At 51.4% G+C, this 57,671-nt stretch carries 53 protein-coding genes, 1 other RNA gene and 1 other annotated feature (1 of these 55 running past the window's edge); of the genes, 28 read left to right on the top strand and 26 right to left on the bottom strand.

Going from position 1 to position 57,671, the window contains the following annotated elements:
• The 5 genes from lepA to rpoE form a co-directional block, all read right to left on the bottom strand.
• Nucleotides 1–559, bottom strand: partial view of a translation elongation factor 4 gene (lepA, locus tag C7A19_RS09055; protein WP_069363452.1) — the 5' portion only. 1,238 nt of this gene lie to the left of the window's left edge; 559 of the gene's 1,797 nt are visible here — the first part of the coding sequence; it begins with the start codon at nucleotides 557–559; its stop codon lies off the left edge, out of view.
• A gap of 78 nt (nucleotides 560–637) precedes the next feature.
• A complete protein-coding gene (locus tag C7A19_RS09050) occupies nucleotides 638–1,135 on the bottom strand; it encodes a SoxR reducing system RseC family protein (protein WP_069363451.1) in 498 nt (165 codons plus the stop codon).
• Complete coding sequence (gene rseB, locus C7A19_RS09045) at nucleotides 1,132–2,115, bottom strand: sigma-E factor regulatory protein RseB (RefSeq protein ID WP_077458825.1); 984 nt, start codon at nucleotides 2,113–2,115, stop codon at nucleotides 1,132–1,134. Before rseB ends, C7A19_RS09050 begins: the two co-directional genes overlap by 4 nt.
• The gene (locus C7A19_RS09040; RefSeq protein WP_077484384.1) at nucleotides 2,112–2,744 is read right to left on the bottom strand and encodes an RseA family anti-sigma factor; all 633 of its coding nucleotides are present in this window, start codon (nucleotides 2,742–2,744) and stop codon (nucleotides 2,112–2,114) included. Before C7A19_RS09040 ends, rseB begins: the two co-directional genes overlap by 4 nt.
• Nucleotides 2,745–2,776: 32 nt before the next feature.
• Nucleotides 2,777–3,358, bottom strand: coding sequence for an RNA polymerase sigma factor RpoE (gene rpoE / locus C7A19_RS09035; RefSeq protein ID WP_046074081.1), 582 nt, complete (start codon nucleotides 3,356–3,358; stop codon nucleotides 2,777–2,779).
• 332 nt (nucleotides 3,359–3,690) lie between these two features.
• Between rpoE and nadB the strand changes: the two genes are divergently transcribed.
• A complete protein-coding gene (gene nadB / locus C7A19_RS09030; RefSeq protein ID WP_069363448.1) occupies nucleotides 3,691–5,307 on the top strand; it encodes an L-aspartate oxidase in 1,617 nt (538 codons plus the stop codon).
• Nucleotides 5,308–5,385: 78 nt separating this feature from the next.
• Here the strand turns inward: nadB and C7A19_RS09025 are convergent, their stop codons facing one another.
• The 3 genes from C7A19_RS09025 to C7A19_RS09015 form a co-directional block, all read right to left on the bottom strand.
• Nucleotides 5,386–7,218 (bottom strand): methyl-accepting chemotaxis protein, encoded by a 1,833-nt coding sequence (locus C7A19_RS09025; RefSeq protein WP_116644734.1) that lies wholly within the window; start codon nucleotides 7,216–7,218, stop codon nucleotides 5,386–5,388.
• 107 nt (nucleotides 7,219–7,325) lie between these two features.
• Entirely contained in the window at nucleotides 7,326–7,652 is a 327-nt protein-coding gene (locus tag C7A19_RS09020; protein WP_116644733.1) for a hypothetical protein, read from the bottom strand.
• A gap of 52 nt (nucleotides 7,653–7,704) precedes the next feature.
• Nucleotides 7,705–7,968 (bottom strand): succinate dehydrogenase assembly factor 2, encoded by a 264-nt coding sequence (locus tag C7A19_RS09015; RefSeq protein ID WP_069363445.1) that lies wholly within the window; start codon nucleotides 7,966–7,968, stop codon nucleotides 7,705–7,707.
• A 216-nt stretch (nucleotides 7,969–8,184) separates the two neighbouring features.
• Between C7A19_RS09015 and ygfZ the strand changes: the two genes are divergently transcribed.
• The 5 genes from ygfZ to C7A19_RS08990 all read left to right on the top strand — a co-directional run bounded on the left by ygfZ (nucleotide 8,185) and on the right by C7A19_RS08990 (nucleotide 11,549).
• A complete protein-coding gene (gene ygfZ, locus C7A19_RS09010; protein WP_116644732.1) occupies nucleotides 8,185–9,162 on the top strand; it encodes a tRNA-modifying protein YgfZ in 978 nt (325 codons plus the stop codon).
• A gap of 3 nt (nucleotides 9,163–9,165) precedes the next feature.
• Nucleotides 9,166–9,657, top strand: coding sequence for a YbaK/EbsC family protein (locus C7A19_RS09005; RefSeq protein ID WP_069363443.1), 492 nt, complete (start codon nucleotides 9,166–9,168; stop codon nucleotides 9,655–9,657).
• 20 nt (nucleotides 9,658–9,677) lie between these two features.
• Entirely contained in the window at nucleotides 9,678–10,649 is a 972-nt protein-coding gene (locus C7A19_RS09000; protein ID WP_077458831.1) for a LysR family transcriptional regulator, read from the top strand.
• Nucleotides 10,649–11,185: a GNAT family N-acetyltransferase gene (locus C7A19_RS08995; protein WP_116644731.1), complete on the top strand. Its 537-nt coding sequence runs from the start codon at nucleotides 10,649–10,651 to the stop codon at nucleotides 11,183–11,185. The genes C7A19_RS09000 and C7A19_RS08995 overlap by 1 nt, the downstream gene beginning before the upstream one ends.
• Nucleotides 11,186–11,303: 118 nt before the next feature.
• The gene (locus C7A19_RS08990; RefSeq protein ID WP_077649187.1) at nucleotides 11,304–11,549 is read left to right on the top strand and encodes a DUF1107 domain-containing protein; all 246 of its coding nucleotides are present in this window, start codon (nucleotides 11,304–11,306) and stop codon (nucleotides 11,547–11,549) included.
• 98 nt (nucleotides 11,550–11,647) lie between these two features.
• Here the strand turns inward: C7A19_RS08990 and gcvH are convergent, their stop codons facing one another.
• The 4 genes from gcvH to C7A19_RS08970 form a co-directional block, all read right to left on the bottom strand.
• Nucleotides 11,648–12,037: a glycine cleavage system protein GcvH gene (gcvH, locus tag C7A19_RS08985; RefSeq protein ID WP_321166657.1), complete on the bottom strand. Its 390-nt coding sequence runs from the start codon at nucleotides 12,035–12,037 to the stop codon at nucleotides 11,648–11,650.
• A gap of 162 nt (nucleotides 12,038–12,199) precedes the next feature.
• Complete coding sequence (locus C7A19_RS08980) at nucleotides 12,200–13,432, bottom strand: FAD-dependent 2-octaprenylphenol hydroxylase (protein WP_116644730.1); 1,233 nt, start codon at nucleotides 13,430–13,432, stop codon at nucleotides 12,200–12,202.
• Nucleotides 13,429–14,619, bottom strand: a complete 1,191-nt coding sequence (ubiH, locus tag C7A19_RS08975) for a 2-octaprenyl-6-methoxyphenyl hydroxylase (protein ID WP_116644729.1) — start codon at nucleotides 14,617–14,619, stop codon at nucleotides 13,429–13,431. Before ubiH ends, C7A19_RS08980 begins: the two co-directional genes overlap by 4 nt.
• A 56-nt stretch (nucleotides 14,620–14,675) precedes the next feature.
• On the bottom strand, nucleotides 14,676–15,251 hold the full coding sequence (locus C7A19_RS08970; RefSeq protein WP_077458837.1) for a UPF0149 family protein: 576 nt from the start codon (nucleotides 15,249–15,251) through the stop codon (nucleotides 14,676–14,678).
• A gap of 483 nt (nucleotides 15,252–15,734) precedes the next feature.
• On the opposite strand from C7A19_RS08970, the gene zapA reads away from it, so the two are divergent.
• The 5 genes from zapA to serA all read left to right on the top strand — a co-directional run bounded on the left by zapA (nucleotide 15,735) and on the right by serA (nucleotide 19,162).
• The gene (gene zapA / locus C7A19_RS08965; RefSeq protein ID WP_046074068.1) at nucleotides 15,735–16,040 is read left to right on the top strand and encodes a cell division protein ZapA; all 306 of its coding nucleotides are present in this window, start codon (nucleotides 15,735–15,737) and stop codon (nucleotides 16,038–16,040) included.
• Between the two features lie 3 nt (nucleotides 16,041–16,043).
• Nucleotides 16,044–16,226, top strand: a non-coding RNA gene (ssrS, locus tag C7A19_RS08960) — 6S RNA.
• Nucleotides 16,227–16,259: 33 nt separating this feature from the next.
• Entirely contained in the window at nucleotides 16,260–16,859 is a 600-nt protein-coding gene (locus C7A19_RS08955; RefSeq protein ID WP_116644728.1) for a 5-formyltetrahydrofolate cyclo-ligase, read from the top strand.
• A 56-nt stretch (nucleotides 16,860–16,915) separates the two neighbouring features.
• Nucleotides 16,916–17,575, top strand: coding sequence for a ribose-5-phosphate isomerase RpiA (gene rpiA, locus C7A19_RS08950; protein WP_077458839.1), 660 nt, complete (start codon nucleotides 16,916–16,918; stop codon nucleotides 17,573–17,575).
• 354 nt (nucleotides 17,576–17,929) lie between these two features.
• A complete protein-coding gene (gene serA / locus C7A19_RS08945) occupies nucleotides 17,930–19,162 on the top strand; it encodes a phosphoglycerate dehydrogenase (RefSeq protein ID WP_069363433.1) in 1,233 nt (410 codons plus the stop codon).
• 69 nt (nucleotides 19,163–19,231) lie between these two features.
• On the opposite strand, the gene yaaA is transcribed toward serA, so the two are convergent.
• On the bottom strand, nucleotides 19,232–20,005 hold the full coding sequence (gene yaaA, locus C7A19_RS08940) for a peroxide stress protein YaaA (protein WP_069363432.1): 774 nt from the start codon (nucleotides 20,003–20,005) through the stop codon (nucleotides 19,232–19,234).
• Between the two features lie 93 nt (nucleotides 20,006–20,098).
• On the bottom strand, nucleotides 20,099–21,523 hold the full coding sequence (locus tag C7A19_RS08935; protein ID WP_116644727.1) for a sodium:alanine symporter family protein: 1,425 nt from the start codon (nucleotides 21,521–21,523) through the stop codon (nucleotides 20,099–20,101).
• 242 nt (nucleotides 21,524–21,765) lie between these two features.
• Between C7A19_RS08935 and C7A19_RS08930 the strand changes: the two genes are divergently transcribed.
• Nucleotides 21,766–21,945: a DUF3545 family protein gene (locus C7A19_RS08930; protein ID WP_046074061.1), complete on the top strand. Its 180-nt coding sequence runs from the start codon at nucleotides 21,766–21,768 to the stop codon at nucleotides 21,943–21,945.
• Between the two features lie 71 nt (nucleotides 21,946–22,016).
• Here the strand turns inward: C7A19_RS08930 and ung are convergent, their stop codons facing one another.
• Nucleotides 22,017–22,700, bottom strand: coding sequence for a uracil-DNA glycosylase (ung, locus tag C7A19_RS08925; RefSeq protein ID WP_069363430.1), 684 nt, complete (start codon nucleotides 22,698–22,700; stop codon nucleotides 22,017–22,019).
• Nucleotides 22,701–23,286: 586 nt separating this feature from the next.
• Between ung and grcA the strand changes: the two genes are divergently transcribed.
• Nucleotides 23,287–23,664: an autonomous glycyl radical cofactor GrcA gene (gene grcA / locus C7A19_RS08920; RefSeq protein WP_046074059.1), complete on the top strand. Its 378-nt coding sequence runs from the start codon at nucleotides 23,287–23,289 to the stop codon at nucleotides 23,662–23,664.
• Nucleotides 23,665–23,759: 95 nt separating this feature from the next.
• On the opposite strand, the gene thrC is transcribed toward grcA, so the two are convergent.
• Genes thrC through thrA form a run of 3 tightly spaced genes read right to left on the bottom strand, consistent with a single transcriptional unit; the run spans nucleotide 23,760 to nucleotide 28,461 of the window.
• Nucleotides 23,760–25,043: a threonine synthase gene (gene thrC / locus C7A19_RS08915; protein WP_116644726.1), complete on the bottom strand. Its 1,284-nt coding sequence runs from the start codon at nucleotides 25,041–25,043 to the stop codon at nucleotides 23,760–23,762.
• Nucleotides 25,040–25,999, bottom strand: a complete 960-nt coding sequence (gene thrB / locus C7A19_RS08910) for a homoserine kinase (RefSeq protein ID WP_077456580.1) — start codon at nucleotides 25,997–25,999, stop codon at nucleotides 25,040–25,042. Before thrB ends, thrC begins: the two co-directional genes overlap by 4 nt.
• Nucleotides 26,000–26,001: 2 nt before the next feature.
• Complete coding sequence (gene thrA / locus C7A19_RS08905) at nucleotides 26,002–28,461, bottom strand: bifunctional aspartate kinase/homoserine dehydrogenase I (protein ID WP_077599231.1); 2,460 nt, start codon at nucleotides 28,459–28,461, stop codon at nucleotides 26,002–26,004.
• Between the two features lie 25 nt (nucleotides 28,462–28,486).
• Nucleotides 28,487–28,603: a sequence feature (Thr leader region), on the bottom strand.
• Between the two features lie 165 nt (nucleotides 28,604–28,768).
• On the opposite strand from thrA, the gene aceK reads away from it, so the two are divergent.
• Nucleotides 28,769–30,508 carry a bifunctional isocitrate dehydrogenase kinase/phosphatase gene (gene aceK, locus C7A19_RS08900; protein WP_077456576.1) on the top strand — a complete coding sequence of 580 codons (1,740 nt, stop codon included), beginning with the start codon at nucleotides 28,769–28,771 and terminating at the stop codon, nucleotides 30,506–30,508.
• Nucleotides 30,509–30,748: 240 nt separating this feature from the next.
• Complete coding sequence (locus tag C7A19_RS08895) at nucleotides 30,749–31,222, top strand: hypothetical protein (protein WP_077456574.1); 474 nt, start codon at nucleotides 30,749–30,751, stop codon at nucleotides 31,220–31,222.
• Nucleotides 31,223–31,235: 13 nt separating this feature from the next.
• On the opposite strand, the gene C7A19_RS08890 is transcribed toward C7A19_RS08895, so the two are convergent.
• Both C7A19_RS08890 and C7A19_RS08885 read right to left on the bottom strand, forming a co-directional pair.
• Entirely contained in the window at nucleotides 31,236–31,718 is a 483-nt protein-coding gene (locus C7A19_RS08890; RefSeq protein WP_069363425.1) for a putative 4-hydroxy-4-methyl-2-oxoglutarate aldolase, read from the bottom strand.
• Between the two features lie 34 nt (nucleotides 31,719–31,752).
• Nucleotides 31,753–32,175, bottom strand: coding sequence for a DUF3293 domain-containing protein (locus C7A19_RS08885; protein ID WP_069363424.1), 423 nt, complete (start codon nucleotides 32,173–32,175; stop codon nucleotides 31,753–31,755).
• A 434-nt stretch (nucleotides 32,176–32,609) separates the two neighbouring features.
• On the opposite strand from C7A19_RS08885, the gene arcA reads away from it, so the two are divergent.
• Nucleotides 32,610–33,329: a two-component system response regulator ArcA gene (arcA, locus tag C7A19_RS08880; RefSeq protein ID WP_077650490.1), complete on the top strand. Its 720-nt coding sequence runs from the start codon at nucleotides 32,610–32,612 to the stop codon at nucleotides 33,327–33,329.
• Between the two features lie 108 nt (nucleotides 33,330–33,437).
• Here arcA and arcB read toward each other — a convergent pair whose 3' ends face one another.
• Nucleotides 33,438–35,792 (bottom strand): aerobic respiration two-component sensor histidine kinase ArcB, encoded by a 2,355-nt coding sequence (gene arcB / locus C7A19_RS08875; protein WP_116644725.1) that lies wholly within the window; start codon nucleotides 35,790–35,792, stop codon nucleotides 33,438–33,440.
• A 9-nt stretch (nucleotides 35,793–35,801) separates the two neighbouring features.
• Entirely contained in the window at nucleotides 35,802–37,595 is a 1,794-nt protein-coding gene (locus C7A19_RS08870; RefSeq protein ID WP_077484341.1) for a diguanylate cyclase, read from the bottom strand.
• Between the two features lie 614 nt (nucleotides 37,596–38,209).
• On the opposite strand from C7A19_RS08870, the gene gltB reads away from it, so the two are divergent.
• The 7 genes from gltB (at nucleotide 38,210) to C7A19_RS08835 (ending at nucleotide 48,051) form a co-directional block, all read left to right on the top strand.
• The gene (gene gltB, locus C7A19_RS08865) at nucleotides 38,210–42,676 is read left to right on the top strand and encodes a glutamate synthase large subunit (RefSeq protein ID WP_069363420.1); all 4,467 of its coding nucleotides are present in this window, start codon (nucleotides 38,210–38,212) and stop codon (nucleotides 42,674–42,676) included.
• 12 nt (nucleotides 42,677–42,688) lie between these two features.
• The gene (locus tag C7A19_RS08860; protein ID WP_116644724.1) at nucleotides 42,689–44,101 is read left to right on the top strand and encodes an FAD-dependent oxidoreductase; all 1,413 of its coding nucleotides are present in this window, start codon (nucleotides 42,689–42,691) and stop codon (nucleotides 44,099–44,101) included.
• 129 nt (nucleotides 44,102–44,230) lie between these two features.
• Nucleotides 44,231–44,926 (top strand): 5'-methylthioadenosine/S-adenosylhomocysteine nucleosidase, encoded by a 696-nt coding sequence (mtnN, locus tag C7A19_RS08855; RefSeq protein WP_069363570.1) that lies wholly within the window; start codon nucleotides 44,231–44,233, stop codon nucleotides 44,924–44,926.
• A gap of 12 nt (nucleotides 44,927–44,938) precedes the next feature.
• Nucleotides 44,939–45,898 (top strand): cobalamin biosynthesis protein, encoded by a 960-nt coding sequence (locus C7A19_RS08850; protein ID WP_116644723.1) that lies wholly within the window; start codon nucleotides 44,939–44,941, stop codon nucleotides 45,896–45,898.
• 12 nt (nucleotides 45,899–45,910) lie between these two features.
• Nucleotides 45,911–46,750 (top strand): vitamin B12 ABC transporter substrate-binding protein BtuF, encoded by an 840-nt coding sequence (gene btuF / locus C7A19_RS08845; protein WP_116644722.1) that lies wholly within the window; start codon nucleotides 45,911–45,913, stop codon nucleotides 46,748–46,750.
• A 20-nt stretch (nucleotides 46,751–46,770) separates the two neighbouring features.
• Nucleotides 46,771–47,382, top strand: a complete 612-nt coding sequence (locus C7A19_RS08840) for a TRIC cation channel family protein (RefSeq protein WP_069363568.1) — start codon at nucleotides 46,771–46,773, stop codon at nucleotides 47,380–47,382.
• A gap of 105 nt (nucleotides 47,383–47,487) precedes the next feature.
• Nucleotides 47,488–48,051 (top strand): flavodoxin family protein, encoded by a 564-nt coding sequence (locus C7A19_RS08835; protein ID WP_116644721.1) that lies wholly within the window; start codon nucleotides 47,488–47,490, stop codon nucleotides 48,049–48,051.
• Nucleotides 48,052–48,164: 113 nt separating this feature from the next.
• Here C7A19_RS08835 and tyrS read toward each other — a convergent pair whose 3' ends face one another.
• Nucleotides 48,165–49,352, bottom strand: a complete 1,188-nt coding sequence (gene tyrS / locus C7A19_RS08830; protein WP_077659083.1) for a tyrosine--tRNA ligase — start codon at nucleotides 49,350–49,352, stop codon at nucleotides 48,165–48,167.
• A gap of 244 nt (nucleotides 49,353–49,596) precedes the next feature.
• On the opposite strand from tyrS, the gene C7A19_RS08825 reads away from it, so the two are divergent.
• The gene (locus C7A19_RS08825; RefSeq protein ID WP_069363415.1) at nucleotides 49,597–50,919 is read left to right on the top strand and encodes a peptidoglycan DD-metalloendopeptidase family protein; all 1,323 of its coding nucleotides are present in this window, start codon (nucleotides 49,597–49,599) and stop codon (nucleotides 50,917–50,919) included.
• Between the two features lie 74 nt (nucleotides 50,920–50,993).
• Here C7A19_RS08825 and erpA read toward each other — a convergent pair whose 3' ends face one another.
• Nucleotides 50,994–51,335 (bottom strand): iron-sulfur cluster insertion protein ErpA, encoded by a 342-nt coding sequence (gene erpA, locus C7A19_RS08820; RefSeq protein ID WP_021022145.1) that lies wholly within the window; start codon nucleotides 51,333–51,335, stop codon nucleotides 50,994–50,996.
• Between the two features lie 213 nt (nucleotides 51,336–51,548).
• Here erpA and hemL point away from each other — a divergent pair, with 213 nt between their 5' ends.
• Nucleotides 51,549–52,841, top strand: a complete 1,293-nt coding sequence (hemL, locus tag C7A19_RS08815) for a glutamate-1-semialdehyde 2,1-aminomutase (RefSeq protein WP_069363414.1) — start codon at nucleotides 51,549–51,551, stop codon at nucleotides 52,839–52,841.
• A gap of 120 nt (nucleotides 52,842–52,961) precedes the next feature.
• Here hemL and glsB read toward each other — a convergent pair whose 3' ends face one another.
• Together glsB and trmB are read right to left on the bottom strand one after the other, a co-directional pair.
• Nucleotides 52,962–53,882, bottom strand: a complete 921-nt coding sequence (gene glsB, locus C7A19_RS08810; RefSeq protein ID WP_116644720.1) for a glutaminase B — start codon at nucleotides 53,880–53,882, stop codon at nucleotides 52,962–52,964.
• An 89-nt stretch (nucleotides 53,883–53,971) separates the two neighbouring features.
• A complete protein-coding gene (trmB, locus tag C7A19_RS08805) occupies nucleotides 53,972–54,688 on the bottom strand; it encodes a tRNA (guanosine(46)-N7)-methyltransferase TrmB (protein WP_077599625.1) in 717 nt (238 codons plus the stop codon).
• 201 nt (nucleotides 54,689–54,889) lie between these two features.
• Between trmB and mutY the strand changes: the two genes are divergently transcribed.
• The 3 genes from mutY to mltC all read left to right on the top strand — a co-directional run bounded on the left by mutY (nucleotide 54,890) and on the right by mltC (nucleotide 57,490).
• Nucleotides 54,890–55,978 carry an A/G-specific adenine glycosylase gene (gene mutY, locus C7A19_RS08800; protein ID WP_077484327.1) on the top strand — a complete coding sequence of 363 codons (1,089 nt, stop codon included), beginning with the start codon at nucleotides 54,890–54,892 and terminating at the stop codon, nucleotides 55,976–55,978.
• Nucleotides 55,975–56,247 carry an oxidative damage protection protein gene (locus tag C7A19_RS08795; protein ID WP_046074030.1) on the top strand — a complete coding sequence of 91 codons (273 nt, stop codon included), beginning with the start codon at nucleotides 55,975–55,977 and terminating at the stop codon, nucleotides 56,245–56,247. The genes mutY and C7A19_RS08795 overlap by 4 nt, the downstream gene beginning before the upstream one ends.
• A 100-nt stretch (nucleotides 56,248–56,347) precedes the next feature.
• Nucleotides 56,348–57,490: a membrane-bound lytic murein transglycosylase MltC gene (gene mltC, locus C7A19_RS08790; RefSeq protein ID WP_077484325.1), complete on the top strand. Its 1,143-nt coding sequence runs from the start codon at nucleotides 56,348–56,350 to the stop codon at nucleotides 57,488–57,490.
• Nucleotides 57,491–57,671 lie beyond the last annotated feature (181 nt).

Genomic DNA, 57,671 nt, shown 5'->3' with positions numbered 1-57,671 from the left:
GATCCCCTTCTGGAGGCGGGATCTGGCGTACAATGTCTTCAAGGACATCATCAACACCCATGCCGGTTTTCGCCGAGCAGCGAGTCGCTTCAATCGCTTCGATACCGACAATGTCCTCAATTTCTTGCGCCACGCGATCAGGATCGGCGGCTGGCAAGTCAATCTTATTCAGAACAGGTACCACTTCCAGGTCCATATCAATGGCGGTGTAGCAGTTGGCGAGCGTCTGTGCCTCAACCCCTTGTCCTGCATCGACCACCAGCAAAGCACCTTCACACGCCTTGAGCGAGCGTGACACCTCATAAGAGAAGTCAACGTGTCCTGGCGTATCGATGAAGTTGAGCTGATACACATTGCCGTCTTTGGCTTTGTAGTTCAGTGTCACACTTTGTGCTTTGATGGTGATACCGCGTTCACGTTCCAGATCCATTGAATCAAGAACTTGATCTGCCATTTCCCGGTCAGTTAGGCCGCCACATACTTGAATCAGTCGGTCAGAAAGCGTCGACTTACCGTGGTCAATATGGGCGATGATCGAAAAGTTACGAATATGCTTCATGTGTTGGTGTGACTTACTCGTTATCAATAAGAATGGGATCCTAAGATCAAGTGAGCGCGATTCTACCGAAAATAGTGGCTAGTCGCTATCCTGCTGTGTGGTATTTATGACGGACAAGTCTGAGACCGGCTCCCCCATCACGCGTAAAAGCAGAGGTTGTTGCTCATCTTGGGTACCGATACGCGGTGCGAGGTAACGGGCGAGCGCCACACCAACCGCGCCCAGCCCTAGACTTAATGCGATCACCCCGCCTTCCCCGCTGCCGGCAAGTGTGGCGAAGAAGAATTGTCCGAGCAATGCCCCTATTAGCATCATCGCCAGGGGGACCATGTAGACCAATAACGCGGAGCGTAACAAGGTCGCTTCACCCAAGCCGATTTCAACTAAGGTGCCGGCTGGCAAGGGTTTTGGCGCGCGCACTTTGAGGTGTTTAACCTTACCCGGAAGGGCTTTGGACACAATACCAGTGCCACATTGGCTTTGTGACTGGCAGCTACCGCAACTGGTTTGCTGCTGGCAGGCCAATGACAACCAACCATCTTGGTAGCTGGTGACTTCTGCCAATGCTTTGATCATGGTTCGACCTCCTGCTCTGACTGACTCGCGGGCATATCAATAATACGGACAGACTCCGCCACCCGTTTAGCGGTTTCAGGAGGAATATCGCCGACCACCGTAATTTCTGCATTGCCACTGGTCACGCTATGCAGTGTGCGCCGACCTTGGCGAACAATTTGCTTACGCACCGAGACATCATCGGCTTTGGCAAGATACACAGAAAAGCTGAATAGGCCATCACTAAACATCTGACTCTCCACCGCGCGCTTGGTCATCATCAAACGGTGGCGATTGCTGTACACAGGCTCAAATCCTTCGGGTAACGCAGTGACCTGCCAGTCCAAGTCGGAGCGCTGCGTGGTTTGCGGCAAGGTCAGTACCGGTGGCAGAGCCAGCTCAGCCAGCTTTTGCATTGAGGTACTGATTTGTGACGAGACGACCAACGACAACGCACGATATTGCTCAAGCGGATCGCCATCTCGGTCGAGCAAATCCGCTCTAACAGGGAGTTTGCTGTTCTCATCTAACCATAATACGTACGAATAGCGCTCCCCGTCTTTCGGTGTAATTCGAACTACTTGGCAATCCATCCCCGCTTCACGCGCGTGCCCCATAGAAACAAAATCATAATGGTTAGCCAGCACATCGATATCGGCTTGGATAAGCGTTGGCAAAGGCGCAACCATATGATCACTGGCAATGGTGAAAGGATCGTAGCCGGGTTCAAAATAACTGATTTCACCGCCTCGACGGATCACTTCTCGCGGTGGACCACTGAGATACATAAGGTGGCCGTAAGCATCATCCCCAACTTGAGCATGACGAAAGCGAAGGGGTTCGAGGCTATTTTTACCTACCAAGATGTAGGACACTTCATAATCTAGGGTGTCGCTTGCGGTATCCATTTGATGTAACAAAGCCTCGGCAGAGGGTTCGGCCGAGGCTTGCGCAGACATCAAACTGACCAGCGCAAGCGCACCGATCAGAGTTTTTTTCATTGATTATTACTGCTTGTCGACGGTGCCATTGTCTGATGGTTAGACAGCCTATCCTTATTCAAGCGAAGCTGCAATTCATAGTCTTTGAGCATGGCATTGACGCGGCGACGCTGCTCCATCAACTCGGCCTCAGAAGGCGTGGCGCGTAGATCGTCACGGCTCAAACTCACGGGTTCAGCAGCCCCTGCAAAAGGAATGGTTTCGAGTACGGGCGGCTGGGTTTGCGTACTGGCCACCGGCGAACTCGCATCAGACTGATTATAGTGCTGCACGCCCACGATCACGGCCAACGAGACACACGCGGCAACGCTTACCTGCGTCAGTTGCTGCAGCCACCCTGGTAAGTGGCGACGCGCCTTTTCCGGACGCGGCTGTGACTCGTGCATCGGGTGCACATTATTATCAAGGTGATCGCCTTGATAAGCAGGTTCTGCTTCCAGCGCGGACGCTACAGAATCGGCAATGTTCCATTGCAACGAGCTGGGTGCCTCACCACGCATCACATCGCGAATGGTGCTAAAACGCCCCCAAGCCTGTTGCGCGTTATCATCTCGCTCAATCTCGTGGATCACTGACGTATCCACTAATTCGCCATCCAATAACGCTGAAATTTTTTCTCTATCCGTCATTCAAGTCACCGTCATGCAGCCAGTAAAACTCGTTACCGTTTCATCAGTGGCCGGATGCGTTTTTCAACCGCTTCACGCGCTCGGAAAATACGCGACCGCACCGTACCGACTGGACAATCCATTACCTGTGCAATTTCCTCATAGCTGAGCCCATCGAGCTCCCGTAAGGTAATTGCGGTTCTTAAGTCGTCAGGCAGTGTTTCTATGGTCGAAAATACCACCTGTCTTAACTCATCTGACAACATCAAGTTTTCAGGGTTCGATATTTCTTTTAAAGACCCCCCACTTTCGTAATTTTCTGCTTCGTCGGCATCAATATCGCTGCCTGGCGGACGTCGTCCTTGCGCCACCAAATGGTTTTTTGCGGTGTTCACAGCAATGCGATACAGCCAAGTATAAAACGCACTCTCGCCCCGAAATCCCGGCAATGCACGATACGCTTTGATAAACGCCTCTTGCGCAATATCTGGAATATCGCCACTGTGTGTACCGACATAGCGGGCGATAAGGTTACATACCTTATTCTGATATTTGACGACTAACAGATTGAAAGCTTGCTTGTCACCATTCTGTACACGTTCTATTAGAACCTGGTCGGTTAGCTGCTCGCCCATTCGAGCGTTTACTCCTTGGTTGATCTTTCCGCCCGATTATCGAAATTCTAGGCCCGACGTTGTCAGAGCGCGGTTAAACCCGCTTGCGAGCTTTCGCACACGATTCGATAATCCAGCCGGCGAAAAGTTCCTCACCATGTTGGTTTTATTATGCGTTGAATCACATTACTGTGACGGAATGGTCAAAGACGGTCTCTTTGACTGAGGGCATTGTCGCCCGAACCATGCCACGGTTGCAAACTTTCACCCAAGCGGTACGGGATTTGATCTTACCGCGCGCAGCCACGTCAAATTGGTGTAACATTGGGTGCGCAGAAAGAGGATTAGGGATCATGACGACCACAACCCAGGAACATCAATGTGACGTGCTAGTTATCGGCAGTGGTGCCGCTGGCTTGTCACTGGCGCTCCGCTTAGCGCCAACCCACAAGGTGATTGTATTGAGCAAAGGCCCGCTCAGCGAAGGGGCCACGCTTTACGCACAGGGCGGTATTGCCGCGGTGTTTGACGAGCAAGACTCGGTCGAGTCTCATGTCGAAGATACCCAAATCGCGGGCGCAGGTATCTGCGATACCCAGGTCGTGGACTTTATTGCTCGCAATGCTAAAGATTGCGTGCAGTGGTTAATTGATGGCGGTGTTCCGTTCGATCAAGAAGATAGCGACGACGACACCCCTCGGTATCATTTAACCCGTGAAGGCGGCCATAGCCATCGCCGTATCTTGCATACCGCCGATGCCACCGGGATGGCCGTGCAAAACTCTCTGCAAGACAATGTCCGTCAGCACCCAAATATCACCCTGCTCGAACGGCACAATGCGCTGGATATCATCACCCGTAAAAAAGTCGGATTGGGTGGCGCTAACCACGTGCTCGGGGCCTACATCTGGAACCGAAACCAAGAAGTGGTTGAGACCGTGCGCACTAACTATGTGGTGCTCGCCACTGGCGGTGCTTCCAAGGTGTATCAATACACCTCTAACCCCGATGTGTCATCCGGTGATGGCATCGCCATGGCATGGCGGGCAGGTTGTCGCGTCGCCAACTTAGAATTCAACCAGTTTCATCCTACGTGCCTGTACCATCCAGACGCGCGCAACTTTTTGCTCACGGAAGCGTTACGCGGTGAAGGCGCACACTTAAAACGCCCAGATGGCTCACGCTTTATGTCAGACTTCGACGCACGCGGCGAGCTTGCCCCGCGTGATGTGGTGGCCCGAGCGATTGACTACGAGATGAAGCGCCTTGGCGCCGACTGCATGTATCTCGACATCAGCCACAAAGACCCTGACTTTGTGATCAAACACTTCCCCACCATCTACGAAAAGCTCAAACAATACGGCATCGATCTGACCAAAGAGCCGATCCCTATTGTCCCTGCCGCCCACTACACCTGTGGTGGCGTGATGGTGGATAAAAACGGCACCACAGACCTGCCCGGCTTATACGCGATTGGGGAAGTAAGCTACACCGGCTTGCATGGTGCCAACCGTATGGCCTCTAACTCGCTGCTAGAGTGTGTGGTGTATGCGTGGTCAGCGGCTGAACATATTAAAGCGCACTCAGACCATATCGAGCCCCATACCGCACTCCCCCCTTGGGATGAGAGTCAGGTCATTTGTTCTGACGAAGAAGTGGTGATCCAGCACAACTGGCATGAGTTACGTCTTTTTATGTGGGATTACATGGGCATTGTCCGCTCAACCAAACGGTTAGAACGAGCACTACGCCGTATCGAGCTGCTCAAGCAAGAAACACATGAGTACTATGCGAATTTCCGGGTCTCAAACAACCTGTTGGAATTACGTAACCTTTTACAGGTGGCAGAACTCATGGTTCGTTGTGCCATGCAACGCAAAGAAAGCCGAGGCCTTCACTATACCATTGATTACCCTGAGCCTAACGAGCAATCCGGTCCCACCGTGTTAACCCCGGACCAGCCCTGCTAGTGGGTTTCGCGCCGTCTGCTGCTTTAACGATAAAGGCCAGCCTCACGAGGCTGGCCTTTTTACTGGATATCATCGTGGTTATTCGCTTTTAAACTCGCTCACTGCACGCTCAAGGTGCGCCGCTTCTTCGGCCACCTTGTGTGCCGCTTCGCGGTTCTGGTTGGCGCGTTCGGTACTGTTTTGCGCGATATCTTGAATGTTGTGCACGTTTTGGTTGACTTCTTTCGCCACCGAACTTTGCTGCTCGATCGCCGTGGCAATGTGGGTGCTCATATCCATAATGTTTTGCATATCGGCCATGATTTGCGATAGCTCTTGCGAGGCTGCTTCCACTTTACCCACAGATGTTTCCCCATCTTCTCGGCTTTGCTCCATACGCTCAGACACCGACTGGGTTTGCTCTTGCAACGAGGTGATAATGCCAGAAATTTCATCGGTCGACTCACGAGTACGGGTCGCTAGCTGACGCACCTCATCAGCGACCACCGCAAAGCCACGCCCTTGCTCACCGGCGCGCGCCGCTTCAATCGCCGCGTTAAGCGCCAGCAGGTTGGTTTGCTCAGAAATATCTTTAATCACATCTAATACTGAACCGATGGTTTCAGACAGCTTACTTAGTTCAAGCACCTCGTTGCTGGTATTACTAAGCGTGTCTGCCAGTGTCATGATCATTGCCTTGGTGTCGTCGACCACTTTTTGTCCATTTTCGGCCCGACCTAAACTGGTACGCGCATTCTCCGCAGCCTGATCCGTGTTGCCCGCGATATCGCGAATCGTACTTTCCATCTCATTCATCGCGGTCGCCGCATGGGTAGTTTCATCTAACTGGGTAGACAATGCGGACCCGGTGGCTTCAGTGCGCGACTCAACTTGCTCTGCACTGTGGTTAAGCGCTTGTATGGCGCGACTCACGTCGACCACCATAGCCTGGACACTGGCGAGCATCTGATTGACATCTTTAGCCATCAATGAGATCTCATCACGCCCATTTTCATCCGCTCTCAGGGTCAGATCCCGCTGCTTGGTGATGGCAGCCATTTGCTCACTGAACCGGTAAATACGCTGTTGAATGCCACGGTTCATCCATAAAGAAATCACTGTCATGATCAGTGCCAGTATTAATACCGCCGAGCCGGTAAACGTCACAGTTTGGCGCAATGCTTGCTCGATGGCCTGCTCATACTCTTGGCTTAGCACATCAAACATTTCTTCCACTTGGTGGGTTTTACCACGAATTTGTCCGCGCAAACCTTTGTCCGCCGCTAACCCCAATGTCTTTTTCTGGGCAACAATTTGGTCCACTTGCGCCTGATGCGCTTGAAACAACGCCAGTAGGTCACCGCGAAGGTACTCTTCAAGCGCTTGCATTTGGCTTTGATATTCATCGATGTAGTCAAGGTTACTGCTTTGCACAAACAGTTTGGCATCTGCGGCTAACAGGCGAGCGCTACTCTCCAGCACAATGTCATTTTGGGTCGCTGCCACCATTTTCTTGCTCGCGTTTTGCATTTGTCCGCGGATCCCCTGCTCAGGGGTTAACCCCAATGTTTGGTAGCCCTTACCCAGATCACGAAACCCACTAGCATACCCTTTCATCGCGCTTTTCACTTTATCAATGGTCGCGGTCTCTAACCCCAGAGAGGCACTGCGGGCGCGAAAATCACTCAGCAGCTGATTAAACGCATCAACATTATTATCAAAACGGGAGAGGTATTTAGGATCCATGCGCGCGAGAAAGTCTTTCTCATTGCGGCGTAAGTTGAGCAATATCACCTCAAGATCAGAGACAGTGGTTAGCTGATTGTGCATTTTTTGCAGCCGTGTTTCCGCCTTCCACGCAATCGCCGCCACCGCGAGGAGTGCCAACACCGACATCAAGGTGAGTGACAAAAGTTTTTGTTTAATATTCATAGCGACCCTACAGCATTATCTGAGCAGAATGGATTTTATCCGTGTCCCTTGAATATCGGTGATAAAGAGAAAAAGTAAAGCCACGCAACCAGTTTGTCACAAATATGTCACATTATATCCCGACCTTGCTGACAGCAGTGCCGATAAATCAGACGAAAATGATAATCTGGAAGGCCATGACGCCAAATATACACGTATTGCGCATCCACACGAGAGGTCAGCACCAGCAGCCATGGGGTCGCATAAACACAGGATAATTTTCGATACTGTCCATTGGGCATCACAGCCCAAGCATCAGAGGAAAAGCGAAAAGGCCCCTCGCTACCGATTAGGTGAGCATGGAAAAAGCGCAAGTCTCGCACCGCCCAAAGGGTTAGCACAGCACGAGCACTTAAAGGAAGGGAAACATGCGCCATGGCCAGCCAAGTCACCATCGTTCCCAGCAAAACCAGGCAGACAGTGACATAACGCGGGCACTGTAGGTGACTATGTACGTAACTTACTGCGGTTATAAGCGACGACCTTATCGACAACAGACTTCATCTTGGGGTCGTCAGGTTTACCATGCCCCATCAACCACGCAAACAAATCCGGATCTGCGCTTTCCAAAAATGCGACAAAATCCTGCTTTTCTTGTTCATTTAGCGTGTCGTAGCAGGCTTCAAAATAAGGCATAACCAACACATCCAGCTCTAACATGCCACGACGACATGCCCAACGAATCCGCGCTTTATCCTCGGTGTTAACCATTGCTTACCTCTATCAATGATGTCAGTGCTTGCATACTATCAATGCCGCCATCAGGCGACTACTTTTGCCGGAAAACAAACGGTGAATCTGAGAGCTCTCTAGCGTTAATCAGCAAGACACCGTAATAGCCCTACAATACAAAGGCTGACAAGCTTTATCCTCCCTATTAGTATACGGGGCAGAGTCTATATTTTCTCAACAGAGAGCGTGAGTGTTATGAGCGAATGGTATCAAACCGTGGCCTTTGAGCCTGCGGATACACACCCCAGTGACCCACAGCCTGAACTGGCGATAGTTGCTCTTGATAACTGGGCAATCACTAAAGTGAGCGGCGACGATACAAAAAGCTACTTACAAGGCCAACTCACTTGCGACATTGCCAGCCTTGCAGAGGATAAATCGACCCTTGCCGCTCATTGCGATCCAAAAGGCAAAGTCTGGTCGGTGCTGCGTTTTTTCCATTACCAAGACGGGCTCGCCATGGTGCAACCGGCCTCGATTGAAGCCACCCAAGTTCAAGAGGTGAAAAAATACGCCATCTTTTCAAAGATTGAGTTTGAAAAAGTCGATGCCGTATTGCTCGGTGTGATTGGCACGCAGGCAGACAAATGGGTGGCCGATCACTTTGGCCCGCAAGGTGACGTTCGCCAAGGGCAAGCGGGCACCGCCGTACATATTGAACCACACCGCTGGTTATTGGTGGTTGACGCGGCCAACGCCACAGCGCTTATCAATCAAGCCTCTGCGACCTTGCTTACCCATGAGTATTGGGATAAGTGGGATATTGATGCCGCATTACCCCGTATTGAGCAGGCCACCAGCGGCGAATTTATCCCGCAATCGTTAAACCTTCAGGCGCTGGATGCGATCAGCTTCACCAAGGGCTGTTACACCGGCCAAGAAACTGTGGCGCGAGCCAAGTATCGAGGCATGAACAAGCGTGCCATGTACAAACTCAGCGGCCAAGCCGAGCACACACCTGCTGCAGGCGATAAAATCGAACGCGCGGTGGGCGACAATTGGCGTTCAGGCGGGACAGTTATTGCTGGCTATCGCGATGTGAATGGTAATGCGAGCGTGTTAGCCGTACTGCCAAATAACCTGGACGACGACACCGCTTTCCGCCTGGCCGAGTCTCCCTCACATGCATGGCACCGTGAGCCACTCCCCTATTCACTCGATGACGACGATTGAGCCGTGCACACGGATCCTCATTGGCAAACACCCGTGACTGCCGCACTCGATAGCGCCGATATTCGCTACCAAATACTGTGGCAATCACGCGCGACCCAATCGATTGAAGACACCGCTGCACAACGGGGGATTGATCCTGCTCAGATGCTTAAAACCATGGTGTTGCGCGATATGGGCGGGCGTTATGCGGTGGCCTGCGTACCAGGCGACCAACAAGTGAGCCCGCCCAAAGTCCGCCAGCTGCTGGGATACCGACGAATGACGCTTGCCAGTGCACAACAAGTGCAAAGTACAACCGGCTACGCGCGTGGCACTGTCGCGCCATTGGGACTGTCACCGGATCTGGCGTTGGTGTTTGATGAGCAGATCTGGCGCTATGAAACGGTCACCATTAGCAGCGGTGATCCTCACGCCGGATTATGGGTGAGAGTGAAAGATCTTCTCGTACTTTGCCAGCCTTTACGCGGCGACATATGCCGCGTTCAAGACGGTTAGATGTAGGAGTCACGCAACGGATGGCGCAAAAATACTGGCGGAAATACGATCTCAACTTGTTGGTGACCTTTGTCACTTTAATGGAAACCCGCAGTGTGACTGGGGCTGCAGAGCGCCTATCTCTGGGTCAATCAGCCATGAGCCACAGCTTGGCGCGTCTGCGTACGATGCTAGACGATCCCCTTTTTGAGCGGCGCGGACACCAAATGGTGCCCACCGCCCGCGCGCTCGATATCGCCCCTAAAATTGAGGCGCTACTCGACACACTCGCCACGGACGTGCTGACTCCGCCCGCTTTTGAACCTGCCCTTTTTGATGGTCAGATCCGCCTTGGACTCACCGACTACGCGGAGCTTATCTTCGCGCCGGCGTTGTTCGATACCCTCAACCAACAACTTCCTTTAGCACAACTTAGCTTACGGCCAGTCGATCGTCGCCACTGTCTGGATGCGATTAAAAATGATGATGTCGACGCGGTGATCGGCGTGATCCCGGAAAACAGCGATATTCTCGACAGCCAGGTATTATATCGCGAACAACACGTGTGTCTGTTTGACCCTCAAAGTACAGGACTGGATGCCCCCATCAGCGTGGCCGATTTTGTCGCCACGCCGCACGCCTTGGTGAGCACTTACGGCCAGCTTTCTAGCCCGATAGATGCGCGTTTAGAAGCGCTAGGCTATCATCGACAAGTGGTGATGGGATCGCAGCGCTTTTTAACCGTAAGGCAGTTGCTAAAAGGGCGACAACTGCTGTGTACCGTGCCAGAGCTTATGGCGCGACTTGATACCTTTAACGATGCTAACCATCTGGCATTTAGCCCACCCCCTATTGATGTCCCAGGTTTTGATATTGGCTTGGCATGGCGACATCAAGCCAGCGGTCACCCCAAAATGCAGTGGCTCATTGACCAGATAACCACCATTGTCGATAAGCGCGTCGCTTCCCTGAAAGCGTTATCTACCCAGCCTCACGCGCAAGAGGAAACCTAATGAACATCGTCTCTCTGTCGATCCTTAACCCTGCTTACGTTGCTCAACGGGTCAGTGAAACGTTCACGCACAGTGAGGGGGCCGACACCGGCGAAGTTATTCATCACTTAATCGATAAGCTGCTCGGTGAAACGCCTCGTGAAGACTGCCATGGCTGGGGGATGCTTGACGGTGAGCAGTTAGTGGGGGCTGTCTTTTTCTCACGATTGACCTACCCACATACGGACAAGATTGCACTGCTCTCTCCGATGGCTATTTACCCTGATTATCAGCGCCAAGGACATGGAAAAGCATTAATCAACGCTGGACTCGAACAGCTACGTACATTGGGTTATCAAGCGGTGGTGACCTATGGCGACCCCGCTTTCTACACTCAGCTTAGGTTTCACCCAGCCGATCATATCGAGGTGGTGCCACCCCATACATTAAGCTACCCACACGGTTGGCTGGCGCAATCGCTGATTGATAGCGACTTACCGGCATTAGGTGCGAAACCGTGCTGCGTCGATGCCTTCAACCAAGCGGATTTATGGTAAGGATAAAGTGATTATTTCTTTAGGCAGTGTCATCACGGCGACATAAACCCACTTCACAATCGGTGCCGTTTTCACACCCCTATAGGGTGACAACCACTCACACCAGTAAGAAGAGGTTATGCGCGTTTTTAATCGCTATTCCCCCAAGCTTGTCGCCAAACATGTCACACGATTATTCTCGGGTCGCGTCTATATTGCAGGAAGAGGCCGATTTGATTTTGATAATGGTTGGTTAAAAGCACCGGATCACGCCACCATCTGTCACTACCGAACCGTGAAGGAAGTTAACGGGTTGATTCGAGATGTGTATCAGGACGGGCTTCGAGAGCCAGAAAAATCGGGCTCATTGCCGACCGCTTACTGACTTCGCCGTACCATACAAATAGGGGCTCGTCAGACGGGCCCCTGTTTATTATTTAGATAAAAAGGACAGGCATAGCATACGAGCTTACCCCTAACCCTTTAGTCTGCGTCTTGATCGCCTAACGTTTCTTCATAGCTTTGCGCATCGAGCAGGCTATCGATTTCAGACTCATCTGTCGCTTGAATCTGGAACAACCAACCATCGCCGTATGGGTCGCTGTTAACCAGTTCAGGGGCGCTATCTAACTCTTCATTGACGGCCACGACTTGACCAGAAATGGGCGCATAGATATCCGACGCCGCCTTGACCGACTCTGCAACCGCACAATCGTCACCCGCATCAAAAGTGTCATCTTCATCAGGCAAATCGATAAACACCATATCCCCCAGTAGGGCCTGGGCGTGATCAGAAATGCCAATGGTAAATAGGCCTTCCCCTTCAGGGCGAACCCATTCGTGTGTAGCGGTAAATTTTAATTCAGATGGGATATCACTCATAATCTTGTTCCTTGTTACACCCAATGACAACTCACACCGTCAATCGGTACATTCAACATCTCTCACAACCTGATCGCATGCCGACTCGGCAATGGTCTTTGTGCTATTTAGCATATTCTCTGTTTTTCGCCAATTTCAGCCATCACGCAATCATCAAAAAGTGGTCGTGCGCGTCGTAGGCTTTGCCAGATCAGGCAGGTCCCCCTCCAACCCTAACGCCCGCGCCATAAACGGCTGCTTGGCGCCGGGCAAATGATTGACCGCACGCATGCCCACGCCACGGACGAGCTTTTTCATCGGATTATCGCCTGCGAACAAGCTGCGGAACCCTTGCATCACCGCAATCATCTGCACCGCTTCCGCTTTACGCCAACGCTCATACTGGCGTAAGCCGGCGTAATGGCCAATATCTTTCCCTTTGTCGGCGAGTGACGTCAGTGTTTGCGCCAAAGCGGCCGCATCGAGCATCCCCAGATTCACCCCTTGCCCAGCCAGAGGATGGATAGTGTGCGCCGCATCACCGACCAGAGCCAGGCGCTGCGCCGCAAAGTGTTGGGCATAACGCATGGTAAGCGGATAGCTAGCCCGCGGTCCCACCACCTCACATAGGCCGAGTTGCACATCAAACGCAGCGGTTAAGGCACGGTTAAAGGACGCTGAGTCCACCGCGACGTAATCCGTCGCTTGTTCTGGGGGAACAGACCAAACAATTGAACATAAATGCGGGTCTGAAAGTGGCAAGAAAGCAAGGGGGCCGTCCGGTGTAAATACTTGTCGTGCAACGCCCTGATGCGGCTCCGCCGTGCGCACCGTCGCCACCACCGCATGATGACCATAGTCACGCTGTACCAAGGGGAAGTCGGCTTGCTCACGCACCCAGGATCGCGCTCCATCAGCCCCCACGACCAGTTTCGCCGTCACACCGCCTCCAGATGCGAGTTGTAACCAGGTTTCGCTCTCTCCTTGCAGCATGGATTGGCATTGCGCTGGCATCAACACAGTCACATTGTCTTGCGTTTGCACTTTATCGAGCAAAGCCAACTGAATCACACGGTTTTCAACAATATGGCCGAGATTTTGCTGGCCAAACGCCTGCGCATCAAAATGGATGTCGGCAAAACTGTCTTTCTCCCACACCCGCATCTGTTGGTAACTGGCCACACGCCGTGAGGCGATGCCCGGCCAGACATCCAGGGTGCGCAGTATGTTTTCACTCGCTCGGCTCAAGGCAGAGACGCGGTTCTCTGGTACGTCGTTTAAGGTCGTTTCCGGCGCTTTACCTTCTATCACCACCACCCGCAAATCCGTGTCGGCTAGAGAGGCGGCAAGTGTGAGCCCCACCATGCCGCCACCGACAATGGCCACATCGGCATTGATCATTTTCATCTCGGTTCTACCCATCCTATGGTGCGTTGCACAAGCGGTTGTTTCATACTCTCTAATGCTGACATTAATCCTAACCCGGCATTACGTGCCCCCGCCAGAAGCGGGCTATCATTGGAAAAGAGGTGAACCAACCCTGATGTCAATGCCACTGTGGCATCTCGGTCTGGTGTTCGTTGTTTGGCGTACGCCATCAATGTTGGCATCGCACCGATATCATCACCACGCGATGCCGCCTCCGTCAGTGTATGAGCCAACGTCATCACATCTCGCAAACCAAGGTTAAAGCCTTGTCCGGCAATCGGGTGTAGGCTTTGTGCCGCATTCCCCACCACGGCCACACGATGACTCACCGGGCGAACCACTTGGTTGAGCGTCAATGGATACGCATGACGCTCTCCAACATGCAGCAACTTGCCTAAACGCCAGCCAAACACCTGCTGCAGGCGATGAAGAAACGCATCATCACTCACTTGCATCAGCCCTTGTGCTTGCTCGGCTGTCATACACCACACCAACGAGCAACGCCCTTGCGACATGGGTAACAGCGCCACGGGGCCGGTTTGGGTAAAGCGTTCAAAGGCGTGGCCTTGATGAGGCAGTGCGGTTGACACATTGGCAATCACTGCCACCTGACCAAAATCGTGTTGCTGACGCGGAATATTAAGCTGCTGGCAACAAGACGAGCGCCCACCGTCAGCCGCAATGAGTAGCGAAGCAGTTAGAGATTGTCCCTGCTTTAATCGCACCGTTACCGCCGCCGGCGTTCGCTCAATCGCCATCACGGCATCCGGGCAAAACACATCGATCGCCTCGCGGTGTTGCAACTTTTGGTGAAGCACCGCTCCGGCATCCGCCAACTCGATAACTTGGCCAAGATAAGGCACGCCCTGCGACTGTGCGTCAATATGGGTTTGTCCGGCGTGACCACGATCAGACACATGAATATGCTGAATCGGCGTGCCAAAGGGGGCGAGTGACTCCCAAAGCCCTAAGCTCGCAAAGGCTGCACAACTGCCTCGTGCTAATGCGATACTGCGTGCATCGTAACCTGGGTGCTCGCGATGATCGGGCACCATCGCCTCGACCACGGCGATACGCAGTGTGCCGCCACTCAATGTGTCTAAGGCCAGTGCGGCAGTCGCCCCGGCCATTGCGCCGCCTGCGATCACTATGTCATAGGCTTTCATCCCACTCTTTCCTCACCCTGAGTCACTGACACCTCAATCTGAACGCGTCATTGAGATTAATGCAATGTTTTAGGCGTATCGTCACTGTCCGGGCGCGCCCCAAGTTCGGCATGTACCACCATGCTGCACACGCGCACATGTTCGACAACCTGCTCAAGCAACTCTGCTTGCTCTTGCATGTCGCCATCTTCATCGACACCCAGCTGCGCCACGTCTTTAAGATCGCCCAACGCTTCTGTCACATCCTTAGATAAGGTGCGACCTTTGGTTCCGATCAATCCCACTCCGGCTAAAAACGCGTTGATCCACTCCACCAGTGCTTCGGCTCGAGCCACGACACCGGATTGTTCGTCGTCAGGGACATAAATATCTAAATCAAGATCACTGCCGGTAAGCTGCGCTTTTAGCTGGTGATAGCTTTGCATGGCAAGTGTCTTAGACTCTGTTGGCCACCCCATCCCTTGATGGGTGTAATCATAAAGCATGGTTAGCCAGCTACCATCTTCCAGCTCTAGCCCGCCACTGAGCATGCCAGCGATTAAACCGTGCATTTCTGCAGGCGTTACCGCCAAACTATCAGCTCTCAGTGTGTCTGCTGTTGTCGCATAAGCGGGTAAACGGGTATCAGTCACAATCTTGCCCCTTGCTGTGCCATCAAAAATAAGAGGCTTAGTTTAGCATTTCACACCACTGGGCTGAATCATTGCGATTAAAAACGATCTCACGCCGATGCAACGGCTACGCGATACATTGCGTGTTGGGTGGCTGGTTGATAAGCACAGTGTAAAGGCATCAACCAGCCAATCACGATGACAAGGATCAACCCACACCGGCGGGAGGCTTTCCTCTTAGCGAGCCAATTCACAGTTCTGTCTAAAAGCTGAAACACTCAGTGAATGATAGGCACGACTGCCGTCATATTATCGCCCTTAAAGGGTTGTTATTGTTAGACCTATGCGTCGTTTGAATACCACTTTTTGATTAAATTCGCGGCACCAGTGGCGGAGATGGTTTTCGATGTAGTGTATTCACCAGAATAATTGCTAGAATAGCGCCATATTATTGTGTACTGGGCCCTCGACAAATCGGGCCGTATGAGGAGCCAGCGTGGGACTATGAGCACACAACCGGTTGAAATTAAAATTCTAGATCGTCTTGTTCGCGTCAATTGTCCACCCGGGCAAGAGCAAGCGCTTAAAGATGCAGCAAGCGAGTTCGATCAACGGTTGCATCGGCTGGCTGAGCGCACTAAAGTAAGCAATACAGAACAGCTAATTGCCATTGCCGCTCTCAATGTTTGCCACGAATTAAATGATGCCAAACAGTCATTAGAGACACTGCAAGATCAGGTAACGCAACGGACCGCCCTGATGACATCACAACTCGATAAAGCAATGGCAGCGCAAGGATCGCAAGAATAACCCAATTCCCTGGGGTGTTTGTCAGCGGATCTACGTCCCTGAGCCGATAAGCAAAACTAAGGGTGCGTTGTTATAAGCTACTGAGCAAGCTCGGCATGCACCGAGAAGCCTACGGTTTATACTACCCACCCGCCTTGAACCAGCGGGTTCAAGGGCCATCGATCCCAACGGCACCCCGGGGTCCTCTTCACCACCCTTTGGCTAGCATCAAGGACAGTTATGCAGCCTAGACAACACATACGACACGCCATCCGTGACGCACGTCGTCAGCTCTCTCCTGAGCAACAAACGTTCGCCGCAGAGGCGGTGACCAAACGATTTATCGCGCTGGCTGATGTTGAACAAGCCACAAACGTTGCCCTGTACCTCTCTTTCGATGGCGAGCTAGATACAACGCCTGTCATTGAGGCGTGCTGGAGGGCGAACAAAAATGTCTACTTGCCCGTCATTCATCCCTTTAGCCGTGGTCACTTACTGTTTCTCCACTACACCCCGACCACCCCAATGCGGATTAATGGTTATGGGATTGCTGAGCCCCAGCTCGATATTCGCACCTTGATACCGAGTAGAAAACTCGACGTGATTGCCACACCTTTGGTGGCGTTTGACGCTAAAGGACAGCGCCTTGGCATGGGAGGGGGCTACTACGACCGTACACTCGGCTTATGCGCACCGGATGCGGTCGCGGTTGGGCTCGCGCATGATTGCCAGCAATGGCCCGCGTTACCGACCGAGCAATGGGATGTGCCTTTGCCACATATTTTGACCCCCAGCCAACATTGGCAGTGGCCAACGCGTATTTCGCGACCTAAACCCTGACGCCATCTATTGGCTTCGCTATAATCACGCCCAATCCCCTAGATTCAGGAGTTAGCATGACCCAAGACGAAAAGAAAAAAGCCACGGGCGAAGCCGCGGTGGAATATGTCAAACCCGGCAGCATCATTGGTGTGGGAACGGGGTCGACCGTGAACTACTTTATTGATGCCCTCGAGCCAATTAAGGAGCAAATCAAAGGCGCGGTGTCTAGCTCAGAAGCCTCGACCGAGCGACTAAAAGCCTTGGGCATTGAGGTACTCGACGCCAATGAAGTGGCGAGTTTAGATATCTATGTTGATGGTGCAGATGAGATCAATGCGCGCAATCATATGATTAAAGGCGGTGGTGCTGCCTTGACGCGTGAGAAAATCGTCGCGGCAATCGCAGACAAGTTTGTTTGTATTATCGACGACACCAAACATGTGGATGTGTTGGGTGAGTTTCCACTTCCCGTTGAAGTGATCCCTATGGCACGCTCTTATGTCGCGCGTGAATTGCTCAAGCTAGGGGGCGACCCGTGTTACCGTCAAGGTGTGATCACGGACAATGGCAACGTGATCCTCGACGTACACAATATGAAAATTCAAGATCCCAAAGGGTTAGAGGACGCCATCAATGCGATTCCTGGTGTGGTGACGGTTGGCCTGTTTGCCAATCGCGGCGCAGACATCGTGTTAACCGGTACCGACACTGGCGTGAAAAAAGTGGCAAACTGAGTGCATAACACAGCAAATCAAATGCTTACGCCCCACGGGTAATAACAAAAAAAGCCAAACGTTTGCGCTCAATGTAATCAATAAGTTAAAAGCACCTTTTTCAAGGTGCTTTTTTTATGGTCTAGAACGGATAATTCTTACCCCACATGGGAATTTTTGTTATCTTGGTCACTGTTCTGATACCGGCACATCGCCTGCCCTGCGGTCTTTTGACGTAAAAGATCACGCTAATGACCAGGTCAATCAACCGCCACTCCTTTTCGCCACTCACGCGAGGGAATAAGGTACGATGCGCCCCGGCACTCAGGCGCAACATTGCTACCATTATTGTTTCTAAGGAAGAGAACAGCCCGCATGTCACACTATTCACTGGACAAGAATAAAATCAAAATCCTATTACTCGAAGGCGTCCATCCTACTGCTGTTGAAGCGTTCAAGCAGGCCGGATATACCAACATCGAGTACCACAAAGGCTCACTCACTGGTGAGGATCTCGAACAAGCTATCCAAGATGCACACTTTGTGGGGCTACGCTCTCGCACCCAATTAACGGAAGCTGTCTTTGCAAAAGCGAAGAAGCTGGTCGCGGTTGGCTGCTTTTGTATCGGCACCAACCAAGTCGATCTTGATGCTGCGGCTAAGCGCGGGATCCCCGTTTTTAACGCGCCTTTCTCCAACACCCGCAGTGTCGCAGAGCTGGTTTTAGGTGAGATCCTGCTGCTCCTACGCGGGATCCCCGAAAAGAATGCTAAAGCACATCGCGGCGAGTGGCAAAAGTCTGCTGACCGCTCTTTTGAAGCGCGCGGTAAGGTACTGGGCATTATTGGCTATGGCCATATCGGTACCCAGCTGAGCATCTTGGCGGAAAACTTAGGGATGCGCGTGTATTACTATGATGTCGACAACAAACTCTCGTTAGGCAACGCGATTCAAGTTAACTCGCTCACAGAGCTGCTTAATCGCAGTGATATTGTCTCGCTCCATGTCCCCGAGACGCCAAGTACGCAGAATATGATTGATGCCGAGGCCTTTGCCCGCATGAAACCAGGGGCAATCTTTATAAATGCCTCACGCGGCACCGTGGTTGATATCGATGCCCTATGCGGGGCGCTAGAAAGCAAGCATTTGGCCGGTGCGGCGATCGATGTTTTCCCGGTTGAGCCAAAAACCAACAAAGACGCATTCAGCTCTCCGCTACAAGCGTTTGATAATGCGCTACTCACACCGCATATCGGTGGCTCAACGCAGGAAGCACAGGAAAATATAGGCTTGGAAGTCGCCAGTAAGTTGGTTAAGTATTCTGACAATGGCTCGACTCTGTCATGCGTCAACTTCCCTGAAGTATCACTGCCAGAGCATCAAGGCCGCTCGCGCTTGCTGCATATACACGCCAACCGTCCCGGGGTGCTGACCAAAATCAATACAACGTTCGCGGACGAAAACGTTAATATCGCGGCCCAGTACTTACAAACATCGTCGCAAATTGGTTATGTGGTGATTGATGTCGAAGACAGTGACCATGCCTACAAAGCACTGAAAAAGCTAAAAGCGATCGAAGGCACCATACGCGCGCGAATCCTGCACTGATTCGTGCCAGAAACGAAAAAAGCCCCGACAGGGGCTTTTTGGATGCTTGCTTGTTATCCCTGGCAACACTTATTGCTCGTCGCGCAGAAAGACCAACTCGTTGCCTTTTGAGTCCGCTTCACTGAAATAATAGCCTGCCACATTAAACGCTTTAATGTCTGCCACTGAACTCGCGCGCTGATCAATCAAATAACGCGCCATCATGCCACGTGCTTTTTTGGCATAGAAGCTGATCACCTTGTATTGACCGTTTTTATAATCTTTAAACACCGGGGTGATGATGTCGCCGTTAAGCACTTTCTTGTTAACCGCTTTAAAGTATTCATTAGAGGCAAGGTTCACCAATAGCTCACTGCCTTGCGCCGCCAAGTCATCATTCAGTGCCTCTGTGATGATATCTCCCCAGAACTGATAGAGGTTATCACCGCGTGGCGTCGACAACTTGGTGCCCATCTCTAAGCGGTAGGGCTGCATCAAGTCGAGCGGCCGCAACAGGCCATACAAGCCGGATAACATACGAAAATGATCTTGTGCCCAATCGAAGTCTTGCTCGGACATTGAATTGGCATCTAGCCCTGTGTACACATCCCCTTTAAAGGCAAGCGCGGCGGGTCGTGCATTATTTGGGGTAAAAGAGGGAGACCATTCAGAAAAACGCACAGCATTAAGACTGGCGATTTTATCACTGACTTTCATCAGCGAGGCAATGTCTGCCGGCGTCAGCTGGCGGCAAACCTCAATCAACGCCTCTGAGTGTTCAGTCAGCTGAGGTTGGGTATAACGGTCTGTCGGCAATGGCGTTTCATAATCCAAGGTTTTTGCAGGAGAAACCACTATCAGCATGTTGCTCGCCCTTTTGTTAAATATCTTTGCTAAGCCTATCATTCCCGCATAAAAAAACCACCGCCCGCCACCGCACATCACGCTTACCGATGGCTAACGTTTGGGGAGCGGCCATGCCTTATCATCAAGCTGACTGTGCAGCTCAGGAAAACGACGACTGTCAAACACAGGCAGTCGCCCCAACGAACGTTGAGTGTGATAATCCTTTGCCAAACGCTTGACGATGCCCGATAACAAAAAAATCGCAATCATGTTTACCAGTGCCATCATCCCCATAGACGCATCCGCGAGGGTCCATACCAGCGGCAGTTCCGCCAGCGCCCCAAACATGACCATGCCTAAAACTAAGGCACGGAAGTACGGCAACGCCGGACGGCAACGCTGATTGATAAATAACAGGTTAGTTTCTGCATACGAATAATTGGCAATAATAGAGGTAAAGGCGAAGAAGAAAATCGCGACGGCCACAAACTGCTCCCCCCAGTCACCCATTTGTGCGCTTAACGCCCGCTGAGTCAACTCAACTCCCGTGATTTCGCCGCCGGGAATGTACTCACCTGATAGCAGAATAATCGCTACAGTAGCGGTGCAGATCACCAAGGTATCGACAAACACGCCGAGCATTTGCACATAGCCTTGCGAAACAGGATGAGGCGGATAAGGCGTCGCCGAAGCGGCGGCATTGGGCGCTGACCCCATGCCAGCTTCATTCGAAAACAAGCCGCGCTTGATGCCTTGAATCATGCCCTGTGCCAAGGTGTAACCCAATGCCCCCGATGCCGCTTCGTGAAGGCCAAATGCGCTCTTTACCACCAGCATGAATACCGCAGGTACCTGCTCAAGATGGGTGACGACCACATACACGGATAACGACAAATACAGGAGTGCCATCACGGGCACAATCACTTCGGCCGTGCGCGCGATTTGGCGTAGCCCGCCATATATGATCAAGCCGCTGACCAGCACCAATCCCGCACCAACATAGGCCGGCGGCCATGAAAATGCCACCTGTGCCGCTTGTGAGATAGAGTTAGCTTGCACCGAATTAAACACCAAGCCAAATGCCAGGATCAGCAATATCGAGAAAAGCACCCCCATCCAACGCATGCCTAACCCATATTCCATGTAATAGGCTGGACCACCGCGAAAATAGCCGTCGGGATCCCGCACTTTATACACTTGTGCCAGCGTGCTCTCGGCAAACGCTGTGGCCATGCCGAGGAATGCCATTAGCCACATCCAAAAAATCGCCCCCGGGCCACCCAATGACAGGGCAACCGCCACCCCAGCCATATTGCCCGTCCCAACACGCGCGGCAAGCCCGGTACACAAGGCTTGGAAAGACGAAATACTGCTCCCCTCACGACGTCGACTATGACGCATAACCGAAAACATATGGGAAAAGTGACGAAACTGAATCCCCCCTAATTTTAAGGTAAAAAAGATCCCGCCACCGATGAGCACATAAATGAGCACCGAGCCCCAAATCAGATCATTAATAAAAGTGAGTAGGCTCAATGGACTGTCCCTCGTCGTGATTCAGTAAGGATAATAGCGATGCGGCGCAATCTTCGCGTGAACCACCGCCTAGGTCAATTCAAACCCATCACGGCTGGGGCAACAGTCACTGATTTTAAAAATCAGTGATTGCAGTCTCATAAAAACTTCATCTGACTGCCACAAATGAGAAATACTTCAATTTTACGTTAGGGGGAGCTGTGGTATTTAGAAACTGACCGCAAGGTGAAAAAGAGGTGACTATGGAAAACATTGCCTTTAACGATCTATTCGAGCAAGACAAGCCACAACGCAACGGACGCGCAAAACCAGTCAAACGTAAATGGAGAGAAATTGAAGCGCTGAAAGACAAACAGCGGCTAAAAAAAGAATTGGAAGAAATCGATATTTTTGGCGATTTCTCTCAACTGGACCTCGATTAACTCACCCTCAATATAGGATTGTTAAAAGGTGCTCATCGAGCACCTTTTTTATCCTCCATCAGCGACTTCGCCTACTCCGTCTCGAGATAAGGCTGCCAATCAATGGGCATTTTTCCCTGCGCTTGCAACAGCGCATTGGTTTGTGAAAAGTGCTGACAACCAAAAAAGCCACGATGCGCTGACAGTGGCGACGGATGAGGCGCGGTGAGTACATGATGGCGCTGACGATCAATCGCTTTGCCTTTTTTCTGGGCGTGCGCGCCCCATAATAAGAACACCACGCCTTGGCATTGTTGGTTTACCGCCTCAATGACACGATCCGTGAAGGTTTCCCATCCCAGTTTGGCGTGGGAGTGTGCCTTCCCTTGCTCCACGGTGAGCACGGTATTAAGCAACAACACACCTTGCTCTGCCCAGCTTTTTAAATACCCGTGAGAAGGTGGCGTAAAGCCTTCAATATCGGTGGCAAGCTCTTTGTAGATATTGACCAATGACGGTGGTGTTTTCACGCCTGGACGCACAGAAAAACACAGCCCGTGAGCTTGGTTCGGCCCGTGATACGGGTCTTGGCCCAGAATCACCACCTTGACGTCGCCCAGCTCAGTATAGCGAAAGGCGTTAAACACATCTTCTTTCGGTGGAAAAACCGTCACGCCATTGGCACGTGTTTGTTCAACATAGGCGAGGGTTTCGCGAAAGTAAGCTTGTTGTTTCTCATCAGCCAGCACTTGCTGCCACGTTTGCGCCTGAGTCATGGTTGCTCCTTTTGATCACATTGGCGCTATTCTAACGAGGCAGCTTGGCAAAATCAGTGTGTAGAACGATCTTTTGTTCGTTCGGTATGAGCGTGGTAATGACGCTGACAGCGGCCTTGTACCGCGCGGTTGGGGGCGGGTAAGCTCGCGCGAGTCATGGTTGGCTTAATCATGGTGCTTTCCTCATCATTATGGATTCATCGTAGACAATGAAATTTTAATGCCAACTTTACAAACGCAATAAAATCATACCATTAGCCAACACCCCGAACAGCATGAGCCGCAAAATGAGCACAAGTGGTGCAAATTTGCCTCTTTTTTGCGCACACACGACGCTTTCTTTTGTAATTTTATTACTACAATTTTCATTAAAGTATTGCGCAAGTGCTAGTCGGGAGGAAGGGCGCGTGCTACAGTAACCGCATTAGATAAACAAAGATTGATATAAGATAAATATCATAATGTTAAGAACACAACAAACTTGATTCAGGTCAATAAATCCCCACTCTAAAAAGGGTATATATAGACACTCAAAATGATGAAATCTTACATCATAAAAAGTCACTATCATAAAAGGGGATAGGCCATGATCACGGGTATTCAAGTAACCTCAGCAGCCAATGATGAACTCGTTAATTCTATTTGGTTGATCGATAAAGACACCGATCAAGCACGCTGTGTCTGTGCCAAACAAGGCTTTGAAGCGGATCAGGAAGTTGCCCTATCTTCTTTGGGTGAATTCGATTACCGCGAAGTAAATATCGAAACACAAGCGGTCAACGAAGGCGGTCAGCACCTTAATGTCAACGTACTCAAGCGTGAGACACTGGAAGATGCGGCTAAGCACCCAGAGAAGTACCCACAGCTAACGATTCGTGTCTCTGGCTATGCGGTACGCTTTAACTCACTGACGCCTGAGCAGCAGCGTGACGTAATCACCCGCACCTTTACCAGCTCCCTATAAGAAGCGGTTCAAGGCAAACCAGAGTGTGTGTCAAATAAAACAGCCCGCAATCGCGGGCTGTTGTTGTATTAATGATCGCGATAACTGGCTAAACCTTAACCATTCACTTCAAGCAAGTAGTCTCGTAGCGTTTGGAAATCAGGCTCTTGCTCGCGTGAAAGCAGCGTCATTTGCGCATGCTTCGCCAGCGGCCCAGGTAGGGGAATATCTTTACCGAGGATCGCGTCAACCGATTCTTTAAATTTGGCCGGGTGGGCGGTGCACAAGAAGATCCCCTCTTCTCCTGGTTCAAGCTGTTCCGCCAGCAATCGGTATGCAATCGCACCATGAGGCTCGCACAAGTAACCGGCCTGAGAGAGCGACTTTAAGCTCTCAGCCGTTTCTTCATCATCAGCACGCCCTGAGGCAAGTTCACTCAGCCTCCACTGCTCACGGCGGAAAAGCTCTTCGATACGTGGCCAGTTGTTGGGCTGACTCACATCCATCGCGTTGGACAAGGTGGCGACCGTTTGCTGCGGTGCCCACTCGCCTGAATCGAGATACCGTGGCACCGTATCATTGGCATTGGTACCCGCAATAAAGCGCTTAATCGGCAGTCCCATCGCTTTAGCAAGCAACCCTGCGGTAAGGTTACCGAAGTTACCACTGGGCACCGATATCACCACCTGATCGCGTTTATGCGCAGGGAGCTGCGCCACCGCCTCGAAGTAGTAACAAATCTGGGCCATTAAGCGGCTAATGTTGATGGAATTCGCTGAATTAAGGCCAATGGCCTGACGCAGCTCGCCATCATCAAAGGCTTGCTTGACCATGCTTTGGCAATCATCAAAAGTGCCATTGATCGCGACCGTATGAATATTGCCGCCAAGTGTACAAAAGAGTTTTTCCTGCAGCGGACTGATTTTGCCTTTCGGGTACAAGATGACCACGTCGATATTATCAATACCGTAGAACGCGTGGGCAACCGCCGCCCCGGTATCCCCAGATGTCGCCGTGAGGATGGTGATCTTTTTACCATCCGATACCGCTGCCAGCGACTGCGCCATAAAACGGCCACCAAAGTCTTTAAAGGCCAATGTCGGACCATGGAAAAGCTCTAGCGCATGAATATGGTCATCCACTTGTTCAAGTGGCGCAGCAAAGCTAAACGCATTGCTAACCAGTTCACTCACTTGGCTTTTTGGCAGCTCATCGCCAATTAATGCAGATAAAATCTTGCTACTGCGCGCCACCAAAGGCATGGCCAGTAATGCCTCGATATCGTCAAAGTAGGGCAAGCTTTCAGGAAAAAATAACCCTTGCCCGCGACCGAGCCCTTGCTGGACAGCTTGCGAGAATGACACTGTTTCACTGTGATCTTTGATGTTGTATAGCTTCATGCCTGACTTCCTATTTCTTTTGCGCCCTGTCCATCAATGCGACATACATGAACAAAGCCATCATTATTTTGTACATAGTGCTCTCGCAACCACTGCGCTAACCGCTCTGCCACCTGTCGATCATCACAAATGCTAAACAGCGTCGGTCCTGACCCCGAGATCCCTGTGGCTAATGCACCACAACTGGCGGCATAGTCGCGAGCGTCCGCAAATCCCGGTAACAGTTTTTGCCGATACGGCTCGGCAATCACGTCGCAAATTAAACTCGCCGCCAATTTAGGCTGTTGTGTGTGGCACGCGTGAATAAAGCCGCCGATATAGCGACCATGAGCGATCACATCTTGCCGACGGTACTGGGCGGGCAAGATGGTACGTGCTTCTGCCGTCGACACCTTGATGCCCGGATAGGCCATCACCCAATACCAGTTTTCAAAGTGCGGCACCGCTTGACTGATCACCCCTTGGCTTTCCAGCATGAGCTGAACGCCACCCAAATAACACGGCGCGACATTATCATAATGTAAGCTACCGGAAATGGACGCTTCCATCTCTCCCATCAGCGCTAACATGCGGCTCTCATCGAGCGCATGGTCATGAAAGCGATTTAACGCATCGAGCGCGGCGACAATCGAGCATGCACTGGAGCCAAGTCCTGATCCAATCGGCATATTCTTTTCAAGCACCATCGCCACCGGCTTCACCGCCAAGTCACGGGTTTTAAGTACCTCGGCATAGGCCAGGTACGCTTGATAAACGATATTATCCTGCTCGTTCGCAGGCAGCTTATCGATAAATCGGCCTTGGCAGCGCAATGAAAACGCCTGGTTTCCACCGTCTGCCACTTCTACCACATCACCCAATAAGCTGCCGTCGATAGGGCTCACCGCTGCCCCCAAAACATCAAACCCGACACTCACGTTACCAATCGATGCGGGTGCATAAACACGGACTGCCATGACTAGACTCCTAACTTCCAACCTAGGGTGCGCATTAAGTCCGCAAACACCCCAGCCGCGGTCACGGCGGTTCCCGCGCCATAGCCTCGCAGCACCAAAGGAATCGGCTGATAATAACGGCTATAGAAGGCCAACGCGTTCTCACCCTCTTTGATTTTATTCATAGGATCATCATCGGATACGGCTTGGATTTTGACAAAGCAACGTCCGTCTTCAATACCACCAATATACCGCAAGACTTTGCCTTCTTTGGCGGCTTCCTCTGACCATTGTTTAAAATAGTCATCGGCTTGCGGCAAACGTGCCATGAAACTTTCTACATCGCCAGATTGATCAAAGCCAGGCGGAAGCGCAGGTTCAACCTCAACATCGTCAAGTTCAAGTTCCATGCCGGCTTCACGTGCCAGAATCAAGAGCTTACGTGCTACGTCCATGCCCGATAGATCGTCACGCGGATCCGGCTCGGTAAAACCGTTTTCACGTGCGACCTGGGTCGCCTCGCTAAAGCTGGCGCCATCATCTAACTTGCCGAAAATGTGGGAAAGCGATCCTGATAAAATCCCAGAAAAGCGTGACAGCTCATCCCCGGCCGCAATCAAGTTTTGTAGATTTTCAATCACCGGTAAACCTGCACCCACCGTGGTCTCATACATAAATTTGCGGTGAGTCGCGCGGGCCGCCTGACGCAACTGGTGATAGTAAGCCATGCTACTGGTATTGGCTTTCTTGTTGGGGGTGATCACGTGAAAGCCTGCACGCAAGAAATCAGCATATTGATCGGCGACCTGCTGATCGGCGGTGCAATCGATCAACACAGGGTTAATGATGTGATTGCGCTGAACCAGCTGGATCATCCCCGCGAGGCTAAACGTCGATAGGTGGTTGGGAAGTTCATCGCGCCAGCTATTCAAATCAATGCCTTGGCTATTCAGCCACATCCCTTTGCTGTTCGCTAAACCACAGACCCGCATCACAATGCCTTGTTGCTGGAGCTTGGCTTGCTGACGACGGATTTGCTCAATCAGCTCACCGCCCACGCCACCGACACCGACGATAAATACATCCAAGTGATGTTGGCTATTAAATAAGTTTTCATGACAGGCTTTAACCGCTTCAGAGACCCGCTCTGAAGGAACAACCGCAGAGATAGCACGCTCCGATGAACCTTGAGCAATCGCAACGATATTGACGTTTACTTCCGCCAACGAGGTGAAAAAGCGAGAGGCAACACCTTTCGAGGTGCGCATACCATCGCCTACCAAGGAGACAATCGACAAGTTATCCATAAACTCGACAGGCTCGAGCAGACCATCTTTCAGTTCAAGCTCAAAATGGTTACTCAGCACCTTATCGGCTTTTTCTTTGTCCCGGCTTTGAATACAAAAACTGATGCTGTATTCAGAAGAGGATTGGGTAATCAACACAATTGATACCCCCGCCGATGACATCGCACCAAACACGCGTGATGCCATCCCTACCATGCCTTTCATACCAGGGCCTGATAGGTTTACCATGCTCAGATCGCTTAACGTAGTGATCCCTTTAATGGCCAGCTTATCCTCACCACTGTCTTCGCCAATTAAGGTGCCTTCGGCTTGCGGGTTGGCGGTATTTTTGATTAAACAAGGGATGTGGAAGCGTGCGATTGGCGCAATGGTTTTGGGATGTAATACTTTGGCGCCAAAGTAAGACAGCTCCATCGCTTCTTGATAGCTCAATGATTTAAGCAAGCGCGCATCCGGTACGAGGCGAGGATCACAGTTGTAGACACCGTCGACATCTGTCCAAATCTCGCAACACTCGGCACGTACACACGCCGCGAGTACCGCCGCCGAGTAGTCAGAGCCATTGCGTCCTAGGGTCACCAGCTCGCCGTTTTCGTTTCCCGCCATAAACCCTGGCATCAGGCCAATGTGCTTAGCTGGAACGGGTGATTGTTTGAAACGTTGCGATGAGGCTTCGATGTCTACTTCAGCACTTAGATGGCTCCCGGAAGCGGCAAAGTATGCCACCGGGTCGATATCAAATACCGCATAGCCACGCGCTTCGAGCAACGCATGCATTGCGGCGACTGATAAACGCTCGCCTTTGCTGACCACGCGCGCATAAGTGCTATCGGGACAAAGGCCCAACAAACTCATGCCATGCACATATTGACGAAGTTGGCCGAGACTACGCGTTAATTTATCGAAAAGTGGCTGGGTATCAAGGTTGGGCTGCCGCTCAGCAAGACCATGGAACAAATCGACGAAAAGCTGCTCGAGCTCTTTAAGCGGCAACTCCGCTTCACCATGTTTGACCGTATTATCGACCACAGAAACGAGAATGTTTGTGACTTTCGCGGGGGCGGATAACACGGCAGATACATCGCTCTGCCCTTGGTTACTGACAATGATATCGGCAGCGCGGCTGAAGCGCTCAGCATCGGCAAGCGACGTGCCACCAAATTTTAAAACTCGCATCCGTTTGGAACCTCTCTCTCTACGATAAAAAAAAGCCCGTACCTGAGAAGGTACGGGCTTTTTTGTAAATTCTGTGCGTATCAGCCCGCACCAACACACGTTGTGCCAGTAATAATAATGGTGGTTGTGGTGGTCTGGGTGCTGATCGTTAGTTGCATGTGTGTTGCGTTTATCATTTGTTTTGTTTGATTCTCTCTAGGTGTATCGAATCATGTTGCTTAGGTCAACAAAAAAGTGATCCTGATTGCTTTTTCAACAAAACTCTGCGAGCTTGAACAAGGGAGCAACCTGATCGCAAGGAGCGCGAATGACCCAAGAAGCGATGGCTCAGTTAGTCGCCAATACCATTCTACAAGGCTCGGATGCTATGTATGGCCGGTTTCTCGATGTCACCTCCGGTGCGCAAGAGCGCTTTGAGCAACAAGACTGGAAAAGTGTTCAACAAGCGCTTAAAACGCGTATCCAGTTCTATGACCATCATGTTGGCCTTGTCAGTCAGCAGCTAGGTGCCATGCTGGGAAAAGAACATGCCACACGCTCCTTTCTAATGGCAGTCAAAGCCGCTTACGTCACCTTGCTTGATGACTACCCGCGATACGATATCGCCGAGAGCTTTTTTAACTCGGTTTATTGCCGGATCTTTGAACACCGCAACATCCGCCGCGATAAGCTATTCGTGCAAAGCTCCCAAGGGGGACGGATCCCTAAATACCCCACTCCCTTGTTAAGGCGCTTTCAATCGCAAGCAGGCATTTACGCCACTTTAGAGCGGATGCTCGACAGCACGCCGTTTACCCTACCTTGGCGGGATAAAAGTGGCGATCTCAAGCGTATCACCCAAATACTGCAAGCACGGTTTGGTCCGCAGCTTACCATGAGCTTTACCCTCGAGATGGTGCGTCAGCCTTTTTTCCGCAACAAAGGCGCTTACCTTATCGGTCGACTCGATATGGCTAACCAACGTCGACCTTTAGTGCTGCCGCTGGCGATTTCCGAGCAAGGGGAGCTGTACATCGACGCCTGTCTTACCGACAGTGATGATGTCAGCATCGTGTTTGGTTTTGCCCGCTCGTATTTCATGGTGTATGCCCCTGTCCCGGCGGCATTGGTAGACTTTCTTAACCAGTTGATGCCCAATAAAACCCCCGCTGAGCTTTACACGGCGATTGGCTGCCAAAAACACGGTAAAACCGAGCTATATCGCGAATTTCTTTACCACCTGGATAACTCAGATGATTTATTTGATATTGCGCCTGGGGTTAAAGGGATGGTGATGTCAGTGTTTACCCTGCCTTCCTATGGGTTCGTGTTTAAAATCATCAAAGACAAATTCGCGCCACAAAAACAAATGACTCATGCCCAAGTCAGGGAAAAATACCGCTTGGTAAAAGAGCACGACAGAGTAGGACGCATGGCCGACACCCAAGAGTATCGCAACTTCATTTTTCCGCGAGACCGTTTTAGCGATGCCTTGATTGACGAACTCCTCGAGGTGGCCCCCTCCTGCGTCAACGTCACCGACAACGAAGTGCGCATTCGTCACCTCTACATGGAACGACGGATGATCCCGTTAAATATCTATCTCGAGCAAGCCGAGCCGGACGCCATCACCCAAGCCGTACAAGAATATGGTGACGCGCTTAAAGAACTGGCCGCCGCTAATATCTTTGCTGGCGATATGCTGTTTAAAAACTTTGGCGTCAGTCGTCACAACCGAGTCATTTTCTATGATTATGATGAAATTTCTTACCTCACAGAGGTGAACTTTCGCCGTATTCCGCCGCCTCGCTACCCAGAAGATGAGCTGGCTGCAGAGCCTTGGTACAGTGTGGGCGACAATGACGTGTTCCCGGAAGAATTTCGCACGTTCTTACTGGTTAATCGCACCGTCGCCGACGAGTTTGACCGACTTCATCCAGAGCTGTTCGAAGCCGGTTATTGGCAGCAACTGCAAAGCCAGGTAAAGGCCGGGCATTTTCATGATGTTCGCCCCTACAGCGAAGAAAACCGATTAGGGCATACGACGCTCTCAGCAAAAATGGCCTAATCGTTGCTTAGTCATCGTGTATTAACGGCACACGGGAGAGTTACCGCCTTTGTGCGCCAATACAATGGCGAATCGTCAATACATTGACATCTTGGTCTATCGACCCTCTTCGTGAGGCGTGAGGCGTGAGGCGTGAGGCAAAATTCGGCAGCAGTCTCTATTTTTTGTCTACACTGATCGCAGCGAATCAGCATCTTCGTAAACTGCGCTACGCCTAAAAAGAACAATGAGGCACAAGATTTGAGTATAAAACAATTAGGACTGTTGACCCTCGTCTTGCAAGCTGTGGCAGCACCTGCGTGGGGCCATCCGTTCACTTGGCAAACGCTGCCGACAGGGATGTCTGATCACTTCTTTATTCAGTCTATCCCATCGGCGACACAAGGCTTTGACAGTTGGACCATTCAATCAGGTTATCGTTACCCACTCAGCAATGTGTCTGTTTATATGGGCACGCAACTGAAAAGCGAAAACGATCAACACACCACGCAACAGGGGTTATTAAGTGGGATTGAATACCGTTTTACCGACAAGCTACGCCTTTCGAGCCAAATTAGCCGTGATAATGACGATACGCTGATCAACCAGTGGGGCGTAAGCAGTCGCTACCAGTTGAGTGAATCGATTGATGTCAATGCCGGGCTCGATGTCGAGTTTCGTCCCGAAACCTCCCCCGAATCGATTTACCAACTCGGGGTTGGATTGCACTTTTAGCTCGCGGCTCAGATTAGCCGGTTAGTGGCTCTGCACACACCACCACGCCATTAGCATCGGCGTATAGGTAATGCCCTGCCATCACTGATACCCCTTCAAGTGCCAACGCCACATCAACCTCACCTTGATCCCGTTTTTGTGTTTTAATTGGGCAGACACCCAAGGCTTTAATGCCAATCGGCAAGGTCGCTAACGTCGCCGCATCGCGAACCGGCCCAGCAATCACCACCCCTGCCCAGCCATTATCTACCGCACTTTGCGCGATAAGATCGCCCAGCAAAGCTCTATCCATCGCACCAGAGCCATCCACCACCAGCACTTGCCCTTCACCGCGGGTTGCCAGCATCGCTTTCACTTTGGAATTATCGTGATGGCAACGTACCGTGCGCACCCGCCCTTCAAAACAGCGCTTGCCACCATAGTCTTGCCACTGCACAGGTAGCCATTGCACCGCTTCTGGGTGGTTATCACATAAGTCCGGCAATTTATCGTCCATGATTCCTTTCTCCTTTTTTCGTCGTGAGGAAAATTTAGCGAGTGGGGGCCGTCAACAAGGATGAAAAACGCACGTTCAGTGATTGCGGTGTAAACGTATCCATCAAAACAGGCAACAACCACAAGCTATCATTCTCTACCCAATAGATAGCATTTTGCTGCCATTGTTGCGCCAATAACATCGCTTCGTGCTTATCTAAAGCAACCGCAAAACCCGGTTCATACCAACTCCCATCTGGCGCACCGCCATTCATTGGCCAATAGCGTATCCCTTGTTGCACCATGGCACTTTCCAGCTGGTCATTACGCGATTGATTCTCTTTCTCAGATAAAGGTTGGCTACGCGGATTAAATGCGGTAAGAATAGCAAATGCGTCGGCATCTGGCGCTTGAGGGGCGTGAAACGCGATCGATTGGTAAGTTTTCCACAATTCTTGCTGGTTATCAGGATCACACATTGTTTACACCTGCTCGTGACTCATACTATGCTTAATGACTAATTATGCGCGAATATTCATAAAGTTAAGTTAAAACGCGTCGCTAACTGACACTTAACATGCTTTTGATTGGGGTCAATAAAGGATGAAAAAAATCATCAACCCTTATCCTAATATATTGTTAGCGTGCTGTTAAATGAATACAATTGGCGATAATTAATGGATATCAGAGTGATTGGCTTGGTGGTCAACGAACGCCGCCACGCCCCGTCTTAAGCTGGAACTCACGGTGCGTTGTCTAGCATCGACGAACACTTCTCTATGGATGGCGTGCCATATGTTAGTTGCGAGGTTCGCGGTAGACACTCCTCGCATTTTTGTAAATTTTTTTCACAGGCTAGGCGGTCTAGACTGTGAAGTGCAACCGGATTCTATTTAGATATTAGGTATCGCCAATGCAAACCCCGCAAATTCTGATTGTAGAAGATGAACAGGTCACACGTAACACGCTGAAAAGTATCTTTGAAGCGGAAGGTTACAATGTGTTTGAAGCCAGCGATGGCGACGAAATGCATCAAGTCCTGTCTAACCACCATGTTCACCTAGTGATCATGGATATTAACTTGCCAGGCAAAAACGGCTTGCTGCTCGCACGTGAGCTGCGTGAACAAGGCGACATGGCGTTGATGTTCCTCACTGGACGTGACAATGAAGTTGATAAGATCCTCGGACTCGAAATCGGTGCCGATGATTACATTACCAAGCCGTTCAATCCACGCGAACTCACCATCCGTGCGCGTAACCTGCTCACGCGTGCCATGAGCAGTGTCAACGACAGCGACGAGAAGCGTAATGTCGATGTGTATATCTTTAACGGCTGGACACTCGATATCAACAGTCGCTCGCTCATTAACCCGGAAGGGGAAACCTTTAAGCTGCCTCGCTCTGAGTTCCGTGCCCTGCTTCACTTCTGTGAAAACCCAGGCAAAATTCAGACGCGTGCCGAGCTGCTGAAGAAAATGACGGGCCGTGAACTAAAACCGCACGATCGTACCGTGGATGTCACGATCCGCCGGATCCGCAAACATTTCGAATCGCACAATGACACACCTGAAATTATTGCGACCATCCATGGTGAAGGTTATCGCTTCTGCGGTGAAATTGAAGAGCAATAACTTGCCTGTTTGAAAACGTGCGGTGAACGCTCCGCAGGATGCAAATAGAGAGCGAAAAGGCGCCTACCCAGCGCCTTTTCTCTTTTTAGACGGGTGAGTCAATCATGGTTACTCTTGCTCATCTAACCAGGCTTTAAGCACATCCAGATCGTGCTGATAACCATCTTTGATTTCATCAATCCAATCAGCAATGTTTTCCCACCAAGCAGGTAATTCGGGGGATTGTGCTTTCTGCGCCACTTTTTGAATATGCTTGAGCCCCACTGATCCCGCGGCACCTTTTATCTTATGCGCCTCAGAAACAATGCCCTCTTGATCTCTTGCCGTCATATTCGAGTCGAGAATGGCGATGTACTCTGGCATGGTTGACTCAAACATTTCAATGCTTTGCTTCACAGGGTTTACCCCTACCAACGCCACGTAACCGGTAAGCATGTCCATATCGAGCAGTCGCTCTGCTTGTTCATTCGCAATAGGACGACTGGGCACAGGATCACTCGCTGTCTCGACATCCGTCATCGTAGTGGATGATAGCGCATGCTGTTCAATCACCTGATTAAGTGCACTCACACTAATGGGTTTACTGATCGCATCGTCCATTCCGTTGGCGAGATAGCTATTTTTATCATTGATAACATTGGCAGTCAGTGCAACTAAAGGGGGCAATTGTACGTACTGCTCACGCCAAGTGCCCGCGATATCAAACCCAGTCATATCGGGCAATTGAATATCGAGCAACGCCAGATCGAACGCGTCTGGCGAGAACACATCTAACGCCGATTGCCCATCACGGGCGACGGTCACCTGATGCCCCAGACTTTCCAGTAAACTGGTGGCAACGGTAACATTGAGTTCAATATCTTCTACCAATAAGATGCGTAGCGTATTCTCCACAGGTGCCAATGCCGGGGTCTCGGCTTCCCCAGGCTCGCTCAGTGGTACACGGAGTGTGACCGTAAAGGTACTCCCCTCGCCTTCTTCACTATCGAGGGTAATATCTCCCCCCATCAAACGTGCTAATTTGCGCGAGACCGCCAAGCCAATCCCTGTACCAACGGCATGCAGGTTTTCTCCCGCCTGTTTGACTTGGTAATACATGGCAAAAATCTTGTCTTGTTCATCCGCGGGGATCCCGATGCCACTGTCTTCGACTTCGAAACATAAGTCGGCATGGTCCCCTGTCACGTCAGCGCTGACTGTCACGATCACACAGCCTTGCTTGGTAAATTTGACCGCGTTACCGACGAGGTTCCATAGGATTTGTCGCAGCCGCGTGGTATCAACCGCCACATAGTCAGGCAACTCAGTGACCCGTTCAAGCTCAAAGCGCAAGCCCTTTTGCTCGGCCATTAACTCGGAAATATTGTCGATTTCGGTGACAAATTCATTGAAGTCCACGCTGGTGGGATGCAGAGACAGGCGCTTGCGATCGGATTTATCTAAATCAATGATATCGTTAAAAATATTTCCCAGCGTGATCGCACTGACATAAATCGTCCGCAGATAATTACGTTGCTTATCATCCAGGTTTGACTCCAGCAACATGCGACTTAGACCAACAATCCCGTTAAGCGGGGTACGTAATTCATGACTAATGGTGGAAATAAACGCGGTTTTTTCTCGGCTCGCTTTTTCCAGTGCATCTTGGTAGCGCTTACGCTCGGTAATTTCTCGCCCAAACCCAAGCAGCCCAAGGTGCCGGCCATCTCGAGCAAAGAAAGGCACTTTACGTAATTCAAAATAGGCTTTACGCCCGTCTTGATATTCAAGCCATTGCTCATAGGTTATCGACACATTGGCATCAAACACTTGCTGATCGGTTTCTACCACTTTTTCAGCAATATCTTCGCGATAAACGTCCCAAGGTGTCAGCCCTTTGAGTGTTTTCTCGTCATAACCGGTTAGCTCTTCCATCGCTCGGTTACAGCCCGAGAACTGGCCATCAGCATTGCGGTAATAAATCAAATCCGGAGACGCATCGATAAAAGAGCGTAGTAACGCGGTTTGCTCTGCTAGCTCAAGCTGTGCTTTTTCACGCTGATAGACTTCGTTTTCTAGATCTTTAATCGCCTGCTGGCGCGCACTTTCTGCTTTCTCTCGTTCTTCAATTTCCGAGTTGAGTTGCTCAATATTTTCGGTCAGTTGGCGGTTGAGGCGCATATCACGCGCGCGCATCTCTTCCAACTTGGAGACCAGTTTTGATAACCGCTGACGAGACTCTTCCAGCTGATCGACCACCACCGACAAAAAGTAGACTGCCCACGGCGTGATCACTAGGCCAAAGAAAACCGAGCGGATGATATCAATATTTTGAACCGTGCCCTCAAGGACTAAGGTGATCCCCACTTGCACCACCACCGCCAGCGCCACAAGCGCTAAAGCCAGTAGCATGCTAAAACGTACAATCCCTAATTTGACCAGTAAGTCGACGTAATATTGGGCAAGGACTTTAAGTTGTTTCATATAGGCTTATTAACCGCCAGGTTCGAAGTGAATAGATTCAGCCACCGAGGCTCGTTGCGTGGTTGATGGGCGTGAATGAGACGCACCTTGCCGCACACTCACACGATTGCGGCCATGTCGTTTGGCTTGATATAACGCGCGATCAGCAAATTGTACCAAGTCACCATAATCTTGTTCCGGCGCTGGGATCATACAGGCCGCCCCCAGGCTCATCGTTAATTGCTGGGTTGATGCCGCATCCAAGTGCTCGATGTTCGCCGCCAATATCGCTTGCCTCGCCCTTTCGGCCACATCCATCGCGCCATTTAGCCCTGTTTGTGGTAAGACAATCGCAAATTCTTCCCCCCCATAGCGGGCAACCATATCCATCGGGCGATGAACGGACGATTTGAGCGCCTTAGCCACTTGCTGTAAGGCCCAGTCACCTTGCTGGTGGCCATAGTGATCGTTGTAAAGCTTAAAATGATCAATATCGCAGAGAATAAACGCAAGCGGTGTCTGCTCTCTGGCGTGTGAGCGCCAGAGTGTGCTTAATTGCTCGTCAAGACTGCGTCGGTTAGCCACTTGCGTGAGACTATCAACAAAGCTGAGATCTTGCAGTGCCATGATGGCATCGGCTAACTGTTGTTGTGTCTCTTTCCGTTCGGTAATGTCTCGTGCCATCAGCAGCACAGCCGGAGCCAAGGTCACCGGATCTTGAATGCGTGATTTGGTCACCTCATACCAAGTTTGCTCGCCCGTACCGGTTAAAATGACATCTTCATAGGTAATGGTTCCACCCGTTTCCAGCACCTGCTTATCGCGCGCTTTGTGCTGATCAAATATCTCCGGATCCACCACATGTTGCGCGGGAGCATTCTCGAGTGCGTCAATGGTGGTGCCAAGCGCATCCGCATACGCTTGATTGCAAGCAAGGTGGTAATAGTCTTGATCAAAAATGCCGATAGGGTCGACACTGGCTTGGAAAATCGCACTGAGCAAGTTACTTCGCTGCTCCAGCACTTGCTCAACCGAGTGACGTCGTTGTGCTTCTTTTTGTAACCGCTCCTGCATCTGATGCCAATTGGTCACATCATGGCTGATACTCAATGTGCCTATCACTTCCTGCTTGTCATTTTTTAGCGTCGTAATATTGGTTTCCAACAAGCAGCTTTCATCGTGAGGTTGTGTCGCCCAGGTACGCACGGTTCGCGGCTCAGAGAGCGGTTCACCGGCTTGCCAAAGCACAGCCTCCTGCTCACGTCCTTGCCAGAAACGATCAAAGGCGGCGTTCGTGCCTACCACATTGCCCTCCACATCCTGAAAACAGACAAGCTCCGCCAAGGAATTAATCACGCTTAAAAGCACACCTTGTTCTTGTTGCTGCAGGTGCCATTGCGTGTTGGGTTCAGAGGCAGAAAGTGAAATGAGCCAGGCACGCTTACCACAACAGCGGATCGGCAAGCCAGATAAGGTCACCTCAACCCGCACCCGATTTGCGCCCGGGGCGCTTACCTTGGCTTCAACATTAGAAAACGGCTGAGGCCAGCGCTGCGCCACAATAAAGGCGCGCACCGCTTGCTGCTGCTTTTCATTGGCGGTTTTAAATCGGTTATGGCTGCCTACCAGTGAAAAAGAGGCCACACAAGAAGCGTTGGCGTACAAGATATCACCATCATCGGCCGCGACAATCGCATGCGGCGTGTCTAACCCAGCCATGTACACCCGCCAATCGGATAACGCCAGTGTCGATCGACGCGCGCGCCACCCGTAACCGAGCAACACGCCTAACACTAGAACCAAGCTAAAACTAAAAAACCCCATGCCACTCCTGTCTGCCTAATGACTGTCCTTGATCGTATTGACGTAACGCCTCACCGGCGACGTATTTTGCCACAATTTTGATAGAACGCGTGATTGTCCTGTTCACAGCTTTGTGAATATCATTTGTTATTTTATTACATCAATCGACAGTGCTTTTTGCTATGAAAGAGAAGGCATATAACGCACCCTTCTTTATTTCTGCTCAAAGCTAGAATATCTACTCGAATTCACCTTTTATTTAATAATTATTTAACAAAATAGCATAATTGCGAATAGATATTATTTGGCATAATTTCGACAAAAAGAAGAATAATATCAGCAATTTACAATCAAGATGGACGTTGATTACTATGCATAAAGAATGCATATAAAAATTTGACCTTTGCAAGGTTTGCCGTTAATTTGGAAGGTCGCTGAATAGCGCTTTGCCCGTGCACTCTCTGTCAATCCATCGATAAAACAGTGAGTTAGGGAGTAAATGACCGACTTTTCTCGTTAAAAAATCACAACATAACGAGCGCAGAGTCACAAAGCGAAGCTGTTCAGAGTGGTCAGGAGGATCACGACAATAAATGCAATCACTGCGCGTAACGCAGTAGCAAGGGAGAATTGCAATGTCGCTGTACAACCCAATGTTGGAAAAAGATAACTGTGGTTTTGGCCTTATCGCCCATCAAGAGGGGGAGCCCAGCCACAAGCTGGTTCGTACTGCCATCGCTGCACTTGACCGCATGACCCACCGAGGTGGCATCAACTCTGACGGCAAGACAGGCGATGGTTGTGGGCTACTGCTGCAAAAGCCCGACCGCTTTTTCCGCCTTATTGCCGAACAAAATCAATGGAAGCTAAGCCGCCTGTATGCGGTCGGCATGATTTTTCTCAGTGCCGATCCGGCAAAAGCCCAACAAGCCAAACAACGCTTCGAGCAAGAAATCAACGCTGAAACACTCTCAGTGGTGGGATGGCGGACCGTACCGACCAACCCAGATGTACTCGGAGACATCGCCAAACAGTCTCAGCCTGTCATTGAACAAGTGTTTGTTAATGGTCCAGCAGGCTGGCGCGCACGCGATTTAGAGCGACGCCTGTATATTGCGCGCCGCCGTGCAGAAAAAGCCCTGGCAGACGATGCAGACTTTTATGTCACCAGCCTATCCACACAAACCATTGTTTACAAAGGGTTGTGTATGCCAGCGGATCTACCACGCTTTTACACCGATCTCGCGGATCTGCGCTTAGAGTCATCCATCTGTTTGTTCCACCAGCGTTTCAGTACCAATACCCAGCCACGCTGGCCGCTCGCCCAACCCTTTAGATACCTTGCCCACAACGGCGAGATCAACACCATTGAGGGGAACCGTCAGTGGGCGCGTACCCGTGCATACAAGTTTAACTCCCCTCTGTTGCCTGACTTACATCAAGCCGCCCCGTTTGTGAATGAATCAGGCTCTGATTCCTCAAGCCTCGACAACATGATGGAAGTTTTTCTCGCCGGCGGGATGGACTTATTCCGGGCGATGCGCTTACTGGTGCCGCCCGCATGGCAAAATCATCCAGACATGGATGATGAGCTGCGTGCGTTTTACGACTTTAACTCCATGCATATGGAGCCTTGGGACGGGCCAGCCGGTATTGTCATGTCAGACGGCCGCTATGCCGCCTGTAACCTTGATCGCAATGGCTTGCGTCCAGCGCGCTATGTGGTCACCAAAGATAAATTTATTACTCTCGCCTCCGAGATTGGGATTTGGGATTACGCGCCTGATGAGGTGTCAGAAAAAGGCCGCGTGGGGCCCGGTGAGCTTTTAGTGATCGACACCCGCGAAGGGAAGATTTGGCACTCGGGTGAAATCGATGATGAGCTAAAAAGCCGTCACCCGTATCGCGAGTGGTTAGATCAACATGTCCGTCGTCTTACCCCATTCGAAAACTTGGATCCTGATACCAGTGAAGGCAGCCGAAACCTTAAAGATGCCCAGCTTAAGACCTATCAAAAGCTGTTTGGGATGTCGAATGAGGAAGTGGACCAGGTCGTCAAAGTGCTGGGCGATATTGGCCAAGAAGCCACTGGCTCCATGGGGGATGATACGCCCATGGCCGTGTTGTCGTCGCGTCCACGCTGTGTCAGCGATTACTTCCGGCAAAAATTTGCCCAGGTGACTAACCCACCGATTGATCCTTTACGTGAAAACCACGTGATGTCTCTGGCCACCTGTATTGGCCGTGAAATGAATGTGTTCTGCGAAACCGATGGCCACGCTGAGCGGGTCGCATTTAAGTCTCCGGTGCTTTTGTTCTCGGATCTGGTGCAACTGCTCGAGCTAGACGATACCTATTATCGCAACACCATTTTAGATATTAATTACGATCCGAGTGAGAAAGATCTTCACCAAGCCATCCTCGATTTATGCGATCAGGCCGAGCGCTGTGTCCGTGATGGGACGGTTTTGGTGGTGCTTTCTGACCGCAGCATCAATAAAGAGACACTTCCGATCCCTGCCGCCATGGCCGTCGGTGCGGTGCAAAAGCGCTTGGTTAACCAAAACCTGCGCTGTGATGCCAATATCATTATCGAAACCGGCAGCGCCCGTGACCCGCATCAGTTTGCGGTGTTGCTCGGGTTTGGTGCCACGGCGGTTTATCCTTACTTAGCCTATGAAACACTGGCGAATTTGGTCGATATTGGTGCCGTCGATAAGCCTTATCGCGATGTGATGGTCAACTTCCGTAATGGCATCAATAAAGGCCTGTACAAGATCATGTCAAAAATGGGGATTTCAACCATTGCCTCTTATCGTTGCTCACAGCTGTTTGAGGCGGTTGGCTTGCACCAGGATGTGATTGAGCTTTGCTTTAAAGGCGTGGCTAGCCGCATTCAAGGGGCCAACTTTGATGATTTCCAACAAGATTTGATCAACCTATCTCGCCGAGCGTGGATCAAGCGCAAACCGCTTGAGCACGGTGGTTTACTCAAGTATGTCCACGATGGCGAATACCACGCGTACAATCCAGACGTGGTCACCAACTTGCAAAGCGCGGTGCGTTCTGGCGAGACCATGGACTACAAGACCTACGCCAACACCGTGAACCAGCGCCCTGTGGCGACCTTGCGCGATTTAATGCAACTGAAAAAAGCCGCCTCACCGCTCGCGCTCGAGCGCGTAGAGCCAGCCACGGAGCTGTTCAAACGATTTGACTCGGCGGCGATGTCTATCGGTGCCTTAAGCCCGGAAGCGCACGAAGCGCTGGCCATTGCCATGAACCGTCTTGGTGGTCACTCTAACTCGGGCGAAGGGGGGGAAGATCCACGTCGTTTCAATAGCGAGCGCAATTCACGCATCAAACAGATTGCATCGGGGCGCTTTGGCGTCACCCCGCACTATCTGACCAATGCGGATGTGCTGCAAATCAAGGTCGCGCAAGGTGCCAAACCGGGTGAAGGCGGACAACTGCCTGGCCATAAGGTGACAGCAGAAATTGCTAAACTGCGTTTCTCCGTCCCCGGCGTGACCTTGATTTCGCCACCGCCGCATCATGATATTTACTCGATTGAGGATTTGGCCCAGCTGATCTTCGATTTAAAACAAGTGAACCCACAAGCACTCGTGTCGGTCAAGCTAGTCTCAGAACCCGGTGTTGGCACCATTGCCACTGGGGTCGCCAAAGCATATGCCGACCTGATTACTATCTCAGGGTATGACGGTGGAACAGGCGCAAGCCCGCTCACCTCGGTGAAATATGCCGGCAGCCCATGGGAATTGGGTCTCGCTGAAACCCAGCAAGCACTGGTTGAAAACGGCTTACGCCACAAGATCCGTTTACAAGTCGATGGGGGGCTAAAAACCGGTTTAGACATCGTCAAAGCGGCTATCTTAGGCGCAGAAAGCTTTGGTTTTGGGACTGCTCCTATGGTGGCACTTGGCTGTAAATACCTTCGTATTTGCCACCTCAATAACTGTGCCACCGGGGTCGCGACCCAGGATGAAACCTTGCGTAGTGAGCACTTCAAAGGCCTCCCCGAGCAAGTGATGAACTTCTTCAAAGGCCTGGGTGAAGAAGTGCGCGAGTTACTGGCCGAACTGGGGGTGGAAAAGCTCACCGATCTGATTGGCCGTACCGATCTCCTGGAAGCAGTCGATGGCTTTACCGCCAAGCAACTGAAGCTAGATTTGAGCCATATTCTCGATGCGCCGACGCCATGGCCTGGTAAGACCTTGTATTGCAGTGAACCGAATACCCCATTTGATAAAGCCGAGCTGAACCAAGCACTACTTGGTGAACTGGGTGAAGCCATTGCCGCTAACCACAGTGCCAGCATCTACAAATCGGTTCGTAATACCGACCGTTCAGTCGGTGCCAGCTTGTCTGGCGCAATTGCCAAACGTTACGGCAATACCGGGATGGCTGCCAACCCACTGGATGTGCAGCTGCAAGGGACCGCCGGCCAGTCTCTCGGGGTATGGAATGCCGCGGGGGTGAACATCACCCTTATCGGGGATGCCAACGACTACGTCGGAAAAGGCATGAGCGGCGGACAAATAGTGATCCGCCCCCCTGTCGGCTCAGCATTTGCCAGCCACGAGTCCACCATCATGGGTAACACCTGCTTATACGGTGCGACGGGGGGTAAATTGTTTGCAGCGGGTAAAGCCGGTGAGCGCTTTGCGGTGCGTAACTCTGGCGTCCATGCCATCGTGGAAGGCGCGGGCGACAATGCGTGTGAATACATGACGGGGGGTGTAGTAGCCATTCTCGGTCGCACTGGGGTCAACTTTGGCGCCGGGATGACCGGTGGTTTTGCCTATGTACTGGATGAGCAGGGCGACTTCCATGCCCATATCAATCCTGAATTAGTCGAGGCATTGTCACTTGAGACACTCACTATCCATCAAGAGCATTTACGTGGATTGATTGCGCAACATCTTGAGCTGACCGGCTCGGATCGTGCACAACAGCTGCTGGATGCGTTCGATCATTGGGTTCACCGCTTCTACTTGGTTAAACCCAAGGCGGCAGATGTGAACACGCTGTTAGGCCATCAAAGTCGCAGCGCGACCGAGTTGCGCGTTCAGGCGCAGTAAAAGGAGGGACCCATGAGCCAGAACATCTATCAGTTTATTGATGTACAACGCATTGACCCGCGTAAGAAAGCGATTGAAACGCGCAAAATTGAGTTCGTCGAAATCTACGAACCCTTCACCGAAAAGGAAGTATCAGCACAAGCCGATCGCTGCCTTGATTGCGGTAACCCGTATTGCGAATGGAAGTGTCCGGTACACAACTATATCCCTCAATGGCTGGAACTTGCCAACCAAGGGCGGATAATTGAAGCGGTAGAGTTATCACACCAAACCAATAGCTTGCCCGAGGTATGTGGCCGTGTCTGTCCACAAGACCGTTTGTGCGAGGGTGACTGCACCCTCAACGACGACTTTGGCGCCGTCACCATCGGCAATGTCGAAAAGTACATCACGGACAAAGCCTTTGAAATGGGCTGGAAGCCTGACATGTCACACGTCGAGTGGACAGACAAAAAGGTCGCCGTGATTGGTGCCGGCCCAGCGGGGCTCGCCTGCGCCGATGTGCTGGTCCGCAACGGGGTCAAACCCGTGGTCTTTGACCGCTACCCAGAAATTGGAGGCTTGCTCACTTTTGGCATTCCATCGTTTAAGCTCGAAAAAGATGTGATGCGACATCGCCAGCGCGTCTTTACCGAGATGGGCGTTGAGTTTCGCCTTAACACCGAAGTGGGCAAAGATATTGACATGCAAACCTTGGTTAACGACTACGATGCCGTTTTCTTAGGGGTAGGTACCTACAAGTACATGCGTGCAGGGCTGGCTAATGAAGATGCACCTGGCGTCTTTGATGCGCTGCCCTTCTTAGTCTCCAATACTTACAAGGTGATGGCACTGGATAACGCCCCACCGTTCATCGATATGGCCGGTAAACGTGTGGTGGTACTCGGCGGCGGGGATACAGCGATGGACTGTGTTCGTACCTCGATTCGCCAACAAGCCGCCAGTGTCACCTGTGCCTACCGTCGGGATGAGGAAAACATGCCTGGCTCGCGCCGTGAAGTGAAAAATGCCCGCGAAGAAGGGGTGAACTTTATGTTCAACCTGCAACCGCTGGGGATTGAAGTTGACGGTAACGGCAATGTGAGTGGGGTTACTGTGGTAAAAACTCAGCTCGGAGCGCCTGATGCCGCGGGTCGCCGCCGCCCAGAGCCGATTGAAGGCAGTGAGCATGTGCTGGATGCGGATGCGGTGATCATGGCCTTTGGTTTCCAGCCGCACGCAATGGAATGGCTAGAACCCTACGACGTCGCTCTTGATGAGCGCGGGCGAATCCAAGCGCCCGCCAAAGGGGATATCTTGTACCAAACCACGAACCCCAAAATTTTTGCCGGGGGCGATGCGGTGCGCGGCTCCGATTTGGTGGTGACGGCCATTGATGAAGGTCGCAAAGCCGCGGACGGCATCATGGACTACTTAGAAGTATAACGCGGGCGACATCCCGTTTGATATCCTTCACGTAGACATCGATGTTATCGATCCAGAAGTGCCTCAAAGGAGGCACTTTTTTATTGCCTCATGTACACTAACGGCATTTACACCAACAGGGTTATCAGCATGAAAATCGGTATTATTGGCGCCATGGAGCAAGAAGTCACTCTACTGCGCGACAAGCTGGAAAATAGCGCCACTCATCAAGAAGGCGGCTGCACCTTTTATACGGGCACTTTGCAAGGCCATGATATCGTGTTACTTCAGTCTGGCATCGGTAAAGTTGCCGCTGCCGTTGGTACCAGTTTGCTGCTATCACAATTCAAGCCCGATTGGGTGATCAACACAGGGTCGGCCGGTGCGTTTGAGCCTTCGCTCAATCTGGGTGATGTGGTGGTGTCTTCAAAAGTCTGTTATCACGATGCAGATGCCACTGCATTCGGCTATCAAATGGGACAAGTGCCGCAGCAACCAGCAGTCTTCGAGTCCGATGAAGCGTTAATGCAACTCGCGGAAAAAGCCGTGGACAGCCAAACACATGTGGTGCGCGGCTTGATCTGTACCGCCGATACCTTTGTCCACACCGAGGCCCACCGCCAACATATCCATACCCACTTCCCAGATGCGGTGGCCGCCGAAATGGAAGCGGCAGCGATCGCGCAAGTGTGTGCCCAGTTTGCCACGCCTTTTGTGGTGGTGCGTGCCATCTCGGATGTGGTCGCCGAAAAAGAGTCACCCATGACCTTTGAAGAGTTTCTGCCATTAGCGGCCAAAAGCTCATCGGCCATGGTGGAAAACATGGTCACAATGATCGACGCCTAATCGCACGCCCCCATGGATGATTTGCTCAATCCGCAACAATGGATGATCTACGCCGCCGACCAAGGACGCTTATGGGCACTGTGGTTGGCGGTATTCGTGCACTGGCTACTCCCATTGCCCGGTCAATACTCCCCGTTTCAATACTGGCGGCAGTATGCCGACTTGCTCGCGAGCCAAGTCAATAAAGACACAGACCCTAAGCGCCAGCGTAAGCTTGCCGGTGCGCTCGCCTTAACCTTGATGGGTGGCACCCTCGCGATTTTTTTAATCGCCACCCGCGAGCTGGTGTGGTCGCGTCCCCTGTTCGATGCCATATTGCTCTGGCTCGCACTTGATTGGCGACCGATCGATAAGTTTGGCCATGCCATCGCCCATGCAATAGACCAACATGACAAAGGTGCAGCGCGCGCGTTGCTCGCCACCCGCGTCAACCGTGAAACCGAGTCTCTGTCATTGATTGGAATAGGGAAAGCGGCAGCGGAAACACTGCTTCTCGGCACCGCGCGACACTGTGTTTGCGTGATATTTTATTATCTGCTGGCAGGCGGCGTAGGTGCCTTGCTGTACACCAGCTTAGTACACCTTCACCGCGTTTGGACCCCAAGCCGCTTAAGCTTCTACCCATTTGGCTTGGCCAGTGCCCGCTTATTGAACCTGTTGGATATAGTGCCTATGGGGCTATTTGCGATGATCGTGGCAATGAGCCGTCAACCTTGGTCACACCTGAAAACCGGCTGGCAGCAGGGCAGACGCTGGCGAACGCTTGGATCAGGTTGGCTACTCGCCTGCGCGGGCAGTCGCTTCCAGCTCTCTCTAGGCGGCCCAGCAGTCTATCAAGGCACCAAGACCTTGAGAACCAAAATTGGCTATGGGGTCACCCCTGCTTGTTATCACCTTTTATTGCTGCGCTTGAAGTTAACCCACAGTGTTTTAATCTGGCTCGGGTTATGCTCTTTGGTTTTAATCGTTTAAGGACACTGATTGATGCCGCGTTTTCGTGCCCTTTTTCGCTTGCAAGCTTGGTGGCTTGTCTTGGCGTTAATATGGATGCCTTTTGCACACGCCACCCCGCTGCGAGTGATTAGCCTCGCTCCCCATGCCACCGAGCTAGCTTATGCCGCTGGGCTGGGCCCTAATATGGTCGCCGCCAGTGCTTACAGTGATTATCCGCAGCCAGCGCAATCGCTTGAACGCGTGGCCAACTATCGGGGCGTCAAACTCGAGCGCATTATCGCCCTGCAACCCGATCTTATTTTAGCTTGGCGCGGCGGGAACCCACCCAAACCTCTGGAAGCACTGGCGGAATTAGGCTTTACCATCCGTTACCTCAACCCCAACACGCTCAGTGATATTAGTCAGTTTATTCGCGAGCTTGGCGATTATAGCGAGAGCCCAGACATTGCCACGCGCAATGCCAGCGCCTTTGATCAAAAACTGGCGCAATTAAACGCCCAATACCGCGATGCAGAGCCCGTTCCCTACTTTTATTTACTCAGTGACACGCCACTGATGACCGCCAGTAACCGCGCTTGGCCGAGTCAGTTATTTCGCTTGTGTGGCGGGAAAAATATCTTCGCCGATAGCGCCGCCGCCTATCCACAAGTAAACATGGAGCAAGTCATCACACGTACCCCCAAGGTGCTTTTCCACACGGGCGAGCAGCCACCAGACAGTTGGGATTCGATGGCCGACTTGCTGCCTAATACGACGCACCAGTTTACTTGGCCACTTAACCCGGATTGGCTCACTCGCGCGACCCCTCGCGCATTAAACGCGGCCGAGCAAATTTGTACCGCCCTCGATAAAGTCCGTCAGGCGCAATAGGATTTAGCATGACTCAGACCATGATTTTGTATTTATTCGACTTATTCGGTACGGCCGTGTTCGCGATTTCCGGTGTGCTGGTGGCGGGTCGTTTACGTATGGATCCCTTTGGTGTAGTGGTTCTCGCCTGTGCCACCGCTATAGGCGGCGGGACAGTCCGAGATATGGCAATCGGTGCCACACCGGCATTTTGGATTACCGACACCACCTATATTTGGGTGATATTGGCCACCTGTGTCGCCACTATGCTACTTATTCGTCACCCTCGCCGTCTTCCCTGGTACGTGTTGCCTTGCGCCGATGCCGTTGGGCTGGCGGTCTTTGTGGGTATCGGCGTCGACAAAGCCCTCAGTTATGGCGCATCTCCTTTGGTGGCGGTGATCATGGGCGTGATTACCGCCTGTGGCGGCGGCATTATTCGTGATGTGCTCGCGCGCGAAGTGCCTATGGTGCTGAGAACAGAAGTCTACGCCACCGCCTGTATTGCCGGTGGTATCGTTCACACCCTCGCCGTTCAAGTCAGCCCAGGCACTGTCACGGCCTCTATTGTCGGTATGGTCACCACACTATTGATTCGCTTAGCGGCGATCCGCTGGCATTTATCGTTACCGCCGTTCGCACTAGACAGATAACGATAGCAATTATTGTTAAGGTGTAGCGAGATATAGCAGATAGTGGTTGAAGTATGGGCAACACAACCTAAGGTCATGGGTAACAGCCTCAACAAAGGAGCCACAATGATCAGCATTGCCATCATTTATCACTCTGTCAGCGATCATACTCATGCGCTAGCCACTACCATTGCCGAGGGCGTTCATGCCGGCGATGCAGAACCTGTGGTTTACCGCATTGATCCTGAGATGATAGAAAACGGACGCTTTGTCGATGACAAGGTGTTTGAAAAGCTTAAAGAGGTCGATGCCATTATTTTTGGTGCCCCCACCTATATGGGTGGACCGAGCGCCCAATTTAAGGCGTTCGCCGACGCTTCCAGCCCAACGTGGGAAAACCAAGACTGGCGAGGAAAGTACGCGGCAGGCTTTACTGTAGGCACCTATCCAGGTGGCGATCAGCCCCAGACACTGCAGTATTTCCAAACTTTAGCCAGCCAGCATGACATGCTGTGGCTAAGCCTTGGTCGTGCCAATATCGGGGTAGAAAACATTAACCCAAGTGGCACAAGCCTTGGGGTGACGGCACACACCCCGGATGATGATCAACTTAGCGAGGCTTGCCTACAAACGGCGTTTTACCTTGGTCAACACATGGTTCGTGCACTAAAAGGCGTTTGGCATACCTAGTCGCTAAGCACCTGTCCAACTATCGGTGGGGAATGATTGACATAAAAAACCCTCGCGTCATGCGAGGGTTTTGCACTCTCAGTGACTGCTGAATACGCCAGCTAGGGTGCGGTTTAGCTAAGCGTCACCCGGGCAAACTTGCGCTTACCCACTTGGTAAACGGCTTCACCCGCCGCTGGCACTAGCTTGGTATCTTCGACTTTTTCACCATCAATTTTCACCGCGCCTTGGCGAACCATACGCAGTGCATCAGAGGTGGAATTAACCAGCCCCGCCTCTTTTAACAGATTAGCAATCGCCATACCTTGCTCGAAGGTAAAGCTTGGCATCTCATCCGGCATTGCGCCTTTTTGGAAACGATTGACGAACGTTTGTTCAGCGGCATCAGCATCGGCTTCGGAGTGGAAACGCGCAATGATTTCTTTGGCTAGCAAGATCTTAATATCACGCGGGTTTTTCCCGGCTTGTACGTCTTGCTTAAACTGTGCCACCTCCTCAAGTGGGCGGAAAGACAGCAGTTCATAGTAATCCCACATCAGATCGTCAGAAATCGACATGATCTTACCGAACATGTCATCCGGGCGCTCGCTTACACCAATGTAGTTATGTGCTGACTTAGACATCTTTTTCACACCGTCTAATCCAACCAGTAGTGGCATGGTCATCACCACTTGCGGGCTTTGTCCTGCTTGTTTTTGCAGCTCACGCCCCATCAGCAAGTTGAATTTTTGATCGGTGCCGCCCAACTCAACATCCGCTTCTAGCGCGACGGAGTCGTGCCCTTGAAGCAGTGGGTAGATGAACTCATGGATAGCAATGGCTTGGTTGCTGGTATAGCGCTTTTTAAAGTCATCACGCTCAAGCATGCGAGCCACGGTGGAGCTTGCTGCCAAACGGATCATGCCATCTGTGCCCAGCTCTCCTAGCCATTTCGAGTTAAATTCGATACGCGTTTTCGCCGGATCCAAAATTTTGAACACCTGCTCTTTGTAGGTCTCTGCATTTTGCAGCACCTGCTCACGCGTCAAAGGCGGACGGGTTGTATTTTTACCACTTGGGTCACCTACCATACCGGTATAGTCGCCAATCAAGAAGATCACTTCGTGGCCAAGCGCTTGAAAAGCTCGCAGCTTATTAAGGATCACTGTGTGACCCAGGTGGATATCGGGTGCGGTGGGATCCGCGCCAAGTTTGATGCGAAGAGGACGATCCTCTTTCAGCTTCGCCACCAGCTCGTCTTCCGGGATTACTTCATCTACGCCACGTTTTAGCTCTGCTAGCGCGGCTTCCAGGCTCGCCATAGTCTCTTGCTCCTACCCAATAGGCAAAAATGTGATAAACCGACATATTACTCGAATAGCGACAGTTTTTGAAACCAGTTAAACTGATAGAGTGTGTACGAGGTGCGCGCAGCGGCTGCCGTCAAAAGATGTATGTGGTCTTTGTGTCAGCCGTGTCAAATCTACTTCAGGGCATCATCCCCAATAAAACCGATTGGGTGTCTGACTGTCATAACTTTATTCGTAGTGATTCAACATAGTCTTCATGCCGTTAAATAAACTCGCAGCCTTACCCAAGTTACATAAACTCGTTATCGGTGCATTAAGCGCATTCATTGTCTTGTTAATGTTGGTACCAGACGGCGCCGATACGCCGCGCCCTAAACCTAATTTCGAACCGGGAAAGCATTACCCTTTACCGGTTGAGGCCGTCTCACTCCTGCCTCCCAAAGATGAGATGCCCGCGCAGTTTAAGCGCAATATCCACTGGCAAACCTATGAAGTACAGCCTGGCGAGAGCATGGCGCTATTGTTTAGCCGTGCGGGGTTAAGCCCCACCACTCTCTATCGTCTCGTCAATGCCGACGAAAGAACGCAAAGTCTCGCTTACTTAAACCCAGGCGATGAAGTACGTCTAGGGGTTGATGATGACGGCGAGCTGGTGCAGCTCATTCAACCACGAGGCAGTAACGAAACCCTGATCGTGAATAAAATTGATGATAGCTATCAATCACGGCTGGAAACCAAGCACGTTGATACGCAGCTAAACTTTGCCCGTGCGACTATCAAGTCAAACTTTTGGCAAGCTGCTTCTGATGCTGGATTAAACCCAAATCAGATCATGCAACTCGCGGGGATTTTTGGCTGGGATGTGGATTTTGCCCTTGATATTCGCAATGGCGATAGCTTTTCAGTGCTGTACGAAGAAGAATTTGTCGAAGGAGAGCATATAGGCAGTGGCAATATCCTCGCCGCCACCTTCACCAACCGAGGGGATACCTTCACGGCAGTACGCGCCAAAAATGGCAAGTACTACACACCGAGCGGCAAGGCGATGAAAAAGGCGTTTTTGCGCTCACCGGTTAACTTCCGCTATGTCAGCTCAAACTTCAACCCACGTCGTTTGCACCCGGTCACTGGCCGTGTGAAGCCGCACCGTGGCACCGATTATGTTGCGCCAGTGGGAACCCCAATCAAAGCCGCCGGGGACGGCGTGGTGATGAAAGCCTCATACAACCGCTTCAACGGCAACTATGTGTTTATCCGCCACAGCTCGACCTATATCACCAAGTATTTGCACCTGACCAAGCGTAAAGTGAAAACCGGTCAGCGCGTCAAACAAGGGGATATTATCGGTACGCTAGGTTCAACAGGGCGGGTGACGGGTGCACACTTGCACTATGAGTTTCTCGTTCACGGTGTCCATAAAAACCCGCGGACGGTAAAACTGCCTGAAGCCAAGTCTCTTCAAGGTGAACAAAAGAAGGCGTTTGTGCGTTTGGCTGAGTCACGCATGGCTCAGTTGAGTAAGTTTAACCAGCTGTTGGCCACAGTTGGCAGCCTTAACCACTATAACCGTGGCGGCTAATCAGCTCTGCGGATCAAAAACGGCGCCTGCAGGCGCCGTTTTTGATTGTCGTCAGCGGTATCGCCACAACACGATTAAACGCTAAATGACGCACCACAACCACAAGTCGTTGTGGCATTAGGGTTATCAATGAAAAAGCGCGATCCTTCAAGGCCCTCGGTGTAGTCGACCTTCCCGCCCATCAGATACTGTAAGCTCATAGGGTCAACCACCAGCATCACGCCGCTTTTCTCGATCTCCATATCTCCTTCGTTGACGTTTTCATCGAAGGTAAAACCATATTGGAAGCCGCTACAGCCACCACCGGTGATATAGACGCGCAACTTCAGGTTGGGGTTTTCTTCTTCCTGAATCAGCGTCTTTACCTTGGTTGCCGCGGCCTCAGAAAACTCTAACGGCAAAGGTGCTTCGCTCATTGTTACCTCACATGCTCTTTGTGCTAATTATTCGATTATCCAATACCTGAGTAAAGTGTTCAAGTATTGCGCGTTTGATCGCAACTGTGATCAGTACGTATTAATTGCCAATCTTGTCTTAACGAAATCATACTCTACCTCGCCAGTGTTCCGTATCTTTGGTTAAAATACGCCAACGCAATTTAGGCCAAGCCTTACCAAACAGGATATGTCATGACCAAATCAGCACAACTTTTTCAACAAGCTCGACGCACCATTCCCGGTGGCGTGAATTCTCCCGTGCGTGCTTTTGCCGGTGTCGGCGGCGACCCTGTCTTCATGGAGCGTGCTGACGGCGCGTACATTTTTGATGCCGACGGCAAAGCTTATATCGATTTTGTTGGCTCTTGGGGGCCGATGATCTTAGGCCATAATCACAGCGCAATCCGCGAAGCCGTGGTGGATGCTGCTCAGCGTGGCCTCAGCTTTGGCGCGCCAACCGAGAGTGAAACAACCTTATCGGAGCTGGTAGCAGAGTTAGTGCCTTCGATGGAAATGGTACGCATGGTGAACTCTGGCACTGAAGCGACCATGAGCGCCATTCGCCTTGCGCGCGGATTTACCAAACGCGATAAATTCATCAAATTTGAGGGCAACTATCACGGCCATGGCGATTGCTTGCTGGTCAAAGCGGGGTCTGGTGCCCTCACCCTCGGTGAACCCAACTCTCCAGGGGTGCCGGCCGACTTTGCCAAGCACACTCTGACCTGCACCTATAACGACCTAGACTCGGTGCGCCAAACGTTTGAGACCTATCCTGACGAGGTGGCGTGTATCATTGTTGAGCCGGTATCCGGCAACATGAACTGTGTGCCGCCGCAACCCGGCTTCTTACAAGGTCTGCGCGAACTGTGTGATGAGTTCGGTGCCTTACTGATTTTTGATGAGGTCATGACTGGCTTCCGCGTGGCATTGGGTGGCGCGCAAGCTTACTACGACGTCAAACCTGACTTGACCACATTAGGCAAAATTGTCGGTGGTGGTATGCCAGTGGGGGCATTCGGGGGACGTCGTGAGGTAATGGAATACTTGGCTCCGACAGGGCCAGTATACCAAGCGGGAACACTCGCCGGGAATCCCGTCGCCATGGCGGCCGGTCACGCCTGTTTGTCTGAGCTTCGCCAGCCAGGTAACCACGATTACTTGACCCATGTGACCCATCAGCTCGCAGAAGGGTTCAAATCCTTAGCTGACAAACACGGTATTGCGCTGACCACGAACCAAGCAGGCGCGATGTTTGGCTTCTTCTTCACCGAGCAAGAAACCGTCACCTGCTTTAAAGATGTGCAACAGTGTGACACCGAGCGCTTCAAGCGTTTCTTCCACTTGATGCTCGAGCAAGGCGTGTACTTGGCCCCTTCTGCGTTTGAGGCTTGCTTTACCTGCTTAGCACATGGGCAAAAAGAAATTGATGCCACGCTCGCGGCCGCTGACCATGCTTTCGCCACATTGGCCGCTGACGCCTAGCTCCTTGATGTTATCGCGGTATCGCCGTGATGCTAAAAAGCCCCACAGATGACTGCGGGGCTTTTTGTACTCAAAGGTATGCATATTGCCCTCATCATGGGCGCAATATCGAGGTTGACACTAAAATATCGAGCGGCCAATTCGAGCCGATAATAGCTCCAACGCAGCCGTTCCCGCTAAGGAATTGCCCGAAGGGTCTAGCTCCGGCGACCAGACGGCAATCGACATCTCACCAGGCACAACGGCAATAATACCCCCGCCTACCCCGGATTTACCTGGCATGCCTACGCGATAAGCAAATTCACCCGCACCATCGTACAAGCCACAAGTCGCCAATAAGGCGTTCATCTGTTTGCTTTGTGTCGGGCTCAAGATAGCGGTGTCATCACTTAGCGGTGTCCCTTTATTGGCCAGGTAGAAAAACGCCTTTGCCAAGTCGACACAGCTCATCTCTAACGCACAATAATGAAAATAGTTGGTTAATACTGGCACCACATCATTATCAAAATTGCCAAACGCACGCATCAGATAGGCAATCGCTGCATTTCTGTCGCTGTGCAGCATTTCTGAATCCGCCACCGCCTTGTCGTAACACAAATGTGGATTACCCGCGAGGTGACGTACAAATTCAAGCATCCGTTGACGAGGCGCAGACTGGCGCGTGTGTAGCATGTCGCTGACGACCAATGCACCAGCGTTAATAAAGGGATTACGCGGGATCCCTTGCTCCATCTCAAGCTGGATTAACGAATTAAACGCTTGTCCAGAGGGCTCTTTGCCCACACGCGTCCAGATTTCCTCAGCTTGATAGTTTTGCATCGCCAGTGTCAGACTCAACACCTTGGAGATAGATTGAATAGAGAATGCCTCATCAGCATCACCGGCACGGATCACATCGCCATCGTTATAACATACTGCGATCCCGAGTTTGTGATTGGCCACATCGGCCAATGCGGGAATATAGTCAGCCACCTTGCCTTGTCCAATTAATGGCCGAACATCGTCAAGAATTTGCTCGAGTAATTGCGCACTGGGTTTCAAGGGCAGGTTCCTTCTACAACATAGGACAAAAAAGCCAACCTCAGGTTGGCTTTAAGTGCGTAACAGATGCTGAGTGACACACGCGTCTTTTAGGCGGTGCGCGTGTATTTGATATCCCAAACACCGTGGCCAAGGCGCTGTCCACGCTGCTCAAATTTAGTCAGCGGACGATCGTCAGGGCGTGGGACATAAAGTCCCTCTTGCGCCACGTTCTGATAGTGAGGCGCGGCTTCCATCACGTCAATCATGTGCTCAGCATAGTTTTCCCAATCAGTGGCCATGTGGAATACGCCACCCACTTTCAGCTTGTCACGTACCATTTCAGCAAACGGTAGTTGGACAATGCGGCGCTTATGGTGACGTTTTTTATGCCAAGGATCAGGGAAGAACAGTTGCACGGTGTCGAGGCTGTCTTTTGGCAGCATTTGCTCAAACACCTCGACCGCATCGTGACACATCACACGTAGGTTGGTGACACCGGCTTCGCGCGCAGCCATCAAACAAGCCCCCACGCCTGGGGTGTGGACTTCAATACCCACAAAGTTTTTCTCGGGGGCATTTTTAGCCATCTCCACCAAAGAAGCGCCCATACCAAAACCGATTTCCAGCACCACCGGATTGTCGTTGCCAAACACCTGCTGCCAATCCAGTTCGCTCGCCTCGAAGTCAATGCCCATGGTTGGCCAAGATTCGTTGAGCGCTTGCTCTTGGCCTTTGGTTAAACGGCCTTCGCGACGCACAAAGCTGCGTACTTTACGAATAACTTTGCCATCCTCGGTCAGTTCGGTTTTAGTGACTTCAGTCATGATTGAGTGCCTGTGATGCAGTGTTAGTGATGGTGGTGAAAAAGACCATCGATTGTTGGAAATCTAAACGGACTGCGCATTATGCAAAGTTTTCGCCATTGCGCAAGTTGGCAGCACGGATCCTATTAGTGCGCCCTCGGGTTAGTGTACCCTGTGACCTGCCTTTGTGCACGTGTGAGCAAAACAATAAGAGAGAGCACAGTGAGTCAATCTTTTTCCGACGCCATTTTAAACTGGTACGAGCAATATGGCCGTAAAACCCTGCCTTGGCAGCAAAACAAAACCCCGTATAAGGTCTGGCTCAGCGAGATCATGCTGCAGCAAACCCAAGTGAGCACGGTGATCCCATACTTTGAGCGCTTTATGACGCGCTTTCCAACAGTCACCGATTTAGCGAATGCCGAACAAGACGAAGTGTTGCACCTATGGACAGGACTTGGCTATTACGCCCGCGCGCGCAACCTACACAAAGCGGCACAAGTGATCGCACGCGAACACAACGGCGTGTTTCCTACCACACTCGAGCAAGTCATGGCGCTACCTGGTGTCGGGCGCTCAACTGCCGGCGCAGTGCTATCGCTATCGCTTAATCAGCCCCACCCTATTTTGGATGGCAACGTCAAACGCACCTTGGCACGCTGCTATGCCGTCGAGGGCTGGCCGGGAAAAAAGCCGGTAGAAAACAAGCTTTGGGAAATCGCTGAGGCACTCACGCCCGCCACGGATACCGATAAATACAACCAAGCGATGATGGATATGGGTGCCATGGTGTGTACTCGCAGCAAGCCTAAGTGCGAGCTTTGCCCGGTCGCAGACCGCTGTGAAGCGCGCGCGCAAGGCCGTCAGCTTGATTTTCCCGGTAAAAAGCCCAAAAAAACTCTGCCCGTAAAGCAAGTCAGCTTTTTACTCATTCAATATCAAGACGATATCTGGTTAGAACAGCGTCCGCCCAGTGGGCTATGGGGCGGGCTATGGTGCTTACCGGAAGCATCAGAGCAGACACTTGATGTCGATATTGCCGACAAATTACAAGGGGTCAAACCGACTCACACTGAGGTGCTCACCGCGTTTAGACACACATTTAGCCACTTCCACCTAGACATTGTCCCCGTCAAGGTGTGTGTGAATCAGCGACCGCAAATCATCATGGAAGCGAACCAAGGGCTTTGGTATAACTTGTCGCAACCAGCAAAAGTTGGGTTAGCCGCACCCGTGAAAAAGCTGTTAACCTTATTAGAACACGAGCGCCAACAACACCTCACAGGCGATGACAAGGAGCCTAGATTATGAGCCGTACCGTATTTTGCCAACGTCTACAAAAAGAAGCCGACGGGCTAGATTTCCAGCTTTATCCCGGCGAGCTGGGCAAACGCATTTATGACAACATTTCCAAAGAAGCCTGGGCTGAGTGGCAGAAAAAACAGACCATGCTCATCAACGAGAAGAAACTCAACATGATGGATCCTGAGCACCGCAAGGTGATCGAAGAAGAAATGGTCAAGTTTTTATTCGAAGGCCAAGATGTGCACATCGACGGCTATGTGCCACCCGAGGCCTAATTAACGCGGTCCCGCCCACACTCGGGCATCGTCAAGGCTACAAAACACCCGCATTGTGTTAGTCTCAGTGCGGGTGTTTTTTATACTAATGCAATAAACGATGACGCGAATACTTTGCTTGTTGGTGTGCTGCTTTAGCACCTTGCTGTCCGGTTGTAGCCGCGAAAGCGTAGAAAAATATGTGGGCGTGGATTATCAAACCACTAATCGATTTGCCAAAAATCTAGCGCCCATCCCCGGCCAGTTCGAAAAAGACATCGACGCCCTTAATCAACTGATTAGCCAATTTACCGGCAACATTGAGGTGCGCTGGGGCGAAAACCAAGTGTTCGTATCAGGCAAACGGGATTACGTCAAATACACAGACAATTACAAAAGCCGGGCGCGCATTGATTTTGAACGCGGTGTTATCCGCGTGGAAACCGTCGCCACCGATGCACCGAAGTCCCACCTCAAACAAGCCATTGTCACCACCTTGCTTACGCCAAGAGATCCGGCCTCCGTCGATCTCTATTCTGCGGCGAAAGTACCACTCAATGGGCGTCCGTTTCTCGAAGGCCAAGTGGTGGATCATGAAGGAAAAACCATTACTTGGGAGTGGCGCGCCAATCGCTTTGCGAATTACCTGATTGATAAGCGCTTAAAAAAGAAAAGAGTACGTTTTCAAAACATGTATTACGTCACCATTCCCATGGTCAAGGATCATGCCGCCAAGCGCAGCTATCAATATGCCGATATCGTCCGCCGTGCGTCCAAGCGTTATGGCATCTCGGAAAAGCTGATTTATGCGATCATCAAAACCGAAAGCAGTTTTAACCCTTATGCGGTGAGCTGGGCCAATGCCTATGGCCTAATGCAAGTGGTACCCAAGACGGCCGGACGTGATGTGTTCAAATTAGTCAAAAAACGCAGTGGCCAACCCACCCCCAAGTATCTTTTTGATCCAGAGCGGAATATAGATACAGGCACCGCCTATTTTTATATTCTCAAAAACCGCTACCTTAAAGCGGTGCGCGATCCACTGTCTCTGCACTACAGCATGATTTCAGCCTATAACGGCGGGACAGGCAATGTACTGCGCACATTTGATACGAATAGACGTCGGGCCATGCAGGATTTAAACAAGCTGCGCCCGAACCAAGTCTATTGGGCACTGACCCATCGCCATCCTTCTTCGGAGTCACGGCGCTACTTACAAAAGGTCACCCGCTATCAAAAAGCGTTTTCTAAACTCCCCCAATAAAGGGTGGTCAGCGCCGATTTTTGCCTGTTTTTGTCGCACTTCGCTGGGTTTTTATTCAAACAATGCGATATCAGCACTTTTTTCAAAAAAACAGTTGACGGTGAGACGGAAAATCCGTTTAATAGCGCCCCGTTGGCCCGGATAGCTCAGTCGGTAGAGCAGGGGATTGAAAATCCCCGTG

It is taken from the genome of Salinivibrio sp. HTSP, assembly GCF_003390965.1.
Taxonomy (GTDB): domain Bacteria; phylum Pseudomonadota; class Gammaproteobacteria; order Enterobacterales; family Vibrionaceae; genus Salinivibrio; species Salinivibrio kushneri.
The sequence above is the reverse complement of the archived record's forward strand: the minus strand, read 5'-3'. Positions and strand labels throughout refer to the sequence as shown.

Bases quoted from the DNA above. Each gene is read 5' to 3' on its own strand.
- C7A19_RS08930 (WP_046074061.1), top strand. From the start codon at position 21,766: ATGGAAAACATTGCCTTTAACGATCTATTCGAGCAAGACAAGCCACAA.
- nadB (WP_069363448.1), top strand. From the start codon at position 3,691: ATGACGACCACAACCCAGGAACATCAATGTGACGTGCTAGTTATCGGC.
- C7A19_RS08890 (WP_069363425.1), bottom strand. From the start codon at position 31,718: ATGGACGATAAATTGCCGGACTTATGTGATAACCACCCAGAAGCGGTG.
- thrA (WP_077599231.1), bottom strand. From the start codon at position 28,461: ATGCGAGTTTTAAAATTTGGTGGCACGTCGCTTGCCGATGCTGAGCGC.
- tyrS (WP_077659083.1), bottom strand. From the start codon at position 49,352: ATGGCGAGCCTGGAAGCCGCGCTAGCAGAGCTAAAACGTGGCGTAGAT.
- trmB (WP_077599625.1), bottom strand. From the start codon at position 54,688: ATGACTGAAGTCACTAAAACCGAACTGACCGAGGATGGCAAAGTTATT.
- C7A19_RS08860 (WP_116644724.1), top strand. From the start codon at position 42,689: ATGAGCCAGAACATCTATCAGTTTATTGATGTACAACGCATTGACCCG.
- C7A19_RS09040 (WP_077484384.1), bottom strand. From the start codon at position 2,744: ATGACGGATAGAGAAAAAATTTCAGCGTTATTGGATGGCGAATTAGTG.
- mltC (WP_077484325.1), top strand. From the start codon at position 56,348: ATGACGCGAATACTTTGCTTGTTGGTGTGCTGCTTTAGCACCTTGCTG.
- aceK (WP_077456576.1), top strand. From the start codon at position 28,769: ATGACCCAAGAAGCGATGGCTCAGTTAGTCGCCAATACCATTCTACAA.
- arcB (WP_116644725.1), bottom strand. From the start codon at position 35,792: ATGAAACAACTTAAAGTCCTTGCCCAATATTACGTCGACTTACTGGTC.
- ubiH (WP_116644729.1), bottom strand. From the start codon at position 14,619: ATGAAAGCCTATGACATAGTGATCGCAGGCGGCGCAATGGCCGGGGCG.
- serA (WP_069363433.1), top strand. From the start codon at position 17,930: ATGTCACACTATTCACTGGACAAGAATAAAATCAAAATCCTATTACTC.
- C7A19_RS08980 (WP_116644730.1), bottom strand. From the start codon at position 13,432: ATGAAAATGATCAATGCCGATGTGGCCATTGTCGGTGGCGGCATGGTG.
- C7A19_RS09050 (WP_069363451.1), bottom strand. From the start codon at position 1,135: ATGATCAAAGCATTGGCAGAAGTCACCAGCTACCAAGATGGTTGGTTG.
- mtnN (WP_069363570.1), top strand. From the start codon at position 44,231: ATGAAAATCGGTATTATTGGCGCCATGGAGCAAGAAGTCACTCTACTG.
- yaaA (WP_069363432.1), bottom strand. From the start codon at position 20,005: ATGCTGATAGTGGTTTCTCCTGCAAAAACCTTGGATTATGAAACGCCA.
- zapA (WP_046074068.1), top strand. From the start codon at position 15,735: ATGAGCACACAACCGGTTGAAATTAAAATTCTAGATCGTCTTGTTCGC.
- C7A19_RS08885 (WP_069363424.1), bottom strand. From the start codon at position 32,175: ATGTGTGATCCTGATAACCAGCAAGAATTGTGGAAAACTTACCAATCG.
- C7A19_RS09000 (WP_077458831.1), top strand. From the start codon at position 9,678: ATGGCGCAAAAATACTGGCGGAAATACGATCTCAACTTGTTGGTGACC.
- C7A19_RS08990 (WP_077649187.1), top strand. From the start codon at position 11,304: ATGCGCGTTTTTAATCGCTATTCCCCCAAGCTTGTCGCCAAACATGTC.
- hemL (WP_069363414.1), top strand. From the start codon at position 51,549: ATGACCAAATCAGCACAACTTTTTCAACAAGCTCGACGCACCATTCCC.
- ygfZ (WP_116644732.1), top strand. From the start codon at position 8,185: ATGAGCGAATGGTATCAAACCGTGGCCTTTGAGCCTGCGGATACACAC.
- C7A19_RS09025 (WP_116644734.1), bottom strand. From the start codon at position 7,218: ATGAATATTAAACAAAAACTTTTGTCACTCACCTTGATGTCGGTGTTG.
- C7A19_RS09015 (WP_069363445.1), bottom strand. From the start codon at position 7,968: ATGGTTAACACCGAGGATAAAGCGCGGATTCGTTGGGCATGTCGTCGT.
- btuF (WP_116644722.1), top strand. From the start codon at position 45,911: ATGCCGCGTTTTCGTGCCCTTTTTCGCTTGCAAGCTTGGTGGCTTGTC.
- rseB (WP_077458825.1), bottom strand. From the start codon at position 2,115: ATGAAAAAAACTCTGATCGGTGCGCTTGCGCTGGTCAGTTTGATGTCT.
- C7A19_RS08840 (WP_069363568.1), top strand. From the start codon at position 46,771: ATGATTTTGTATTTATTCGACTTATTCGGTACGGCCGTGTTCGCGATT.
- gltB (WP_069363420.1), top strand. From the start codon at position 38,210: ATGTCGCTGTACAACCCAATGTTGGAAAAAGATAACTGTGGTTTTGGC.
- rpoE (WP_046074081.1), bottom strand. From the start codon at position 3,358: ATGGGCGAGCAGCTAACCGACCAGGTTCTAATAGAACGTGTACAGAAT.
- arcA (WP_077650490.1), top strand. From the start codon at position 32,610: ATGCAAACCCCGCAAATTCTGATTGTAGAAGATGAACAGGTCACACGT.
- C7A19_RS08825 (WP_069363415.1), top strand. From the start codon at position 49,597: ATGCCGTTAAATAAACTCGCAGCCTTACCCAAGTTACATAAACTCGTT.
- thrC (WP_116644726.1), bottom strand. From the start codon at position 25,043: ATGAAGCTATACAACATCAAAGATCACAGTGAAACAGTGTCATTCTCG.
- rpiA (WP_077458839.1), top strand. From the start codon at position 16,916: ATGACCCAAGACGAAAAGAAAAAAGCCACGGGCGAAGCCGCGGTGGAA.
- C7A19_RS08955 (WP_116644728.1), top strand. From the start codon at position 16,260: ATGCAGCCTAGACAACACATACGACACGCCATCCGTGACGCACGTCGT.
- grcA (WP_046074059.1), top strand. From the start codon at position 23,287: ATGATCACGGGTATTCAAGTAACCTCAGCAGCCAATGATGAACTCGTT.
- C7A19_RS08995 (WP_116644731.1), top strand. From the start codon at position 10,649: ATGAACATCGTCTCTCTGTCGATCCTTAACCCTGCTTACGTTGCTCAA.
- ung (WP_069363430.1), bottom strand. From the start codon at position 22,700: ATGACTCAGGCGCAAACGTGGCAGCAAGTGCTGGCTGATGAGAAACAA.
- C7A19_RS08850 (WP_116644723.1), top strand. From the start codon at position 44,939: ATGGATGATTTGCTCAATCCGCAACAATGGATGATCTACGCCGCCGAC.
- thrB (WP_077456580.1), bottom strand. From the start codon at position 25,999: ATGGCAGTCCGTGTTTATGCACCCGCATCGATTGGTAACGTGAGTGTC.
- C7A19_RS08795 (WP_046074030.1), top strand. From the start codon at position 55,975: ATGAGCCGTACCGTATTTTGCCAACGTCTACAAAAAGAAGCCGACGGG.
- erpA (WP_021022145.1), bottom strand. From the start codon at position 51,335: ATGAGCGAAGCACCTTTGCCGTTAGAGTTTTCTGAGGCCGCGGCAACC.
- C7A19_RS08835 (WP_116644721.1), top strand. From the start codon at position 47,488: ATGATCAGCATTGCCATCATTTATCACTCTGTCAGCGATCATACTCAT.
- C7A19_RS09020 (WP_116644733.1), bottom strand. From the start codon at position 7,652: ATGGTGACTTGGCTGGCCATGGCGCATGTTTCCCTTCCTTTAAGTGCT.
- C7A19_RS08870 (WP_077484341.1), bottom strand. From the start codon at position 37,595: ATGGGGTTTTTTAGTTTTAGCTTGGTTCTAGTGTTAGGCGTGTTGCTC.